The organism is Rhizobium sp. F40D2 (genome assembly GCF_051810745.2).
Lineage (GTDB): Bacteria > Pseudomonadota > Alphaproteobacteria > Rhizobiales > Rhizobiaceae > Rhizobium.
The window spans coordinates 901,199-957,394 of sequence record NZ_CM131436.1; the positions used below are offsets into that span (position 1 = coordinate 901,199).

The 56,196-nt window shown below is 60.0% G+C and carries 54 protein-coding genes and 2 pseudogenes (2 of these 56 only partly in view); 25 read left to right on the forward strand and 31 right to left on the reverse strand.

Annotated features, from left to right (window positions below; translation table 11 throughout):
- A protein-coding gene (locus ACS4RS_RS04270) for an ATP-binding protein (RefSeq protein WP_439008578.1) crosses the window boundary here: on the forward strand, positions 1-194 show its final stretch. Its footprint begins 517 nt before the window's first position; 194 of the gene's 711 nt are visible here — the last part of the coding sequence; its start codon lies off the left edge, out of view; it ends in the stop codon at positions 192-194.
- Between the two features lie 19 nt (positions 195-213).
- On the opposite strand, the gene ACS4RS_RS04275 is transcribed toward ACS4RS_RS04270, so the two are convergent.
- From ACS4RS_RS04275 to ACS4RS_RS04285, 3 genes are all read right to left on the reverse strand, one after another.
- Positions 214-651 carry a response regulator gene (locus tag ACS4RS_RS04275; protein ID WP_439008577.1) on the reverse strand — a complete coding sequence of 146 codons (438 nt, stop codon included), beginning with the start codon at positions 649-651 and terminating at the stop codon, positions 214-216.
- Positions 652-682: 31 nt separating this feature from the next.
- On the reverse strand, positions 683-1,387 hold the full coding sequence (locus tag ACS4RS_RS04280; protein ID WP_439008576.1) for a LuxR C-terminal-related transcriptional regulator: 705 nt from the start codon (positions 1,385-1,387) through the stop codon (positions 683-685).
- Positions 1,388-1,861: 474 nt separating this feature from the next.
- Entirely contained in the window at positions 1,862-2,239 is a 378-nt protein-coding gene (locus ACS4RS_RS04285) for a response regulator (protein ID WP_439008575.1), read from the reverse strand.
- 193 nt (positions 2,240-2,432) lie between these two features.
- Between ACS4RS_RS04285 and ACS4RS_RS04290 the strand changes: the two are divergent.
- From ACS4RS_RS04290 to ACS4RS_RS04305, 4 genes and pseudogenes are all read left to right on the forward strand, one after another.
- A pseudogene (locus ACS4RS_RS04290) lies at positions 2,433-4,573 on the forward strand (sensor histidine kinase).
- Entirely contained in the window at positions 4,560-4,985 is a 426-nt protein-coding gene (locus tag ACS4RS_RS04295) for a response regulator (protein WP_003584210.1), read from the forward strand. Before ACS4RS_RS04290 ends, ACS4RS_RS04295 begins: the two are co-directional and overlap by 14 nt.
- Before the next feature lie 4 nt (positions 4,986-4,989).
- Entirely contained in the window at positions 4,990-6,585 is a 1,596-nt protein-coding gene (locus tag ACS4RS_RS04300; protein WP_439008574.1) for a response regulator, read from the forward strand.
- A 21-nt stretch (positions 6,586-6,606) separates the two neighbouring features.
- Positions 6,607-8,223 (forward strand): annotated as a pseudogene (locus ACS4RS_RS04305) (VOC family protein); the annotation flags it as partial.
- Here ACS4RS_RS04305 and ACS4RS_RS04310 read toward each other — a convergent pair.
- The 3 genes from ACS4RS_RS04310 to ACS4RS_RS04320 form a co-directional block, all read right to left on the reverse strand.
- Positions 8,224-9,129: an EamA family transporter gene (locus ACS4RS_RS04310; RefSeq protein WP_439008572.1), complete on the reverse strand. Its 906-nt coding sequence runs from the start codon at positions 9,127-9,129 to the stop codon at positions 8,224-8,226. It abuts the pseudogene before it with no gap.
- A 109-nt stretch (positions 9,130-9,238) separates the two neighbouring features.
- Entirely contained in the window at positions 9,239-10,675 is a 1,437-nt protein-coding gene (locus ACS4RS_RS04315; RefSeq protein WP_439008571.1) for an FAD/NAD(P)-binding protein, read from the reverse strand.
- Between the two features lie 100 nt (positions 10,676-10,775).
- Positions 10,776-11,204 carry an OsmC family protein gene (locus tag ACS4RS_RS04320; RefSeq protein WP_439008570.1) on the reverse strand — a complete coding sequence of 143 codons (429 nt, stop codon included), beginning with the start codon at positions 11,202-11,204 and terminating at the stop codon, positions 10,776-10,778.
- A 145-nt stretch (positions 11,205-11,349) separates the two neighbouring features.
- Here ACS4RS_RS04320 and ACS4RS_RS04325 point away from each other — a divergent pair, with 145 nt between their 5' ends.
- From ACS4RS_RS04325 to ku (ACS4RS_RS04335), 3 genes are read left to right on the forward strand one after another with little or no spacing between them, the layout of a single operon-like run.
- Positions 11,350-11,610 carry a hypothetical protein gene (locus ACS4RS_RS04325; RefSeq protein WP_439008569.1) on the forward strand — a complete coding sequence of 87 codons (261 nt, stop codon included), beginning with the start codon at positions 11,350-11,352 and terminating at the stop codon, positions 11,608-11,610.
- Between the two features lie 14 nt (positions 11,611-11,624).
- Positions 11,625-11,858 carry a DUF2188 domain-containing protein gene (locus tag ACS4RS_RS04330; RefSeq protein WP_439008568.1) on the forward strand — a complete coding sequence of 78 codons (234 nt, stop codon included), beginning with the start codon at positions 11,625-11,627 and terminating at the stop codon, positions 11,856-11,858.
- Positions 11,859-11,876: 18 nt separating this feature from the next.
- Positions 11,877-12,728 (forward strand): non-homologous end joining protein Ku, encoded by an 852-nt coding sequence (ku, locus tag ACS4RS_RS04335; RefSeq protein ID WP_439008567.1) that lies wholly within the window; start codon positions 11,877-11,879, stop codon positions 12,726-12,728.
- Positions 12,729-12,772: 44 nt separating this feature from the next.
- Here the strand turns inward: ku (ACS4RS_RS04335) and ku (ACS4RS_RS04340) are convergent, their stop codons facing one another.
- Positions 12,773-13,576 (reverse strand): non-homologous end joining protein Ku, encoded by an 804-nt coding sequence (gene ku, locus ACS4RS_RS04340; protein WP_439008566.1) that lies wholly within the window; start codon positions 13,574-13,576, stop codon positions 12,773-12,775.
- Positions 13,577-14,023: 447 nt separating this feature from the next.
- Here ku (ACS4RS_RS04340) and ACS4RS_RS04345 point away from each other — a divergent pair, with 447 nt between their 5' ends.
- Entirely contained in the window at positions 14,024-15,358 is a 1,335-nt protein-coding gene (locus tag ACS4RS_RS04345) for an O-antigen ligase family protein (RefSeq protein ID WP_439008565.1), read from the forward strand.
- Positions 15,359-15,459: 101 nt separating this feature from the next.
- On the opposite strand, the gene ACS4RS_RS04350 is transcribed toward ACS4RS_RS04345, so the two are convergent.
- Positions 15,460-16,605 carry a right-handed parallel beta-helix repeat-containing protein gene (locus ACS4RS_RS04350; RefSeq protein WP_439008564.1) on the reverse strand — a complete coding sequence of 382 codons (1,146 nt, stop codon included), beginning with the start codon at positions 16,603-16,605 and terminating at the stop codon, positions 15,460-15,462.
- A 588-nt stretch (positions 16,606-17,193) separates the two neighbouring features.
- On the opposite strand from ACS4RS_RS04350, the gene ACS4RS_RS04355 reads away from it, so the two are divergent.
- A complete protein-coding gene (locus tag ACS4RS_RS04355) occupies positions 17,194-19,038 on the forward strand; it encodes an SGNH hydrolase domain-containing protein (protein ID WP_439008563.1) in 1,845 nt (614 codons plus the stop codon).
- Between the two features lie 55 nt (positions 19,039-19,093).
- Here ACS4RS_RS04355 and ACS4RS_RS04360 read toward each other — a convergent pair whose 3' ends face one another.
- Positions 19,094-19,744, reverse strand: coding sequence for an alpha/beta fold hydrolase (locus ACS4RS_RS04360; protein ID WP_439008562.1), 651 nt, complete (start codon positions 19,742-19,744; stop codon positions 19,094-19,096).
- A 137-nt stretch (positions 19,745-19,881) separates the two neighbouring features.
- Between ACS4RS_RS04360 and ACS4RS_RS04365 the strand changes: the two genes are divergently transcribed.
- The 4 genes from ACS4RS_RS04365 to ACS4RS_RS04380 all read left to right on the forward strand — a co-directional run bounded on the left by ACS4RS_RS04365 (position 19,882) and on the right by ACS4RS_RS04380 (position 24,221).
- Entirely contained in the window at positions 19,882-20,910 is a 1,029-nt protein-coding gene (locus tag ACS4RS_RS04365; RefSeq protein ID WP_439008561.1) for a substrate-binding domain-containing protein, read from the forward strand.
- A 122-nt stretch (positions 20,911-21,032) separates the two neighbouring features.
- The gene (locus ACS4RS_RS04370) at positions 21,033-21,893 is read left to right on the forward strand and encodes a tyrosine-type recombinase/integrase (protein WP_439008560.1); all 861 of its coding nucleotides are present in this window, start codon (positions 21,033-21,035) and stop codon (positions 21,891-21,893) included.
- 12 nt (positions 21,894-21,905) lie between these two features.
- On the forward strand, positions 21,906-23,081 hold the full coding sequence (locus ACS4RS_RS04375) for an IS91 family transposase (protein ID WP_439008559.1): 1,176 nt from the start codon (positions 21,906-21,908) through the stop codon (positions 23,079-23,081).
- A 379-nt stretch (positions 23,082-23,460) separates the two neighbouring features.
- Positions 23,461-24,221 (forward strand): IS5 family transposase gene (locus tag ACS4RS_RS04380; RefSeq protein ID WP_439011758.1). Its coding sequence is split into 2 segments (ribosomal slippage): positions 23,461-23,788 and positions 23,788-24,221, totalling 762 coding nucleotides; the frame shifts between segments, so codons are not numbered across the junction.
- A 126-nt stretch (positions 24,222-24,347) separates the two neighbouring features.
- Here the strand turns inward: ACS4RS_RS04380 and ACS4RS_RS04385 are convergent.
- The 11 genes from ACS4RS_RS04385 to ACS4RS_RS04435 form a co-directional block, all read right to left on the reverse strand.
- Positions 24,348-25,358, reverse strand: coding sequence for a zinc-dependent alcohol dehydrogenase family protein (locus ACS4RS_RS04385; RefSeq protein WP_439008558.1), 1,011 nt, complete (start codon positions 25,356-25,358; stop codon positions 24,348-24,350).
- Between the two features lie 67 nt (positions 25,359-25,425).
- A complete protein-coding gene (locus tag ACS4RS_RS04390) occupies positions 25,426-26,214 on the reverse strand; it encodes an L-iditol 2-dehydrogenase (RefSeq protein ID WP_439008557.1) in 789 nt (262 codons plus the stop codon).
- Positions 26,215-26,316: 102 nt separating this feature from the next.
- Positions 26,317-27,369 (reverse strand): carbohydrate kinase family protein, encoded by a 1,053-nt coding sequence (locus tag ACS4RS_RS04395; RefSeq protein ID WP_449313897.1) that lies wholly within the window; start codon positions 27,367-27,369, stop codon positions 26,317-26,319.
- Positions 27,370-27,448: 79 nt separating this feature from the next.
- Positions 27,449-28,603: a Gfo/Idh/MocA family oxidoreductase gene (locus ACS4RS_RS04400; RefSeq protein ID WP_439008555.1), complete on the reverse strand. Its 1,155-nt coding sequence runs from the start codon at positions 28,601-28,603 to the stop codon at positions 27,449-27,451.
- A gap of 20 nt (positions 28,604-28,623) precedes the next feature.
- Positions 28,624-29,448 (reverse strand): class I fructose-bisphosphate aldolase, encoded by an 825-nt coding sequence (locus tag ACS4RS_RS04405; protein ID WP_439011757.1) that lies wholly within the window; start codon positions 29,446-29,448, stop codon positions 28,624-28,626.
- A gap of 158 nt (positions 29,449-29,606) precedes the next feature.
- Positions 29,607-30,380, reverse strand: a complete 774-nt coding sequence (locus ACS4RS_RS04410) for an SDR family NAD(P)-dependent oxidoreductase (protein WP_449313898.1) — start codon at positions 30,378-30,380, stop codon at positions 29,607-29,609.
- An 11-nt stretch (positions 30,381-30,391) separates the two neighbouring features.
- Entirely contained in the window at positions 30,392-31,117 is a 726-nt protein-coding gene (locus ACS4RS_RS04415) for an SDR family NAD(P)-dependent oxidoreductase (protein WP_439008554.1), read from the reverse strand.
- Between the two features lie 12 nt (positions 31,118-31,129).
- Complete coding sequence (locus tag ACS4RS_RS04420; RefSeq protein ID WP_439008553.1) at positions 31,130-32,425, reverse strand: D-tagatose-bisphosphate aldolase, class II, non-catalytic subunit; 1,296 nt, start codon at positions 32,423-32,425, stop codon at positions 31,130-31,132.
- A complete protein-coding gene (locus tag ACS4RS_RS04425) occupies positions 32,425-33,402 on the reverse strand; it encodes a tagatose kinase (RefSeq protein WP_439008552.1) in 978 nt (325 codons plus the stop codon). The genes ACS4RS_RS04420 and ACS4RS_RS04425 overlap by 1 nt, the downstream gene beginning before the upstream one ends.
- A gap of 31 nt (positions 33,403-33,433) precedes the next feature.
- A complete protein-coding gene (locus tag ACS4RS_RS04430) occupies positions 33,434-34,648 on the reverse strand; it encodes an ROK family protein (protein WP_439008551.1) in 1,215 nt (404 codons plus the stop codon).
- A gap of 61 nt (positions 34,649-34,709) precedes the next feature.
- Positions 34,710-35,594: a TIM barrel protein gene (locus ACS4RS_RS04435; protein ID WP_439008550.1), complete on the reverse strand. Its 885-nt coding sequence runs from the start codon at positions 35,592-35,594 to the stop codon at positions 34,710-34,712.
- 294 nt (positions 35,595-35,888) lie between these two features.
- Here ACS4RS_RS04435 and ACS4RS_RS04440 point away from each other — a divergent pair, with 294 nt between their 5' ends.
- The 6 genes from ACS4RS_RS04440 to ACS4RS_RS04465 all read left to right on the forward strand — a co-directional run bounded on the left by ACS4RS_RS04440 (position 35,889) and on the right by ACS4RS_RS04465 (position 41,194).
- Entirely contained in the window at positions 35,889-37,322 is a 1,434-nt protein-coding gene (locus ACS4RS_RS04440) for an extracellular solute-binding protein (protein ID WP_097624825.1), read from the forward strand.
- 94 nt (positions 37,323-37,416) lie between these two features.
- A complete protein-coding gene (locus ACS4RS_RS04445) occupies positions 37,417-38,292 on the forward strand; it encodes an ABC transporter permease subunit (protein WP_439008549.1) in 876 nt (291 codons plus the stop codon).
- A gap of 4 nt (positions 38,293-38,296) precedes the next feature.
- Complete coding sequence (locus ACS4RS_RS04450) at positions 38,297-39,133, forward strand: carbohydrate ABC transporter permease (RefSeq protein ID WP_003588653.1); 837 nt, start codon at positions 38,297-38,299, stop codon at positions 39,131-39,133.
- A 4-nt stretch (positions 39,134-39,137) separates the two neighbouring features.
- The gene (locus ACS4RS_RS04455; protein WP_439008548.1) at positions 39,138-39,344 is read left to right on the forward strand and encodes a DUF2160 family membrane protein; all 207 of its coding nucleotides are present in this window, start codon (positions 39,138-39,140) and stop codon (positions 39,342-39,344) included.
- Positions 39,345-39,396: 52 nt separating this feature from the next.
- The gene (locus ACS4RS_RS04460; RefSeq protein WP_439008547.1) at positions 39,397-40,458 is read left to right on the forward strand and encodes a sn-glycerol-3-phosphate ABC transporter ATP-binding protein UgpC; all 1,062 of its coding nucleotides are present in this window, start codon (positions 39,397-39,399) and stop codon (positions 40,456-40,458) included.
- Between the two features lie 10 nt (positions 40,459-40,468).
- Complete coding sequence (locus ACS4RS_RS04465; RefSeq protein WP_439008546.1) at positions 40,469-41,194, forward strand: SDR family oxidoreductase; 726 nt, start codon at positions 40,469-40,471, stop codon at positions 41,192-41,194.
- A gap of 38 nt (positions 41,195-41,232) precedes the next feature.
- Here ACS4RS_RS04465 and ACS4RS_RS04470 read toward each other — a convergent pair whose 3' ends face one another.
- Complete coding sequence (locus ACS4RS_RS04470; protein ID WP_439008545.1) at positions 41,233-41,433, reverse strand: hypothetical protein; 201 nt, start codon at positions 41,431-41,433, stop codon at positions 41,233-41,235.
- A gap of 132 nt (positions 41,434-41,565) precedes the next feature.
- Positions 41,566-42,339, reverse strand: coding sequence for a LuxR C-terminal-related transcriptional regulator (locus ACS4RS_RS04475; RefSeq protein ID WP_439008544.1), 774 nt, complete (start codon positions 42,337-42,339; stop codon positions 41,566-41,568).
- A gap of 155 nt (positions 42,340-42,494) precedes the next feature.
- Here ACS4RS_RS04475 and ACS4RS_RS04480 point away from each other — a divergent pair, with 155 nt between their 5' ends.
- Entirely contained in the window at positions 42,495-42,704 is a 210-nt protein-coding gene (locus ACS4RS_RS04480; protein ID WP_439008543.1) for a hypothetical protein, read from the forward strand.
- A gap of 362 nt (positions 42,705-43,066) precedes the next feature.
- On the opposite strand, the gene ACS4RS_RS04485 is transcribed toward ACS4RS_RS04480, so the two are convergent.
- Positions 43,067-44,155, reverse strand: coding sequence for a hypothetical protein (locus tag ACS4RS_RS04485; protein ID WP_439011756.1), 1,089 nt, complete (start codon positions 44,153-44,155; stop codon positions 43,067-43,069).
- 476 nt (positions 44,156-44,631) lie between these two features.
- On the opposite strand from ACS4RS_RS04485, the gene ACS4RS_RS04490 reads away from it, so the two are divergent.
- From ACS4RS_RS04490 to ACS4RS_RS04505, 4 genes are all read left to right on the forward strand, one after another.
- On the forward strand, positions 44,632-45,207 hold the full coding sequence (locus tag ACS4RS_RS04490) for a hypothetical protein (RefSeq protein ID WP_012556558.1): 576 nt from the start codon (positions 44,632-44,634) through the stop codon (positions 45,205-45,207).
- Between the two features lie 93 nt (positions 45,208-45,300).
- Positions 45,301-47,016 (forward strand): type I secretion system permease/ATPase, encoded by a 1,716-nt coding sequence (locus ACS4RS_RS04495; protein WP_449313899.1) that lies wholly within the window; start codon positions 45,301-45,303, stop codon positions 47,014-47,016.
- Between the two features lie 14 nt (positions 47,017-47,030).
- Positions 47,031-48,473: an HlyD family type I secretion periplasmic adaptor subunit gene (locus ACS4RS_RS04500; protein ID WP_439008542.1), complete on the forward strand. Its 1,443-nt coding sequence runs from the start codon at positions 47,031-47,033 to the stop codon at positions 48,471-48,473.
- Positions 48,463-48,759: a transposase gene (locus ACS4RS_RS04505; RefSeq protein WP_157179768.1), complete on the forward strand. Its 297-nt coding sequence runs from the start codon at positions 48,463-48,465 to the stop codon at positions 48,757-48,759. Before ACS4RS_RS04500 ends, ACS4RS_RS04505 begins: the two co-directional genes overlap by 11 nt.
- Positions 48,760-48,800: 41 nt before the next feature.
- Here the strand turns inward: ACS4RS_RS04505 and ACS4RS_RS04510 are convergent, their stop codons facing one another.
- The 8 genes from ACS4RS_RS04510 to ACS4RS_RS04545 form a co-directional block, all read right to left on the reverse strand.
- Positions 48,801-49,196 (reverse strand): DUF3307 domain-containing protein, encoded by a 396-nt coding sequence (locus tag ACS4RS_RS04510; RefSeq protein ID WP_439008541.1) that lies wholly within the window; start codon positions 49,194-49,196, stop codon positions 48,801-48,803.
- Entirely contained in the window at positions 49,186-51,069 is a 1,884-nt protein-coding gene (locus tag ACS4RS_RS04515) for an adenylate/guanylate cyclase domain-containing protein (protein ID WP_439008540.1), read from the reverse strand. Before ACS4RS_RS04515 ends, ACS4RS_RS04510 begins: the two co-directional genes overlap by 11 nt.
- Complete coding sequence (locus ACS4RS_RS04520) at positions 51,059-52,375, reverse strand: FAD-dependent oxidoreductase (protein WP_439008539.1); 1,317 nt, start codon at positions 52,373-52,375, stop codon at positions 51,059-51,061. The genes ACS4RS_RS04515 and ACS4RS_RS04520 overlap by 11 nt, the downstream gene beginning before the upstream one ends.
- 3 nt (positions 52,376-52,378) lie before the next feature.
- On the reverse strand, positions 52,379-52,852 hold the full coding sequence (locus ACS4RS_RS04525) for a DoxX family protein (RefSeq protein WP_310806913.1): 474 nt from the start codon (positions 52,850-52,852) through the stop codon (positions 52,379-52,381).
- Positions 52,853-52,864: 12 nt separating this feature from the next.
- Positions 52,865-53,647: an HvfC/BufC family peptide modification chaperone gene (locus ACS4RS_RS04530; RefSeq protein WP_439011755.1), complete on the reverse strand. Its 783-nt coding sequence runs from the start codon at positions 53,645-53,647 to the stop codon at positions 52,865-52,867.
- Positions 53,637-54,662, reverse strand: coding sequence for an MNIO family bufferin maturase (gene bufB / locus ACS4RS_RS04535; RefSeq protein ID WP_439008538.1), 1,026 nt, complete (start codon positions 54,660-54,662; stop codon positions 53,637-53,639). The genes ACS4RS_RS04530 and bufB overlap by 11 nt, the downstream gene beginning before the upstream one ends.
- A gap of 42 nt (positions 54,663-54,704) precedes the next feature.
- Complete coding sequence (locus ACS4RS_RS04540; protein ID WP_183852687.1) at positions 54,705-54,974, reverse strand: BufA1 family periplasmic bufferin-type metallophore; 270 nt, start codon at positions 54,972-54,974, stop codon at positions 54,705-54,707.
- 216 nt (positions 54,975-55,190) lie between these two features.
- Positions 55,191-56,196, reverse strand: partial view of a patatin-like phospholipase family protein gene (locus tag ACS4RS_RS04545; protein ID WP_439008537.1) — the 3' portion only. 38 nt of this gene lie beyond the right edge of the window; 1,006 of the gene's 1,044 nt are visible here — the last part of the coding sequence; its start codon lies off the right edge, out of view; its stop codon occupies positions 55,191-55,193.

Consider the following 56,196-nt stretch of genomic DNA (forward strand, 5'->3'; position numbering starts at 1 on the left):
CGGGCATCGATCCGGTCTATCAGGAGCGGATCTTCGAGCCGTTCTGGAAATTGCCGAAGGCGGGAACGGTGCCGGGCGCTGGCCTCGGACTGACGACGGCGCGGGAGTTTCTGGCAGCGCTTGGCGGCGATCTCAGCCTCGAACATTCGGATCAAAGCGGCAGCCGCTTCCTCATTCGCCTTCCGGTCGCCTGAGCTTCACGCACGCATCTTTTCAGATGCTGTAATCGTCCTTCCAGAAATCCGGGACGTCGTAGGTGACATATTCGCGGATGATGTGCTGCAGCGTCTGGGCATCGATTTCGTCCTTGCCGATGCGGAAATCGACGCCGTAATCCGGGAATTCCTGGAAATAGCCGCCCGATATGTCGGTCGAGACGACGCCGATCGGACCGGTGAAGCCGATGCCGCGCAGTTCCGGCACCGTTTCGCGGAAATCGGCGTTCGGCAGAAGGCGGTTGTCGAGCAGGATGAGATCGAAACGCGCCAAGCGGATCTTTTCCAGCGCGTCACCGATCGATGGCGAATATTCAACCTCGACGGCCGGCTCGGAGAGATCGGCGATCTTCTTCTTGAGCGCACGGAATTCGATGAATTCATCGTCGACGAAGAGAACCTTCACGGCATTCTTTCGCACAGCTTCGGTGGTCATCGACTTAATTTCCCCCATCCCGAAACCAGCTTCACGTGACCAAGCCGTTCCGCAAGGCGATCGCCACCATGTGAACGCGATTGACAGCGTCAAGTTTGCGCGCAGCCGCGGTGATGTGCGAATTGACCGTATGTTCGGAAAGACCGAGAATGATGGCGATCTCAGCCGACGTCTTGCCTTCGCTCGTCCATTTGACGATCTCCTGCTCGCGTTGGGTCAGCCGTCCGGACATTTCCTGTGTCAGGATTTCCTCATAAAGCTTGTCGAAAATCCGCATGGCGTCGAGAAGCATGTCGGCGACCTCGCTCTGATCCGGCTCTTGACGCTCGCCGCTGAGCACGAGGCAATAGCGCCGCCCTTCGGGGGTGAACAGCGGGATGAACAGAAAGACGCCGCTCAGGAACTCGTTGAAAACGAGATCGGAGCGATAATCTTCCGGTCGCGCGCTCCTGCCATGAACCGGCGTTGCCAGAAACTGGGCGGACTTTGCCCGGACGGTTCCGAGCGCTTCCTTCAACGTCGTGATGAAAAGGCCGACACGCCGCTCGGCGACATTGGTGATGACGATATCGCGTTCCCCGAAAGGGGCCGAAGCCTCGGAAATGCGGGCAAGCGCGAAGTTATCGAAGTTGTAGTGCTGAGCCGCCGACTTCAGCAGCCGGAAAAAATCGGTGCGGTTGATCGCCCGGCTCAGCTCCGGTCCGGCATGAAAGGGAATTGCCGGGGCGTTGTTCATTCCCACTCTTCCTCTCTTCGATGCCTCCGATCCCGAAATCTTGGGATATACGTCTTAAACGCGAAGAGCTACAAAAATTACGAGAAGGTTGATGACGAATATCGAAACGGGGACTTTCGGCATTCAAAGGCGGAAATCATCAATCATCTCAACTACAGGTGATGCACGGGCAGATTTTACTGAGTGCAGTAGTTCTTACCTGGGTATCGTATTCTTCCTGCATTCAACATCCATGAATGCGGGTAGGCAGTGCCAGACGTAAGCGCGAGAGAACCGACAGACCCATTCAGCTAAGGGGTTGGCTGATGTTCGTGGCGGCGAACGCGGGTCGATCGGTTCTCTCAGCGCTTATTTCGCCTATCATTTCCTTCGCTTCGGTTGCATCTTGTGGTGCGTCCTCGACCTTGTCAATCGCGGTTCGTCATATGGTTGGGACATAGGACGGGGAACAGGTTACCGGGCCTTCGCCGCTTCCTACATCTCAAGATTGAGAATAATCCCCGCAAGGTCAAGCGGCTTTTCCAGATAGGCATCGGCGCCGGCCTCAAGCGAGCGCGCGCGATCCTCGGTAGCATCCGAGCCGCTGCAGATGGCAAGCCGCATCGCCTTGAAACGGTCGTCCCGGCGCAGCCTGCTCACCAGGGCGATGCCGCTGTCGAGCGGCATATAGAGATCGGCGACCAGCAATTCCGGCAGCGCCCAGCCTTCCGCCGCGCGCTGCTCCAGCGCCGCCAGCGCCGTCTCGGCGGTCGAAAAACAGAATAGATCGACCTCTATCTGCTGCTTTCTGCGGATATAGTCGAGATAGAAGAGATCATCCCTGCTGTCGTCGACGTAAATTATGGTTGGCATTCAGCACCATGATTTGGATATTGTTCGATGAACCTTGCTGTCCTTCGACGTCACGATATCGCGATTTCGCGAAAATTCGATCCGTCTTGTCGAAAAATCATTTCGCAAAAAGCACGGCGCCGTTCTCCCCTGCCTATTGAGTATTCCTCGATTTCGGAAAAAATGGCCGCGCGAACCGAGGAGGAGATGACGGGTGCAGGATAGTGGCAACGTGGACCTGCAGGACCAGCGGCAGCGGCAGCGCTACCGTGGCTTTGCGATTGCGGTCGGCTGCCTGATGTTCCTGCTCGGAATGAGCGGCCTTGCCGGCTGGCTATTGCAGATCGAGGTGATCATTTCGCTGGTTCCCGGCTTTCCGTCTATGGCCTTCAACACCGCGCTCTGCTTCGTGCTGTCCGGCCTGGGGCTTGCGGCTTCGACGCTGGCCACCCGTCGCTTTCTCATAGCCGCAACGATCTTGACAGGAGTTGCTGCGGCGATCGCCGCGGCCCGGCTCTTGGAAATCGCCACCATCGGCCGGACGTTCCACAATATCGACCTGCTGATCACCCGCTTCGTCATTCCGCCAAATTTCATCGCGCAGATCGGCGGCGGCATGGGCCCGAACACGGCGCTGGTCTTCCTGATCGCCAATCTTTCGCTGCTGCCTCTCTCTACGTCGAGAGGAGAAGCCAGGTGGTGCAGGAACTGACGAGCTACATCGTCATCACCCTCGGCATGATCGCGCTCGCCAGCTATGTCACCGACGCCGAACAGGGTTACCGCTGGGGGCCCTATGCGGCGATGGCGCTGCATACGGCGGTCGGCATGGTGATCTTCGGCTCGGGCCTGCTCGCGCGCTCCTGGTGGTTGCAGCCGGCAAACCGGGCACAGATTCCGCTCTGGATCCCGGCTGCGGTCTGCTTCACAGGTCTTCTTGTCGATCTCTACACGCCGCTCGGCGTTGCCAACGGCATTCTCTATGTGCCGCTGGTGCTGACGGCGCTCTGGTTCGGCAACAGGAATGCGCCGCTTTTCTTCGCTTTTGCCTGCACCGTGCTGTTGATGCTCGGCTTCTTCGCGGTCAGGCACGACGAGGCGGCATTCTGGCAGGAGATCGCCAACCGCACGATAACGGCTGCGACGCTCTGGCTGATCGCGGTCCTCGTCTTTTACTTCATGCGCAACAACCACAACCTCGAAACCGAGCGCGTCCGTTTCGGGGCGCTGGTGCGCGGCACGCCCGATGCCGTTATCGTCATCGACGAGGGTGGAACGATCAGGAGCTTCAACCCGGCGGCTGAAAGCATGTTCGGTTACTCGCCGCAGGAGACGATCGGCCGGAATATCAAGATGCTGATGCCCGAACCCTATCATTCCGAGCACGACGGCTATCTCGCTCATTACCGGGAGACCGGCGAGGAGCGTATCATCGGCACGACGAGGATGGTCTCCGGACGACGCAGGAACGGCGTCGTCTTTCCGATCGACGTTTCCATCAGCGCCGTCGCCACCGGCGATGCGAAGATCTTCGTCGGCATCGTGCGCGATATCAGCGAGCGGGCCCGGCAGGAAGAGCGGATGAAAACGACGCTTGCGCAGCTCGAGGCCTATACGGCCGAACTCGAGCGCAGCAACCACGACCTCGACGAGTTCGCCTATATCGCCTCGCATGATCTCAAGGAACCGCTGCGCGGCCTGCACAACCACTCCCGATTCCTGCTGGAGGACTACGAAGACAAGCTCGATGTCGACGGCGTGCGCCGGCTGAACCGGCTGGTGCGCCTCAGCCAGCGCATGGAAAAACTTGTCAACGACCTGCTGTATTTCTCCCGGCTCGGGCGGCAGCAGCTGGCGGTCAAACGCACCGATATCGGCCTGATCGTCAAGGATGTCGTCGCGACGATGGAACTGCTGCTCGAGGAACGCCATGCCAAGGTCATCATCGACGGCCAGTTGCCGGATGTGGTCTGCGACGCGCCGCGCCTGACCGAAGTGTTCCGCAATCTCATCACCAATGCGATCAAATACAACGACAAGCCGGCGCCGCTGGTATCGATCGGCTATCTCGATCGGTTCGTCGGCCAGGACGGCACGATTGCCCGCAACGTGTTTTTCGTCAGGGATAACGGCAAGGGCATACCCCAGGAATTCCATGAGGACATTTTCCGCATTTTCAAACGGCTGGAAAAGTCGCAGGATTCCGACGACGGCACCGGAGCAGGGCTCACCTTCGTCCGCAAGATCATCGCGCGGCACAATGGCGATATCTGGCTGGAATCCGAGGTCGGCACCGGCACCACATTCTACTTCACTCTGGGAAAAAAGCGCGAGGGGCAGAATGCAGCAGCGTGATACGCAACCGATCCTGATCGTCGAGGACAGCGAAGACGATTTCGAAGCGACGATGCGCGCCTTCAAACGCACCAACCTGCGCAACTCGATCCGTTGGGCAGCCTCGGGGCAGGAAGCGCTCGACATGCTGGCCGTGATGGTGCCGAAACCGGGGCTGATCCTGCTCGATCTCAACATGCCGGGCCTTGACGGCCGCAAGACGCTGGAGGCGATCAAGTCGAACGCCGGCTGGCGCAAGATCCCGGTGGTGATCCTCACCACGTCCGACGACGAGCGGGATATCGAGGGCTGCTATGCGCTCGGCGCCAATACCTATGTGCAGAAGCCGGTCGATCTCGACGGGCTGTTCGCGGCGATCCAGCGGCTGAAGGAATACTGGTTCGAAATCGCCATCCTGCCGCTTGAGGACTGACAGATTGGCGGAAGAGTGCAGCATTCTCATCATCGACGACAATATTGACGATCGCGAGGTCTATCGCCGCATATTGGGCCGAGTCTCGAGCACCGCCTATAGCGTCCTGGAGGCGGAGACCGGCGAAGAAGGTCTTGCGCTGAACGGCCGCAAACGGCCGAACTGCATCCTGCTCGACTATTCGCTGCCGGGTCGCAACGGGCTGGGCGTTCTCGCCGATATCCTGGAGAACGATCCCGCCGCCAACGTCATCATGCTGACCGGCCAGGGCAGCGAGACCGTCGCCGTCGAGGTGATGAAGAGCGGCGCGCGCGACTATCTGACCAAGGATTCGCTGTCGCCCGAAACACTGCATCGCTGCATCCAGAACGCCATCATGCACGGTATGCTGGAAGCGCAGCTGGAGCAGAAGCGGCAATCGCTCGAGATCTTCACACGCGCCATGGCCCATGATCTGAAGGAGCCGCTCAGGACGATCAAATCCTTCAGCCGCATCCTGCACGGTTCTGCAGCGCTTCCGGCCGACGACCGGGAACTGCTCGATTACGTGCTGAGTGCCGCCGACCATATGGAAGATCTGATCGTCAAGGTCTCGGGCTTCACCAGGCTCGAAGCCTCCGGCGGGCCGGAGCTTACGCCGGTTTCGCTCTCTGCCGTACTCGACCAGGTGGAGGACAATCTGCGCCAGCAGACCGAAAGCCGCGGCGCGATCATCATCCGCGGAGCGCTGCCGGTGGTCATGGGCGATGCGACGCTGCTGACCCAGCTCTTGCAGAACCTCGTGTCGAATGCCATCCGCTATTGCGAGCAGAAGGTTCCGGAGGTCACGATCTCAGGCGAAGCCCATGGCGATTTCTGCCGCCTCACCGTGCGCGACAACGGGCCTGGCATCGATCCTCAGCATCGCGAACTGATCTTCCAGCCGTTCAAGCGCCTCGTCGGCCGTGGCATCGAGGGTACCGGGCTCGGCCTTGCCATCTGCCGCCGCATCGCGCAGCTGCATGGCGGCTCGATCTGGTGCGAGGCGGAGGAAGGCCCGGGCGCCACCTTCATTCTCGACGTGCCGCTCGCCGAGACGAGGCCCGAGCCGCCGCCTGCGGCGGCCATCCCGCACAGCCACAAACCGCCGGAGCAGCCAGGCGAAGGCGAAGGCAGGCTCGCCGAAGTGCTGTTGGTGGAGGACAGCCCGGCCGATATCCAGCTTCTGAAAATCAAGCTGATGCGGCGGGAGAAGGTGAATTTCAACCTGCATGTCGCCACCAACGGCCGCGAGGCGATGCGGCTGCTCGAAGAACGGGCCTGTATTGCCGAGGTGCCGCAGATCGACCTGATGCTGCTCGATATCAACATGCCGATTATGGACGGCTTCGAGGTGCTGCGTGCGCTTTCCACCGATGTCCGCCTCAATCAGATTCCCGTCTGCATTCTCAGCACGTCAAGCGATGACAGCGACAGGCAGCGGGCCAGAAATCTCGGTGCGCGCGCCTATATGGTCAAGCCGCCCACCCTGCAGCAACTGGAAGCGGCACTCGAATATGTCGATCATCTGGAATTGCTGCAGCGCGGCGATTCGCTTGCGCTTTGTGCGGAACAAAACTAAGCGGTGGTCATTGGCAACGGTATGACCTTCGCAGCTCTCATACTCGCGCTCCTGACGACTCCGCTTCAATCAGGACTGCTTCCGATGGTATCAGGCATACATCACGTCACGGCCGTCACCCGAAAGGTGCAAGCGAACGTGGACTTTTACGCAGGTTTTCTCGGCCTGCGGCTGGTCAAGCAGACGGCCGGCTACGAGGATGCGACGCAACTCCATCTGTTCTACGGCGATGCGGCAGGAACGCCCGGTTCCCTCCTCACCTTCCTCGCTTGGGAAGACGGTGCGCCCGGCCGGGCCGGCTACGGCCAGATCAGCGAAATATCACTGTCGATCGACCCGGCGAGCATCGGCTACTGGCTGACGCGCGCCATGAGCTTCGGCTTGCGCTCGGAAGGACCGGCGGACGAATTCGGCGAACCTGTGCTCCGGCTGAAGGATCCCGACAACATCATCCTCAAGCTCGCAGGTGCAAAGACCTTGGTATCGCCGGCCGCCTGGCACGGCGCCTCGATCCCCGCGGAGCACGCCATCCAGCGCCTGCGCGGTGCGACCATACTGACGGAGAAGCCGGCCGAGAGCCGCAGCTTCATCGAGAGCCATTTCGGTTACCGCTTCCAGGCCAATCGCGGCACAATCGACAGGCTGGTTTCGCAGTCCGGCGACGTCATCGACGTGCGCGATGCCCGCGGCTTCTGGGCCGGCGCGCCGGGCACGGGGACCGTCGATCACGTCGCCTTCCGCGCTTCCGACGATGAGACGCTGCTTTCCGTCCGCAGTGCCCTGGAAGCCACCGACGCATCGCCGACCAACCTGCATGACCGCAAATATTTCCGATCGCTCTATGCCCGCGAGCCCGGCGGCACGCTGATAGAGCTTGCGACCGACAAGCCGGGCATGATCGTGGATGAAGAGCAGGCCGCTCTTGGGACGAAGCTGTTCGCACCGCCCGAAGCGATCACCAATCTCCATGAGCTGAAGGTCGTGCTGCCGCAGTTTGCAATGCCCGGCCAGCCGCGCATCAATTACCGCGAGCTGCCTTTCGTCCATCGGTTCTATACGCCGCCGGATCCCGACGGCAGCGTCTTCGTGCTGCTGCACGGCTCCGGCGGCAACGAGACGACGCTGATGCCGCTGCTCAACAAGGCGGCGCCACGGGCGACGCTGCTCGGCGTGCGCGGCCGGGCGACGGAGGAAGGGTTTCCGCGCTGGTACAAGCGCATTACTCCCTTTTCCTTCGACCAGAACGACATCAAGACCGAGGCGGAGGCCTTCGCCGCCTTCATAGAGGGCGCCGTCAAATCCTACGGGCTCGACCCCCAGAAAGTCGTCTATGTCGGCTACTCCAACGGCGCCAATCTGTTGAACTCGCTGCTCTACCTGCACCCGAACCTGGTTCACAAAGCGGTGCTGCTGCGCTCCATGCCGGTTCTCAGCGACTATCCGCATGCCGATCTCAAAGGCACCGACTTGCTCGTCATCAGCGGCAAGACTGATGCCTATGGCAAATATGCGAGCGAGCTGGAAGACCGGCTGAAGAGTTCGGGCGCCACGGTCGATTCCGACGTCATTCCCGGCGGTCACGATCTCGGCGATGCAGATGTGCCGATCATCCAGAAATGGCTGCTGCAGGAAAACCGCTTAAACCTGAACGCGGGAAGCGCGGGCAACCAAGATGCCGGCGAGCACGACGGCGGCGCCGAGCGCCTGCATCGTCCCGATCGCTTCATTCAGCAGCCCCCAAGCAAGGATGGCCGCGATGACCGGCTGCAGCAGCAGCGTCAAAGAGGAAAAGGCTGGCGGCAGATAGGCCAGCGCATAGGTGATCGCCACCTGTCCGCCGGCATGGCTGATAAAGGCGAGACCGAAGAGGATCGACCAGCCATAGAGGCCGGCGGGCAGCATCTGACCTTCGTAAAAGAAGCCGATGGGGAAGATGAAAATGGCAGCGGACGCCGTGCTCCACATCATGATTCTGATCGTATCGAAGCGGCTGCGCAGCCTGCCGATCGCCAGGATATAGCAAGCGTAGAAGAAGGCCGCGATCATCGCAATGCCATCGCCGCTGAGGTCGCCAATGCCGATGGCTGCCGGCCCGCCCTTCAGAACGACGACGCCTGCCAATGCCAAGGCAAGCCCGAGCAAGAAAACGCCGCTGATCCTCGCCCCGAAAAAAACAATGGCGATCACCGTGACGAAGACCGGCGCGAGGTTGGCCAGCAGCGTCGCATTGGCAACCGAGGTCATGGTGAGCGAAAGGTGCCAGGCGGCGAGATCGAGCGACAGCATGACGCCTGGCAGGATCAGCATGCCGTAGTCGGAAAGGCGTTGCGGCTTCGCCCCCGCATCCTTCTTCATGAGCGAGACGATGAAGATCGGGATCAGTGCCAGCGCCACGCGCCAGAAGGCCGTCGCCATCGGCCCGACCTCGGAGAGCCGGACGAAGATCGGCGAGCCGCCGATAGCCGCCCCGCCGAGAATAAGGGCTGCAAGGGCGAGGCGATTGGAAGGCGAGGCTTCGGAAAGGGTGGAGGCAGCCTGCGACATGATCTCGATATTTCTGGTCGCCCGAAAGCAGGGCGATGGGATGTTGGCTGCCGTGAGTATCAGAAGTCGATCATGAACGACAGCCGCCAAGCGACATAGGAATGTAAAATCAAGCCGGATGCGTGTTTGCCGCGTCTGTCCGCAGCTTTCCGGCAATCTCGCTCGCGACAAAGAAGGCATGCTCAGTCACCTGCGGAAGGCCCATCAGCTCGCCAAAGGTGCCGCGCGCCAGTGGGCCGGAGATCAGCAGCGATGGATCCGCCTCTCCTGACGGGCCGATCGCCTCCGAATGACCGGTACAGGCAAGGCCGAGGCCGGTGGGATCGAGCGACAGGTGGCCGTTTGCCGCAAGGTCTGCAAGCCAGGGCTGGGTTTCGAGAATGCCGCCATGGGCGGGGCCGGTGGTGACGATGACGGCGTCATAACTCCGCTCCAGCGGCAGGCGCTGCTGCCGCGGCTGCAGGGTGCACAGGATGAACTCACCCTCGATGCGCGCATCGGCAACGGAGCCGGCAAGGATCTCGAGCCGGCCGGCAGCAATCGCCGCGTCGAGCACGGCCTCGACCTGCGGGGCGATGCGGAACCGGTGCACGTCCCAATAGGGACGCAGATGGCGGACGAGGCGGCGGCGTTCGCCAACCGGCAACGCCTGCCAGAGATCATATCCCTGCGCCCGCACCTGATCGATCACGCCGTGCCAGCTGATGCCCTCCGCTTTTGCCGCATCGATGGCGGCGCGGATTCTTGCCAGCAGCGAGCTGGCGGAACGCGCCGCATCGACAAGGAAATCGCCGAAGAGCGGCTGCGGCATCGGCGCATGCCCGCGTGAACGCAGGCCACGGCGCGAGATCGCGGTCACCGGACCGTCATGTTCGCGCTCGGCAAGGGAGGCGATGACATCGGCCGCCGTCAAGCCATTGCCGATGACCAGCACCCGGTCATGCGGGCGGATGACCTCGAGCGCGCCTGGTTTGGTGGTATCGGCGATGAAACGCGGATGAGCCGCGAGCCGGCTCGCCAGCCGGGCGGGGGCTGCGGGTGCCGGATGGCTGGTGGCGATCGCGACGATATCGGCCTCGGTCACGCCGCCTCGATCGTCGCGGATCGTCCAGCGGCCGGCACGGCGCTCGACGCCGGTGACCGCGACGCGGCAATGACGCACGCGACCGTCTTCCAGCAATGGCTTCAGCAGGGAGGCGACATATTCGCCGAACAGCCGGCGCCGCGGGAAAAGCGAGCCATCGGGCTGTTTGGCCTTGGTGTCGCCGGCAACGCCATCGCGGGCTTCGATCCAGGCCTGGAATTCGCCCAGATCGTCCGGCTGCAGGCTCATCTTGGCGGCCGGGACATTGATGCGGTGCGCCGGATCATCCGTGTCATAGGCAAGGCCGCGGCCGAGCTCGGCGCGCGGCTCGAAGACCAGGATGACGAAAGCTTCGCCGCAATTCGCCCGGGCGAGATGATAGGCGACGCCGGCGCCGGAGACGCCGCCGCCGATGATGGCGACGACAGGCCGTTCGGATTTCGGGAAAGGCTTGGACTGCATGGTGGCCGTATCATCGCTTTCGATGCCCAAGCATAGAAGCCGGGCGTGGGCCGCGCAATCCTTTGCCGGCAATTGTCTATAAATATTATATAGATTGAGCCTATGCCGATATCGTCGTCGAAAAATCTGGGTTGCCGCGGATCGTATTGCTCACCGTGCAGATCTCGTGTTCGGCCGCATGGACGATTTTCTGCCGGGTCTCCTCATCGATATCGCCTTTGATCGAGAAGGCGATATTGAACCTCGCAACACGCGAAAGGCCTTCCGTCGCCTTCTCGCCGGTGACCTTGGCGGTGATGTCGCTGATCCTGTCGAGAACGCCCATCTGGCTGGCGGCCATGCGGGCGCTGAGCACAAGGCAGGCCGAGAGCGAGGCATAGAGCAGGTCGAGCGGATTGAAACCCGGCTGCGAAGGCGAGGTGACGATATCGATCTCGCCCTTGGTGGCGGAGGTGACATGCGGAAAACCGGTGCGGCCGAGAGCGGCGGTGGCGCCGGTCGGGCGGGGGCGGGCCTTGAGATCGACCATGATGAAATCCTTTGACGAACATTCTGCAGATGGCAATCGCCGCCCGGCGCCGCAAGAGGCATGTGCCACGCATCGGTTTCGGAACCTTTCCATCCGTCATCAGTTGATTACACCTGAACGAAATCCGTGACAAAGGTGGATTGCGATGCCTGATGTCCGCAGTATGGATCGCCAGGGCCGGCAAATGGACGCCCGCGATCGGCTGATCGCCGCGCTTTATGCGCAGCTGAAGGCCGAGCGCGAAACACGCGAGACGCTGGAATGGGCGATCCGCAACGGCGCCGTCTCACGAGAGGTGCTGGAGGCGATCGCGGCCGATCCGGTGCCTGTCGTCACCAGCGAGGATATCGCCTCCGTGGAGAAGATCATCGCCCTCGACGAGCGGCGCAAACCAAATCGCAACTAAAGAGGAGATCCGAAATGGCCGATATTACCTACCAGGTCGTGCCGCATGACAATGGTTGGGCTTACAAGCTCGGCGACACGCTTTCTGAAACCTATGCCACGGCCGATGAAGCGATCGTTTACGCCAGGGATGCCGCGTCGCGCCAGAAGATCGGCGATGGCGATGCGCTTCTCGCCTATCCCGCGCCCGACGGCCGCGGATGGGCCTTTCAGGAACTCGAAACCGACAAGAGCAACAGTCGGGTCTGATCTGCGACGGAGGATGGAATGGCCGCGCGGGCAAGCTGGAAAGGTCATCTGAAGGTGGGCGACCTTGCCTGCGCCGTCGGGCTTTACACCGCCATTTCCTCCTCCGACCGCGTCTCCTTCAACATCATCAATCGCAGGACCGGTCACCGGGTGGAGCGGCAATTCATCGACAGCGAGACTGGCAAGCCGGTCGAGCGGGACGACCAGGTCAAGGGCTACCAGCTGGAGAATGGCGATTACATCGTCATCGAGGGCGACGAGATCGCCGCACTCATGCCGGAAAGTGACAAGGTGCTGAATATCAAGGCTTTCATCGCCTATGACGGCATCGACAAGCTCTATTTCGACCGTCCGTACTATCTCGCGCCCGTGGACGAACATGATGAAGAGGCGCTGGCGTTGATTGCCAGGAGCATGCTTGACGGCAAGGTCGCGGCGCTTGCCGAAGCCGTGCTTTTCCGACGCAACCGGACGCTGCTGATCCGCCCGCAAGGTGACCACATCGTCGCGACCATGCTCAACTTCGACTACGAGGTGCGCTCGGCCGACAGCGTCTTCGACGACATTCCCGACATCAAATTCGACAAGGAGATGCTCGAACTTGCAGGCCATATCCTCAAGACTAAGCAAGGCAGCTTCGACCCGAGCGAATATGAGGATCGCTACGAAGCTGCCCTTGTCGAGTTGGTGAAGGCGAAAATCGAGGGCCGGGCACCGCCAAAGAAGAAGCAGCCGCCGGAACGCAAGGTCGTCGACCTGATGGAGGCGCTGCGACAGAGCGCTGGGGTGAGCGGCAAGGCCGCTGCAAAGAAGGCGCCGGCGAAGAAGGCGACGGCGCGCAGCGACAACCGCAGCAAGAAGGCGAGCTGAGCTGGCTCTCGAGACCTGTCGGGTGAAATGCCCCCACGTTTTCGCTAATGCGGTTTGCGCCCATCATCCGCGGCAAGGCTCTTCTTCAGCGCATCCATGATGTTGATGACGTTGCCGGTCGATTTCACCGGTGCGGGCTTTTTCGCGGGCGCGGCCTTCTTCAGGCTCTTCTGCTTGCCGCGGATCATCGACTTCAGGCGCTTTTGGATCGGATCCTGCACCATGGCCGGGCTCCAATCCTTGGTCTCTTCCTTCACCAGCTGTTTCATCAATGTCAAAAGCTTGCTGTCGATCTCGGCCTTGCTGTCGAGTTCGGCCACAGGTTCACGCACCTCGTCGCCATAACGCAGCGTCCAGAGAACGATGCCCTTGCCCTGCGGCTCCAGGAGCACGGCACGCTCGCGACGATAAAGCACCAGACGGGCGATGCCGACGACATCGTTTGCCTTCATCGCCTCACGGATGACGCAGAAGGCTTCCACCCCGACCTTATCCTCGGGCGCCAGAAAATGCGGCTTGTCGTACCAGATCCAGTCGATCGAGCCGCGCGGCACGAAACTGTCGATCTCGATGGTGCGGGTGCTTTCGAGCCCGACCTCCTCGATCTCCTCGTCTTCAAGCAGCACATAGTCGTCCTCGCCGCGCGGATACCCTTTCACCTGATCCCTGTCGGCGACCGGCTTGTGGGTGACGCTGTCGACATAGCGGCTTTCGACGCGATTCTTCGTCTGGCGATTGAGAACGTGGAAGCGCACCTTGTTGCTTTCGGTCGTCGCCGGCGTCAGCGAGACGGCGGCCGTCACCAGCGAGAGCTTGAGGTAGCCCTTCCAGAATGTCTGACGTGCCATGTCTGTCTCCCGGACACGGTTGGACATCGCATTCAACGGCGGAGCCGATGTTTGGTTCCGAAAATTGGGTTCGCCGTAAAATCGCCTGGGTAGTGCCAATAGTCCAGAGTCGATCGGACGGTTAACGGCGCGACATGATGACATGATTATATCGGCTGGATTCGCGGAATGAGTTCGCTTAAAGTCGCGCCGCATGGCGAAGTGAGACGTGCCGCCTCAAGAAGCTTGGGGCCACTGGTCAAATTGCCCTGGCCAAATCGCCCACCGAAACGGGCAGTTTGGGAAACTAGGACGACGTTATCGAAACCGCCAAAAACGAATTCGTTCTTCGCGAGCGGAAGCCGAGGATGCGCAGATCAGTTCCCGCCTCCGTTCAATCGAATACCGGCATCGCCTTGATCGTGGCGAACAGCCGGGGTTCTGCAGATTGATTTATATGAGCCTTTAATGACGATAGAAAATGCAGCTTTGGCAAGACACCACTATCCGGCGGGCTACCACCGGCAGTCTGTGCCTCGGTGGCGCGTCCGGCGCGATGTGCTGGCAAAGCTGGTCCTTACGATAGCATTTTACACGTCTCTATGGCGGGCGACAGGCATGTGGTACGGCTTGCCTGCAAACTTCGACGACGGCGCCGCGGTCGACCCGCTGCCGATGAAAATATTGCTCTACGGCCTTATCCCTTTGTCAGGATTATATTTTCTGTTGGAACAGAAACAGTTCCTACGGGTCTTTTCAAGGTTTTCGCCGTTCATCGTGGTTGTCGGCATTTCGTGCCTGACATCGATCGTCTTCTCCATCGACAAGACCGCATCCTTAAAAGGATTGGCTGCGGTCATCGTTCTCGCCATCCCGCCTCTTCTGTACCGCGCGCGCTACGGCAATGTCGAAGCCTTCCGAGTCCTCGGGCGTTTTGCGATTGCCGCCGCATTCATCAACGTTCTCTACACGGCAGCTTTCCCACAATTCGCCATCATGCGCGGCAGCTATGCGGGCATGGTCAAAGGCGCATTTTATCATAAGAACACGTTGGGGCAGTTTTCCTCGATCAGTTTTGTCTGCCTGCTCTCGACGGAGAAACTCGGCCGGCTTCGTTACAGTACCCTGGTACGCTGGGCTGCAATGCTCTGCCTTCTTGCCTTGATTGTGGCAACGAAGTCCTCGACCGCTGTCGTCTTGACGATGTTCGGCAGCATGATGCTGTATGGCATTCGCGTTATTCACATTTACCCGAACCGTCTTTTCCGTTCCTTCGTCGTTTTCCTGTTGTTCGTGATCATCGGGTTCGGCGCCAGCTTCGTTTACCTCGGCGTGGCTTCAGCGGTTGCAGAAGCATTCGGCAAAGATATTACTTTCTCCGGTCGCACCAATATCTGGGAACAGCTATTGCCATTGATCTGGGATAGGCCCCTAACAGGTTATGGGTTTGCGATGTTTCGTCAGCCCGATGTCATGGAAGAGTACGTCAAGGTTACCTTCGATGCACGATCGACCCATAACACCTATCTTGAGCTAGCGCTCAATATCGGCATTCCAGGCGTTACCGCATGGACGTTGTTTGCGCTGACCCGCGTGTTCCGGAAGATGACAATCGTCGACCCCGATCCGGCAGAATCCGGCGCCAGGCGAAAGGAAATTGTTATCATCATCCTCATCATGCTTGGAGCCATGACCGAGGCAGGCATGATGCTGGCACCTTTCATTTGCTGGCCACATATGGTCATCGCACTCTCGGAACTGCGTCCCAGGTTGCGAACAAACCGGAATCAACGCCAGCCTTGAGGGAAGGTGTGTTCGACGTCTGGCGGTAGAGCGCCTCATTCCGTCGTTCTTGTCGCATCGGTCAATATCGTCGGCCGCCGGATGGGCATGCGAGCAGCCGTTCAAATCGAGAAATACCGCTTCTGCCAGGGCAGCATGTTTTCCTGCCACGCGCGCGGCGTGAAATCGTCATAAGCAGTCTCAGCGATCGCCAACATCCAATTCTGCTCCTTGCGGGCGAGCAAGACGCATGACAATTCCATGCCGGCTTCGACCGTTATCGATGGCCGGTTGGCGCCCGGTATATCGATCCCCTTATCACGCCACTGGATGCGGATTTCGTCGGGCTCGGATGTCCATTCACCTGAAGAAACGGAAGCCTTTCCGTCGGGCTTGAGGCGAAGCGGCGGCGCAGTGACGTTCAGAAAGCTGCCGTCATTGAAATAGTTGCCGTCAATTTCCCCCGCAGTCGCCTCCCCTTTTCCCTTCAGCAGAACGCCCTGCTTGCACCGCAGGAATACGTTGCGTCGAAAGCTTCCCGACCATGGTCGGTTGGCGAAAAAAGCGATGTCACATTCGCTGATGACGTTATCGTGGATATTCATATTTTTGCGGAAAGCCAGATTCTCATCGGAATAACCGCTCAAACTCACGCCGCGATTGCTGTTCTCGATCCTGTTGTCATAAACGTGGTGGCCGCCATGGCTGACTTGATCGCCAACTCCATAACCGAAGGAATAGTCGTTCATCCTGCCGTCGCGCATGATGTTACTGCGCACGACCGCATCGTCCCCGATCGATGAAAAAGAAAAATTCTTCCCGCCGATGAAATTATATTCAACGAGGTAGTTCCGGGTCCGGCCGCAAACCAGCGCACCCTTGTTCGAGGTGCTGGTCGGCCTTTGTAGAAAAAGGTTGCCCCGGACCACCACATTGGAACTTATGTAGCTATCTTTGTTTTCGTAGGCGAATTGGCAACAATCCGCTCCCTGGCCGGGCGCTGCGCCGACGCGGTTGTTTTCCAGCAAAACATTCGACGTCATCGTAAGGTAAATGCCGTCGCCGTTCACATTTTCTGTTTCGCAGCGCCTTACGACAAGATTCTTGCCGTTGTGAAATTTGAAGCCGCGCGGAGAATTCTTGACCACCACGTCTTCGACCACGGTGTCGGAAAAGACCTGATAAGCGACGCCGATATCCTCAGCACCGTCGATGACCTGGCCCCGTGTGGATGCTCCATGAATTTTCTTTCGCAAGATGGCGGGCATCAGATCTTCCTTCGATACGCTTGTCGCTCTCAATGGTGAGCGGCGGTGTGGCGGATGTTTGAATATCTGAAAATTATCTCAACCTGAACGGCCGCGGAGAATCTATGCAAATGGACCAATAGAAACAGTCCGCCCCGATTGTCGCCTTCGACCAGCCGATGCCCTTGAAGTGCGTTGAAGCCGAATCGCATCTCGGGTCCGGGATCGGTCGGCACCGGGCTCGTCACATGTTCGCCCGATTTTTCCTGCATGCCGTTCTGGCAACGCCGCCGCTGCATTTCAGCAGCCCATTTTAATCGCCCGTCAGTCTTCTTCTGTGACCTGAGTTGGGGACCGTTGAAAAGCAGCTGTTTAGTCAATCACTGTTGAGCTGATGGACGTCACTCTTCTCCTCGTCGGCGCCATCGGACCAGTGGTAAAATAAACACTATCTCGAAAACCTAGATGACCTTGCGCTCGCTCGCTGGGCCTCTATTTCTGGGCCGAAAGCGCCTATAGGGCGAGTGGTTTCATTTTTCCATGACTCTGGTTGCATATTGAACGGTCTCACGTTACGAAATCCCGGGAGGCCAAACACCGAGGCCGACAATGATTACGCATCGTCAAGATATCGACGGCCTGCGAGCCGTAGCCGTCATTTTTGTGATTCTTTATCACTGCGGATTTGATCGCATTCTCCCCGGCGGATTTATCGGGGTGGACATTTTTTTCGTGATATCGGGCTTCCTGATTACGAAAATAATCCTCGCCGAAGTGAGCGATGGCCGATTTTCGATCGGCAACTTCTATAGCCGTCGGGCCAAACGAATTCTTCCCGCTGTCGTGGCCATGTATGCTGTCGTGATGGCGATTTCGTATTATACGATGCTGCCTGACGAAAGCCTGCGGGTCTTCAAGTCCGTGACGTCCTCCGCGCTCTTTGCTTCAAATGCTTACTTTTATCTGACGACTGGATATTTCGATGATTCCGCGGAATTCAATCCGGTCCTGCACACATGGTCGTTGTCCGTCGAAGAGCAGTTCTACGTCATTTTTCCGCTGATCGTCATGGCAGCGAGCCGGTATGGGCGCAAGGCAACCGGGATAGCCATAGCGGGACTTTTCGCAGTCAGCATCATTGCTTCCATCATCGCTGTTCCAATCAACCGCTCTGCAGCTTTCTATCTTGTGCAATATCGCGCGTGGGAGCTGCTGGTAGGCTCCCTCATCGCAGCACCGGCATTGACAAAATTTTCCGATATGCGGATGAACAATGCGCTTTCGGCAATCGGCGCCTTGGCGATCGGCCTCAGCGCACTGCTATTGTCTAAAACCTCAGAGTTTCCAGGGTTGATGGCCTTGCCCGCGACGGCAGGCACGGCTCTGATCATCTGGGCGGGTCCAGGCACGCTGGTCAGCAGGCTTCTATCATTGCGGGTCGCCACCTCGATAGGTTTGATCTCCTATTCCCTCTATTTGTGGCATTGGCCGATCTGGGTGTTTTCGAACCAGTACGGGGCGTGGGAGCATGGCTGGCAATTGGTGCCCGTCGCTTTGAGTTTTGTCGTCGCATATTTCTCGTGGCGATTTATCGAAACGCCCTTCCGAACGATGCGATACCGGCCCCTTGTGTCCGTAGCCGCCGGGGCTGCCTCAATTGCCTCAGTAGCAATGCTGGCATTCGTCGGGCAACTCGCCGCCGATCAAATGAAGGACGACAACAAGCTCGTTGAGCGGGTGGCGGAATTTGCCGATTACGACCCCTCGAAAGCCTTCCGCAGTGGAAAATGCTTCCTTACGTCAAACGACGGTATCGAAAAATACGATCGCGATAGCTGCTTGGCTCTCTCAAATAATCAGCAAAACATAGCGCTCGTCGGTGATAGTCACGCTGCGCACCTATATCCCGGCTTGAAAACGCTGCCGGGAACAAACGTCCTTCAAGCCAACGCATCAGGATGCCGTCCTACTCTTGAAGCCGAAGGCGAAGAGCGCTGCCTGGAGCTCATGAACTACGTCTTCAAAGAGTTTTTGCCGAGCCACAAGGTCGATGTTCTCGTGTTGGCCGGACGCTGGACGGCAGATGACGTCAAACTCATCAGAAAGACGGTGGACTACCTGTCACCCTTTGCCAAAAAGATCGTCGTCTTCGGACCAGTGGCAGAGTATAAATCCTCCTTGCCGCGGCTGCTCGCTCACAGTCTCTATGAGAAGCAGCCATTTCATGCCGCCGATCATTTGGCGCCTCGGCAGCACATCGGTGTAGACATTCGCGACGCATTGGCCGGAAGCGGGGCAATGTACATCTCTACCTATAAGACGATGTGCAACCCCGATTGTATCGTGTGGACAAAAGGCGGTGACCCGGTGCAATTCGACTATGGGCACTTCACCGCTGACGGCTCCCGCCTGCTGATTTCAAAGGTCAAGCAGGACCTCACCGTTCAACGGTGAGGTCTTGCCCAAGCTGTGCGTTTTGAAACTGTCTCGATGAGGCAGCCGTCCGTGGTCAGTTCATAAACCGCCCATCCTGCAGAAACGACAGGGCTTGCCTCCACATAAGCTTGTTGACCGGCAAGAAAGTGTGGTTGGCGGGAATGACGATATGCGCCGCGGCGCCGTCGAGACGCGTGCTCTCCACCGACACCTTCCCATCATTCGGAATTCTGAGGCCGATGATCAGGGAAGAGACCGGGTCGATGGTCCGGTTCCCGGCGATGATGCCGAGTTCGTAATCGACAGTGCCGAACAGCTTGGTCATTGCGGTTTGATCGGTAATCAATTGCTGCCCTGCCGGTCCATAGAATTTCCTGTAGAGCGGCCAGGTTTTGAGGAAATCGGCAATCTCACTGCCATTGTTCGGCGTTCCGACCATGACCACTCTTCCCCGGTTCGACGGGCGATGGTTCCTGAGAAAAGCACGGATGATGAGCCCACCCATCGAATAACCGATGAAATGCACACGGCCGTCGCCTGCCTCCTTCGCAGCCGCGTCGATCTGCGGTCGAACGATGTCGACGAGATCGCCGATCGAAAACCTGGTGGAGGGGTAACCGACATTCACAACCCGATATCCCTTGTCGGACAGGAAGGCCGCAAGCTTCTCCATACTTTTCTTCGTCCGGGCAATGCCGTGAAAAAGGATGACCGTGTCGCTCATCAGGTGTCCATGAAATGGCTTGGTTGTGGCGTAGGAATTGCTTAGATCGGAATCGATTTAGGGATAAGTTGTGCAGCATTCAAACTGCTGTGGCGTCTGAAGACGCTCGGTGCTGCAAAAGAGAGAAATGCCGGCCTGTGACGACCAGCATCAGACATATCGCCAAACTTGCCGGAACGTCGGTCTCTTCGGTCTCGCGTGTGCTCAACAACAGCGGTTACGCCTCGCCTGAGCTCCGGGACCGCGTAGAGGCGGCGATCCGGGCACTGAACTACACACCCAGCAAGGGTGCCCGTATGCTGCGTGGTGCACCAAGCCGGATGATCGGGCTGATGCTGCCGTCGATTGACGTGCCGTTCTTCGGTATCCTCGCCCATGCCATCGAACAGGAATTGTTTCAGCACGGCTATCAGACGCTGATCTGCAGCACGGCGGAAAATATGGATCACGAGGCGCGCTACATTTCCATGCTGCTTGCCCAGCGCGTCGATGGCGTCATCGTCGCAAGCGCCTTCGGCAGCATCGAGCATTTCGGGGTGCTGCGGGGTGCCGGTATTCCGATCATCGCCATCGACCGCGAGCTGAGCGGCATCGCCGACGACGCGGTGATGGCCGATCACGAGGAAGGCGGACGGCTGATGGCGCGCCATCTGATCGGCCTCGGCCACCGGGCGATCGCCATCGTCGGGGCGCCGGCACACAGCCAGCCTATCCAACTCCGGCTCCAGGGCATCACGGCGGAAATGGCGAAAGACGGCATCACGCCTGCCGTCGTGGCGATGGCAGAAGAGCACAGTTTCGCGGAGACCTACCGGCTGGCACGCGAATTGCTGGCGTCTTGGCCTGAAATCACCGCGATCATCGGCACCACCGACGTTTCGGCGATTGCGGCAATCCATGCCGTCCAGGATCGCGGATATTCCGTTCCGACCGATTATTCGGTCGTGGGCTTCGACGACCTGCCGGAGGCAGCCTACGTCTTCCCACGGCTGACAACGGTCGCACAGCCGATCCGCAATGTCGGGCAGCAGGCAGCGCGGCTGCTGGAAGCGCTGATCGACGACCAGCAAACAGGAGGCGGATCTCGACAGGCTGCGATCGTCAAAGTGCCGGTCACGCTGATTGCGCGCGATTCCACCGGCCCCGTCCGCAGCACCATGCTCTAGGAGTCGTGGACTCTTGGGATTGAACGAAGCCGCTTTCGCGGCATTTGGAGGATCTGATTGCATGAAGCGCTCCTGATTGAAGGAATGGGCTGTTTTGCCCAACCTTCAATCAGGAGATGACGATGACGGAGATGAGCCCTCTACGCCGGCGCATGATCGATGACATGACGATCCGCAATCTTTCGCCAGCAACGCAACGATCGTATTTACATGCGGTAACGAAGTTCTCGCGCTATTTCGGGCGATCGCCAGACCGTCTTGGACTGGAAGACGTGCGCGCGTTTCAGGTGCATCTGGTTTCATCGGGCCTATCATGGCCAGCCTTGAACCAGACAGTTTGTGCCCTGCGGTTCTTCTTTGGCGTCACGCTTGGTCATGGCGAGATACCGGAGCGCATTGCCTATGCCCGGACACCGGCCAAGCTGCCGACGATCCTCAACGGCGACGAGATCGTGCGGTTTCTGGAAGCCGTTCCAAGCCTGAGGACCCGTACCGCACTGACGACAGCGTATGCGGCGGGGCTGCGCGCCTCGGAAGCTGTCCATCTCAAGGTCCGCAACATTGATGGCGAACGCGGCATCATCCGCGTCGAGCATGGCAAGGGCGGAAAGGATCGCAACGTCATGCTGTCAGCGCAGTTGCTCGCGATCCTGCGGGTCTATTGGCGGCTGGCGAGACCCGAGGTCTGGCTGTTTCCGGGTCGGGACGAGACCAAGCCCATCGACGTCCAGGTTCTGTATTCTGCCTGCCGTTCGGCGTGCGCCGCGGCCGGCATCGACAAAAGGGTAACGGTGCATACGCTGCGCCACAGCTTTGCCACCCATCTTTTGGAAAGCGGAACCGACATCCGCATCATCCAAGTTTTGCTCGGCCACAACAATCTGTCCACCACGGCACGCTACACGAAGGTTTCCAATACCCTGATCCGCAGCACGACCAGCCCGCTCGACCGACTGACGCTGGAGGTGGTGCCGCCAAGCTGAGCAAGTTTCGCCATGGCGGCGGGACTGGAGGTGGCGGATATTTTTCGCCGCCACGGGGAAAGATATCGTCAAGCCCACGACACCCATCTCGGGCGTGTCGAACGCCGGGTCATGAGTGCGGTCGAGATGTGCCGGACCGCTCGCCTGGGCGGGCATGTCCAGCAATGTCAGGACTGCGCGGCGTTCCGCATCGCCTATAATTCCTGTCGCAACCGGCATTGCCCAAAGTGCCAGGGACAGGCGAGCCGTGACTGGCTTGCTGCCCGACAGGCCGACCTTCTGCCTGTCGGCTATTTCCACGTGGTCTTCACCCTACCGCAGCAGATCGCCGCAATTGCCTTCCAGAACAAACATGCCGTTTACACGATCCTGTTTCGCGCCGTCGCCGAGACGTTGCGCAAGCTTGCTGCCGATCCCAGGCATCTGGGTGCAGAGATCGGCTTCATCGCGGTGCTGCACTCCTGGGGACAGAACCTCCATTTTCACCCTCATATCCACTGCATCGTGCCGGGCGGCGGATTGTCGGCGGACCAGTCCCGTTGGGTTCCCTGCCGGGCAAACTTCTTCCTGCCCGTGCGCGTTCTGTCATCCCTGTTCAGGCGGTTGTTTCTTGAAGAGCTGAAGCAGGCCTACGACCTGGACCAGCTTCGGTTCTTTGGCGATATCGCCGGCCTGGCCAATCCGGCGGCGTTCAATCACATTGTCAAAGAAACGCGGCGTGTCGCCTGGGTGGTCTATGCCAAGCCGCCATTTGCCGGACCCGAACAGGTGCTGGCCTATCTCGGGCGCTATACCCATCGCATTGCCATCTCCAATTCCCGCCTCGTCAGCATCGATGGCGATCGAGTCACATTCCGATGGAAGGACTATCGAACGGGCGGCAGGCAAAAGGTAATGACGCTCGATGCCCACGAGTTCATCCGCCGTTTCCTGCTTCACACCGTTCCGGACGGCTTTCACCGCATTCGTCATTATGGCCTGCTTGCCAATGGCCATCGGCAACTGAAGCTGGACCTGTGCCGAAGCCTGCTCGACGTCCCGCCGCCGGAACACCCGGTCGAAGAACCGGACACAAAGCCACCACCTTTGCTGCACCGCTGCTCCTGTTGCGGCGGAACCATGACGATCATCGGCGCGTGGACCCCGCTCCAGCCGGTACGTCGGCCAGCATGGAACGACAGTTCATGATCATACCACGCGCGCCATCATTGCAACGATCAGCGTCGGCATGCCGAAGAGCCGCGGTGCGAGTGCTTTGGCCAATCGTGCCCGAGCGACGTTTCGGTCGATGCAAACCAGCCGACAGGCGCGTCAAAGACACCGCAAATACCGGCAAGAATCTCCTTCCATACCTGTCCACGGGCTCCGGCAAGGCTCAACCCTGCAAAACGCCATCCACCGCTTCGGCTAAATCCCCATAGCGCCAAACAACCCGCGCCTTCGCTCAATCCGGCTTCAATGAGGTCCGATCAGTGAATGCCGCACGCACAGCGCCCGGACCTCACAGAACCCTCCAGATTCCCAAAGGTGAGCAAATCAGATTCAAGACTGTCTTTTGGAGGCAGTCATGGGTGTTTTAGATCGTCTCATTCTTCGAGATGACCAGTGGGAGCGGATGTCTCGCCATATCATTGGCGACGATCGCACGCGCGGTTCGTCTGGACGTGACAATCGCATGTTTGTGGAAGCGATCTTGTGGATCGTGCGGACGGGTTCGCCCTGGCGCGATCTGCCGGAGGTGTTCGGTGATTGGAACAGCGTGTTTCGCCGCTTCAGCCGCTGGAGCCAAAAGGGTGTCTGGTGGCGTGTCTTTGAGGCGATGTCGGAGGATACCGACTTCGAATATCTGATCGTCGACAGCACTATTATTCGCGCCCACCAGCACGCCTCCGGCGCAAAAAAGGGGCTGAAGATCAGGCCCTTGGCCGTTCCCGCGGCGGCTTGAGCACCAAAATCCATATGGCCGTGCGTGGCCTTGGATGTCCCGTTCGTTTCATTCTGACCGCCGGTCAGAAAGGCGATGCACCGCAAGCCGATCTCCTGATCGAAGACCTGCCAGCCGAGGTCGTCATGGCCGATACGGCCTACGACAGCGAAAGGCTACGCAAACTCATTGCCGACAAGGGCGCGCAAGCGGTCATCCCGAACAACCCCTCGCGTGCCAAGAAGTATCCGCTCGACAAGCAACTCTATGCTCAGCGTTATCTCGTCGAATGCTGCTTCTCGAAGCTCAAGCAGTTTCGACGCATCGCCACACGATATGAGAAAACCATTCGAAATTACAAAGCCATGATCGCTCTGGCCGCAACAATCCTATGGCTCAGATAAGTGTCCACAGCTCCTAGAGCATGATGCCGAAAAGTGTGAGCGGTTTTCGGGCGACATCATGCTCTAACTCTTTAATTTAGAATAGGATTCAGATTTTAGGCCAACCGGGCCTAAAATCATCCTGTTCTAAGGCCGGACGATGACCTTGATCTCGCCTGGCAATGGCGCGTTGCCTACCACGTCGGCGACCTCTTCGAGACCTATGGTTTTGGTCACCAATGCGTCCAGTTCCAATGCGCCGTTTGCCACCAGTGCCGCAGCGCGCGAATGGGTGAAGGGGTTGAGGTAGGCCGGCCTGATGTCGACTTCGTTGACCAGCAGATCGAAGGGCAAAACGGGGACTTCGACACCGGCCGGCGTGACCCCGAAAAGCACGAAGGTGCCACCGCGCCGCGCCATCCTCAACCCGCTTTGAAGCGTCTCGCTGACGCCGGCGCACTCGATGACCACGTCGGCGCCGCCTTTGGTGACCTCTCGAACCGAAGCGACCGTGTCCGACGAGGTCGGGTCGAAGGCGTGCGTTGCCCCCAGATGCAGCGCGGTTTGGCGTCTCGATTGCTGGCGCGTGATCAAGATGACCTTGCCCGCTCCAGCCAGGCGGGCGAGTTGCACCATCAGCAGGCCGATCACGCCCCCGCCGAGGATCGCGACGTTGTCGCCCGCGCGGATCCTTGCCTTGTCGATGGCGTGGATACAGCAGGCCAGCGGTTCGCAGAAGGCGCCATGAACGGGATCAAGGCCGGCCGGCAGCAGGAATGCCTGCGCCTGCGGCACCGCCACATATTCCGCAAAGCCGCCGTCGCGGGTCACACCGATGGCGGTCAGGCTTTCGCACAGGTTCGGCCGCGCCTGCGCACATGCCGGACAGGTGCCGCAGGCGATATTCGGGTCGACCGTCACCATCTCACCACCGGCAAACCGGGCGACACCCTCGCCGATCTCTTCGACGATGCCGCAAAATTCGTGACCCATGGTGACGGGGATGGACGTCGGATATTCGCCCTTGTACATATGGCGATCGGAACCACAGATGCCCGCCGCCATGACCCGGACAAGCAGCTCGCCAGGACCTGCAACCGGTTTGTCAACGCTGCGCATGGTCAAAGACCCGATTGACTCCAAGCGTACAGCCCTCATTCCACTCCTCCAGACCTCAGGTTCGACTGCTTCGCGGTAACCAAGCCATTCCGGCACGGCCAAGCGCTCAGCTCATGACATTGCCGCCATCGACATTGTAGCACTGCGCCACGATGTATGCTGCATCGGGCCCGGCCAGGAAGGCCGCCATGGCGGCTTGTTCCTCAGCGGCGCCAAATCGCCCGGCCGGGACGGCAGCGGCCACGCGCGCCTTCACCTCGCCGGGTTGCAACCCTTCGCGGCTGCCGAGTTTTGCATCGACGACATCCCACATCGGCGTATCGACGACGCCGGGAGCGATGGCGTTGACGTTGATCCTGTAGCGGATCAGCTCGAGGGCGCAGCTTTGCGTGATGCTGATGACCGCCGCCTTGGAAGCGCAGTAAGCCACCGCCGGCCCTTCGCCCCGACGCCCGGCCTGGGACGAGAAGTTGATGATGCGTCCACCGGCCCCTCTCTCCACCATGTGCCGGGCAACGGCCTGTGTCATGAAGATCAGGCCTTCGATATTGACCTGAAACACCTTCGCCGTCCGCTCCCGGGATATTTCCAGAATGGACTCGACCTCGTAAATGCCGGCGGCGTTGACCAGAATGTCGATCTTGCCGGCAGCGGCGATGGAAAAGCGCACGGCGTCTTCGATGCTGTCCTGGCGGGTCACATCGAGCGCGACACCCAAGGCATCAGCGCCAATCGCTTCCGCCACGGCCACGCATTTGCCAGCGTCGAGGTCGGCGACGACAACCCTGGCGCCTTCGGCGGCGAAGCGTTGGCATACCGCCTTGCCGATGCCGCTTGCTCCTCCCGTGACCAATGCCACCTTGCCGGAGAGCCGCCCCGTTTCCGTATCTGTCATCGCCGTGCCTCCTCGGCCGCATCTGCACCGGCAAAGCGGCCGTGCGCGGCTGCCATGGTGATTAGCTTCATCTGCTCCTCCCTATTGACTGCCTGGCATCGGCTAGGCTGGGGTCGTCTCGTTCGCCTCCCGGAGGAGGATCGACATGTCGGGGATGCCGTCGGTGGCCGTCGCGCCCGTCAGGCAATACGCAGCCGCGGCATGGGCGACGGCGCAGATATGCTCGACTGGCCAGTTCTCATGCAGGCCGTAGAGCACGGCGGCACAGAAGGCATCGCCGGCGCCGACAGTGCTGACGATGTCATTGGGATCGACAGGGCGTGAATGCGCCATGATCGGGGCAGCGCCGGGCGCGAACCAGAAGCAGATCTCCGGCGCGTGGATGATCGCCCCCTTGGCGACGCCTGCGGCCAGCAGCCGCTCTCCGGCCTTGAAAAGCTCCGCCTCGATCAAATCTCCCTTCGCATCGCGAACGGTAACGCCGGTTGCCCGGCCCGCCTCCATCTCGTTGATGATCAGGAAGTCGCAGAAGGGCAGAGCGACGCCGACCTTCTCAGCAAATTCCGAGTCTTCGCTGGAAACGAAATCCACGCAGGTCGTCAGCCCCGCGCGGCGCGCGGCTTTGAGCAGGCGCGAGGCTCCCGACGAACCGTCGGGCCCTATTCGGTCGAGGCCCGGCAACAGCATGAGATAGCCGAGATAGAACAGCCGATATCCGGCCTCGGCGAAGGTCGCGGGTGAGATGAGCTTGTCCGTCACGGCATCGCTGGCGCCGCCATGATAGAAGAAGGTGCGGTTTTGGCCGGGCACATTCATGACATGCGTATGCGCCGTCATCCGGTCGGCGAGCGCGGTGAGACCACCGATATCGACGCCCGCCGCCGCAAGCCGGGCCTTGACGATCTCTCCGTCCTGATCGGCACCGATGCACCCCGCCGCCGCAAGCCTTCCGCGAAATCCGAGCGAGGCGAGATCCGTGACGACATTGGCGGCCCCGCCACCCACGCCCAGATCCTGGTGCAGGATATGGGCGAGATTGCCCTGTTCGGGCCAATAGGACAGGGTGTGGACGCGATCGACAATGAAATTGCCGGCGCAAACGATGCCGCCCTGTTTGTGAGTGCCGCGCTGGTGAACCTCCTCCCCGGTTCGCATCAGTCGCCTCCTTCGGTCCACAAGGGCCGGAACGGCGGCTCGTCTTCCTCGATTGCGGCAAAGCGGCCGATCGTGTCCATCAGAGGGACGCCCCGTCATAGTCGACCGGGACCACAACATCCTCGCGACCGGACTTGAGAGCCGCCGTCAGCACAGCATGATGCGCCTCTCCCTCCGCCGGCGTCGCGCAGCCGAACCCGTTCGCATCGCCTCCGGCCAGTTCATCGACGAAGGCCGCCCACATCTGCTGGATGGCGTCGGCAAAACCGAATTCGAAGATCTTGCCTGTGATGGCGGGAAACAGCGAACCGTAGCCGAGATCCTCGGTGCTCCAAGCCTGCGCGCCGCCATTATAATCCATCCACTGCCACTGACGCGGCGACTTCGTGCTGAAGAATGCGCTTTTCTTCATGCCCAGGACCCTGATGTACCAGGTGTTGGATTCGCCGGGCGCGATGCGCCAGGTTTTCAGCACCATCGGAAAATCCTGATCCCCGGTGCGCACGCGGCTGCTGATCGTCGCATTGTCCCAGGTGGTGCAGGGCAGCGTGCCGCCCTTGCCGTCTGGACGTTCGGTAACCTTTTTGACCAATTGCGCATGCAGGGTCGTCGGGCGCCAGCCAAGACGCAGCGGCACGTGCAGCACATGCATGCCGAGATCACCCATGCAGCCATACTCGCCGTTGATATCGGCCATGCGCTTCCAGTTGATCGGCTTTTGCCGGTCGATATCCGACGAGTGCAGGAAGCCCGCCTCGACTTCGAGGATCTCGCCCATTTCGCCGCTTTTTGCCAGCGCGATGACCTTCTGGGCGCCGGGGAAGAACGGCATTTCCGACGAGCAGCGGACCAGGAGTTCGGGGTGCTCGGCGAGAACCGCCATGATCTCTCGGTTCTGGGCCGCGTCCATGCCGAAGGGCTTTTCGCCGAGGAGATGCTTTCCGGCCTTCAGCACGTCGATATAGAATTGCTGGTGCAGCACGTGCGGCACAGCGCAATAGACGGCATCGACTTCGGGATTGGCGAGAAGCTCCTTATAGTCGGCGGTGAACTGCCGAACCGTCGGCACATGATCCCTGAACCAGTCGAGCAGCGTCGCGTTGGTATCGCAGACGGCAACGATTTCCGGCCGCGCCTTCACATCGGCCAGATGCAGCCAGCGCGCCGCGGCGCTCGCGAATTCGCGCCCCATCAGACCGCAGCCGATGACGCCGAAGCGGAATATTTTCGTCATGACATGTCCTCCCAGACGCGTCAGCCAATATGCAGCGAGGCTTGCTCGACGGAAGCCTTGTCATGGACGATCGCCATCAAGGCCTTCGTCATGCCGCCGGGATTGTGATGCTGAATGACGTTGCGGCCATAGACGATGCCACGGGCGCCCTGCTCCATCAACTGCTTGGTGCGGATCAGGATTTCCTGGTCCGAAACACGGCCGCCGCCGCGCACCAGCACCGGTAGGCCCTGGGCGATCTCGACCACGCGGTGATATTCCTCGACATTGTCGCACGGGTCGGCCTTGATGATGTCGGCCCCGAGTTCGGCGGCCTGACGCACGAGCGGCAGGATCTTGTCGATCGCGCCATCGACCATATAGGCGCCCTTGGAATTGTCCTGCATGACGAGCGGCTCGACCATCAGCGGCATGCCGTAGATCTCGCATTCGCGCTTCAGGCTGTTCACGTTGCGCACGCAGGCGCGGTAGACTTCCGGCTGGTCCGGCAGCATCAGAAGATTGACGACGACACAGGCGGCATCCAACGCAACGCCTTGCTCCACCGCCCTGTCGATCATTTCGGAAAACAATTGAGACGGCAGCGGATTGCCATAGATATTGGCGATGTCGGTGCGCAGCACCAGTGCCGGGCGATGTTTGCCGGGAATGGCCTGCAGAAGGGGAGCGGTGCCCGGCGGCAGCTGAATGGCATCCGGCGCCGCCTGCGCGATCACCTCGATGGCGGTCTTCATGTTCTCGATGCCGGCGAGGAAGGTCCGTTCATTGAACATGCCGTGATCGATAGCAACGTCAAAACAATTTCCGGACACGCCGAAAAGTCGGTTCAACCGTGCGGATTTCATCAAGTCTCTCTCCGATATGGTAACGTTTCCACATTCGAATAAATGTGCCAGCAATGCGAGTCAATACGTTGTGGTAACGTTTCCATATCCCCGACTTGTCGCGGCAGGCAGTCCTTGCAATGCGGACGAGGCGCCGCTCGCGCCTCGTCCCGAAAGGTCTACCAGCAGGTGAATCCCGCATCGACGTTGACAATTGCTCCGGTCATCAGGCTGGCTGCGCCCGACGCGAGGAAGAGAACCGCGCTTGCGACCTCCTCCGGCGTTCCCATCCGGCCCATCGGTGTGTCGGCCAGCCAGAGCGGAATGCGCTCGCGATTGGCTTCGACCGCCACCACCATCGGTGTCTCGATGTAGGTGGGCGCGACGGCGTTTACCCTGATACCATGCTGCGCCCACTCGGCGGCCAGCGACCGCGTGAGGTGATGGACGGCCGCCTTCGAGACATTATAGGCCGTCTGAGGCTGCGGTCGGTTGCAGATGTGCCCCGACATCGAGCCAAGGTTCACGATGGCGCCCCGCTTCATCGAGACCATATGTCGGCCGAAGGCACGCGAGCACCAGAAGACGCCGTTAAGATTGACGTCCATCATGCGCAGCCAGTCCGCGTCGGTGAGATCTTCTGCTGGGATGCCGCTCTGGCCGATCCCGGCATTGTTCACCAGGATCGTCGCCGGCCGGCCACTGCCGGCAAGCTCATTGGCGATTGCGTCCATTCGGCCGGCATCGGTGACGTCGCCCACCCGGACTTCGATGTCGTAGCCCTTGTCGCGCAGCGCAAGCGCTTGCCGGGCGTCGGCCTCGCTGCGTTCGATGACGACGACAGCCGCACCCCCCTCCGCCAGCGCTTCGGTGCAGCACAGCCCGATCGCGCGCCCTCCGCCGGTGACCACCGCACGTTCGCCGTCGAGGCGAAATTTCTCCTGGTAGCTCATATCTGGCTCCTTCAGATGTCAAATGCGCTGGGAAGCACCACGATATCGCGGATGGTGACGTTGCGCGGCCGGGTCAGCATGAAGATGATTGCGTCGGCAACTTCCTTGGGCTCGATCAACGCGCCGGCTTCCTTCGCCTTGCGAAGATTTTCCTCCGGCCAATCCGCGAGTAGGGCGCTGATCACCGGTCCTGGTGACACTGACCCCACGCGAATGCCGTTTTTTAGAAGCTGGCGCCGCATCGTCTGAACGAAGCAGGTCATCGCCCATTTCGACGAGGAATATACCGGCTCCCAGGGGATAGCCGAATGTCCAGCGACCGAGCTCGTGACGACAATGTCGCCGGTGCCGCGTTCGATCATGTGCGGAATGACATTGTGAACGTTCTTGATGACGACGTTCACATTGAGATTGAGCATCCGATCGATCGTATCGAGGTCGGTTTCCACAAGGTCGCCGCCGATATAGGTGCCAGCATTGGCATGCAGGATGTCGAGTTTGCCCGCCTTCGCCAGGACGCCCTCAAGCAGTCCCGCGCATTCGTTCGGATTGAGCAGGTTGATCACGAGCGGAATCGCGCGCTCACCAAGCCGGCTGCAAACCGCCTCAAGGGCCTTCTCATCCCGGTCCACCAGCACGACCGTCGCACCTGCGGCGAGCATGGCTTCCGTCGAAGCCAATCCTATGCCGGACGCCGCACCCGTGACCGCCGCGATCTTTCCATTCAATTCCTGCATCGATGTCTCCTCCTATCTTGATCCCGATTGCCCATTCTTCCCGACGCCGCAGGCGGCGTGATAGTCCGCGAGACTCTTCGTCACTCTCCAGATCAGAACCTCATCCGGATCGAGCGGCACGTCTGCGAAATGCTGGGCGGCCGGCATATGCTGCCAAAACAATGGCAGCGGCACCGACTGCCCCCGAAGAGCCTCACACAGGCGCTGGACTGCCTCTTGCGCTTCGGCCGACGCCCAATAATAGCGGATGCGGTCAGACAGCGAGTAATGCCGCAGCCAACGCATCTCGGCCTCCGTTCCATGATAGTGACGGCGCCAATTGTCAGGCTGAGCGAGCATCAGCGCTTCCATCGCCTCATAGAGCGGACGCTGGCCGTAATCGGCTAGGAGGTCGGACGCGATTGCGTCCAGCGCGTAGAGCGCCTCGCGCAGGACGAAGGTCAGCTCGGGGCCGACTTTCAGAATGGGAAAACCGTCCTTTACCAGCGCGCTCAACGGCCCGGAGCCCTGATAATCGGTCGAGTGAGCCTCGAACACGAATTGCGGCTCCTCGGTCAGCACCGATTGCAGCGCAGCTATCTTGCTGCTGTCGTAGAAGATGACGTTGTGATTGCCGAACTCGACACCGGGCTGAACGACCAGCCCGATCGCCCGCCCAAATGCCTGCCCGAGGCCGGCCTCCGCAAAGATCCGGCGGTGAATTTCCATCGTCTTCAACGCGGCCGCAGCAGCCGTCGGTTCGATCGTTGTCAGGGCATGGTCGGCCCCGCCCGGCGGCGGCACTTCGGTGCCGATGACGTAAACCGGCATTACGCCACCGGAATTCCTGGCCGAAGCCTCGGCGACGGCGGCAAGCCGGGCGGCGCGATGGGCGGTGGTTTCGTCGTCGAGCGCCGTCGGTTCGCCCTTGCAGCCCATCGAAGCATCGAGGTGAACCTTGCGGAACCCGGCCTCGACATAGGCGGCAACCATCGTCTCCGCCTCGGCCATGGCCTCTTCCGCCGGCCGGTCGCGCCAGGGATTAGGGCCGAGGTGGTCGCCGCCGAGAACGATCAGTTTTTCCGGGCACCCCTCCTCCGCCGCGATCCTTATGACGAGGGACGCGAAATCGCTCGGCGTCATCCCGGTATAGCCGCCGAGGTGATTGACCTGGTTGCAGGTCGCTTCGATCAGCACGGTGCTTTTCTGTTGCCGCCCGTGCCGGAGCGCGGCGCGCAGCACGATCGGATGGGCGGAGCATACGGAGGTGACGCCTCTCGGCTGGCCTTCGATCCTCAGCCTTGCCAGTTCGTTCAGATGCACCTGCATCACGGCCGCCTTTCCGTTGAGGCGATAAATGCATCGAGTTCCCGCCGGGTGCCCGCACCTTCCATCGGACCCAGCACCGTGACGTTGCGGGCGCCGGCGGCCGAGGCATAGGTCAGAGCCTGCTTTGGAGACATTCCGAGCCGCCGGCAGGTGAGATAAGCACCGCCGAAGCAGTCGCCGGCGCCCGTAGGATCGGCCTCCTGAACGACGAATGCGGGAGCGTCGATGCGGTCTCCGCCGCTGGCGAAGTAGGTCGCGCCGCCGGCTCCGCGCTTCAGCACGATCTCTTTGACGCCCATCTCGAACAAACGCTGGATCGCTTCCGCCTCACCTTCGACACCGGCGGCGCGCTCAAGCTCCTCTCCGGAGGGCAGAAGCAGATCGGCGGCGGCGACAAGCTTGGAAAACCGGCGCTCGGTGTCCTCGTCCAACTTCAACTCCTTGCGAATATTCGGATCCACCGACAGTGTTCCGCCGCGCGCCTTGACGATATCGACCGCCTTGTCGATCACCGCACGCGCACTCGGAACCGACAGCGCGGAGCCCATCACATGAAGATGCCCGGTCCGATCGATGAGATCGGCGACCACTCCAGACCAGCCGAAGCGCGCGGCTGCCGATGTGGCGATATTGTAGACGAAATCCCTGGAGCCATCCTTCCGGTAGCGAACGAAAGCGCTTCCCGTCGGATAGTCCGGATCGATCGAAATCGCCGAGATATCGACGCCGTCGCGTTTGAGGCGATCGGTATTGACCCGGCCGAAATCGTCATCGCCGACTGCGCCGATCATTGCCGCCTGACCGCCGAGGCGGCCGCATTGCGAGATGAAGATCGCCGGCGCTCCGCTCGCGAACGGACCGACGAGCGGCTGGGCTTCGAGGAAGCCGTTTCCAGCCGTCGTTGCGACGATCTCCACGAGGATCTCCCCTACGCAAACCGTGGGACCAAGTGCGTCCGGAGCCAGTATTGAAGCCATATGCAGTCCTGCTTTCGATCCCTGTTGTCTCTTAACTCAGCGCCGATTGGACCGGCGCACTGTCCTCGCTGCCGAACTCCTCATTCTCAAGCGACAGAAAGCGCCGGTGCAGCATGCATGCCGCTCCGAAGGCGGAATCGAACTCCGCATCATCGTCCACGACGATCTCCGGCGTGGGGAAAGCGATGTTCTGGCCTTCCGACATGTGAACCGCCACGCGGGCAGCCACCATCGGGTAGAGGGGCGCCACGGAGCCGCCCAGCACGATCCTATCCGGGTCGAGCAGACGACAGGCCTGCAGCAATGCATATGCAAGATGGCGCGACCAGGTTTCGGCGATGTTGACCGCGGCCGGGACGCGATCGCGAACGCTACCAAGGAAATCCTGCAGATCGGCGTCCTCGTGTCCGACAGCCTCACGATACTGCCTGATCAGCACCTCGCGACCGATCAGTTGTTCGAGCTTCTGACCACCGCTTCCCGGCACCAGCGTGTGGCCGATTTCTCCCGCCAGACCATGGCCGCCACGAAACAGCTTGCCATCGATCATGATGCCGCCGCCGACGCCCGTTTCCATCAGCAGAAACAGGGTCACCCCTGCGTCGCCGTGACGATAGCTGTCGCCGATCGCAAACGCATTGGCATCGTTTTCGACCGCGATCGGGACGGCGGCCGGGAAGGCTGACCGGGCAATTTCCTTCAATGGCACGTCCCGCCAGCCGATGATCGGCGCCAGCGTGACGAACCCGTCCGGGCGCACGTGCGACGGCGTCGATAGGCCCAGGCCTTTGCACCTGTCGATCATTCGCTTCGCCATTGCGCCGACAATCAGTTCAATACCCTGCGCCACTGCCTCCTCCACCGTCGAAGACGGTGTGTCGAAGGCGACTTTCCGACATGCCCGCACTTCGGCGGAGAGATCGACAACGACAGCCGATATATGTTCGACGCCGATCTCTATCCCGACGAAGAAGGCAGCATCCGGAACCAATTCAAGCATGATGCCGGGACGGCCGGCACGGGAATGCTCCAGGCGCTGCTTGCCGCTCTCCTCCGACTCCTGAACGAATCCGCCCTCGGTCAGTTCGGCGACGATCTCTCCCGAGGATGAGCGGTTCATGCCGAGCTTGCGGGCGAGATCTGCCCGGCTGAGGCTTCGGTGGACATAGATCGTCTGCAAGGCGGCAACGATATTGTTCTGCCGGATCCTGCGCGGTGAACTTCCGATGGAGACGGTGTCGTTCATATGTTTATTCCCTTCAAGCCGCCCACCCTTACACGACTGGAACAGGCTGTCAGAAGGATAATCAGGGCCGCGCGTTTGTGGCGCGGCGACGCTTGGCCTCGTCATATTTCAGCTCGATGTAGCGCTTGGCGTGCGCCGCAAGCAGATCATTATCCTCCCAGGTATCGCGCCAGATCGCACAGGCGAGCGACAGGCCCTCATCCACGACCGTCGTCGAGAAGCTCTCGAACACGATGTCGCGGTCGTAGCCGATGTCGAGCAGGGCGTCGAATATCAGCTCGAAGTCGATGACGCCGTCACCGAGATAGCCGCGATTGCTTTCGCCGATGTGGAAATAACCGATCTTGTCGCCGGCAAGACAGATTGCGGCGGCCGGATTGGCTTCTTCGATGTTCATGTGGAACGTGTCGAGATGGAGACGAACATGCTGCGATCCCGTCTCGGTGATGAATTTGAGCCCCTGCGCCGTGGTATTCAGCAGGTTCGTCTCGAACCGGTTGACCACCTCCAGCACCAGGTCGACGTTCGCCTGCCTGGCGACCTCGCCGGTCGCGGCGATCGCGGCAACGCTGTTGTCCCAACCCTTCTTCGTCGGCTGGCGATTGTACTTGGTGTGGGCGGAATAGAGAATCCCGCCGAGCTTGTTGCCGCCGATATCGCGAACCGCACGAACGGCGTCGGCCAGCGTCTGCCTGCCGGCGGACACCGCAGCAGCGTCCTCGCTCGACACGTCCTTGTCGAGCGGCAGGCCCATGGTAACGCCGATCTCCACATCGAGGGATTGGGCGAGCTTTGCCAGCCGGTCGAGATTGAATTTCTCGGGGCGCAGATAGGCAAATTCGATGGTGCGATATCCGTGTTCGGCGGTCTTGTTGAGGGCCATTTCCAGGCCTTCCTGCGTTTGGCCGCCTGTCCATACAAATGAATGGATACCCAATCGACGCATAGGTTTTTCCTCCACGATAGGCCGGTGATTGTGCCCAGTGCTATGCCATTTAGTTTGGCAAGACAACAAATAAATTTTGACGCTCTCTCTTTGTTGCTTCGCAAAAATACTTTGCATTGCAGCATTTTATGCCTAACGCCATTACTTCATGCCGCTGCGGAAAATTTGTTCCTGCGAAAATCAATGGGATAGGCCATCTATTTGCATGTTTAGACAACAAATATTGCGCTGTCGGTTTTTTTGGCCTACACAAGCACCGGCGAATATTCTCGCTGCTATCTGGGAGGATTGGAAATGCACTATGCTTTGAAGGCTAGCGCGCTTGCGCTGACGCTCGGCCTCGCGACGACCGCTTCGCCGGCCTGGGCTGACTTCTGGTCCGACGCCGGCGCAAAATACAAGGGTGTGACACTGCACGGCGTCACCGAAAGTACCCCTCCATCGAACTACATCAAGAACGTGCTCGCTCCGGAATTCGAAAAGAAGACCGGCATCAAGGTCGAAATCGAGACGACGTCCTGGGATCAGATGTACGACAAGGCGATCAAGGACATGGAAGCCAAGACCGGCATCTATGACATGGTCTACATCGAGCAGGACATCATCTACTCCTATCTGGCCAGGAATTTCCTCGTCGACATCACCAAGACGCTGAAGGATCAGCCGGATCTGAAGGCGCCGACCTACGACGATTCGAATTTCACCAGCTTCGCCGACTACTTCAAGGATGCCAACGGCGATCTCTTCGGCACGCCGATGGAAGCGTTCCTGAAGACCTATCTCTACCGCAAGGACCTCTTCGACGATCCGAAGATCAAGGAGGCCTTCAAGAAGGAAACCGGCAAGGACCTGAAGCCGGCGACCACCCACGAGGAATACACCCAGATCGCCGAATTCTTCACGAAGTACGGCAAGGACAACGGCATGGAGCTCTGGGGCACGACCGCTCAGGCCCATACGGGCCATCCGGCGTCCTGGTATGAATTCTTCGAGTCCATCGTGCCGACGTTCGGGGTCTACAATTGGGGCATCGACGCCAAGAACAACTATGCGGCCACCGTCGAACACGGCGGCACGATGAATGGCGACAAGGCGAAGGCCGCGTTGAAATATTGGCTGCACCTGCGCGATATCGCACCGCCGGAATCGACCCAGTCGACCTGGACGGAAACGGCAACGACGTTTGCCGCCGGCCGTGTCGCCCAGGGGCTGATCTACGGTGAAAATGCCGCCTGGATTGCAAGCGATGAAGCGCAGTCGAAGGTCGTCGGAAAGGTCGGGTTCGCGCTGCCGCCGCTCGAGCCAGGCGTTTTGGACGATGCGAAAGCCGGAAAGGGCTATATCGGTTACTACGATGGCGGCGCCTTCGGCGTGCCGATCACGTCGAAGAACAAGGAAGCGTCGCTGCTCTTCCTCGAATTCATCGGTCAGAACGAGGTGCAGCCCGACTGGGCCATCGCTGCGCCGCGCATCACCAACAAGGCGACGTTCGACGATCCGAAGGTGAAGGAGATGGATACCAAGCTCGGCGGCTTCTACACGATGCTGAAGGATGAGGGCAAACTTTTCGCCGGCGCTCCTCCCTACCCCTTCCATGCGCAGGTGCGGGAAGCGACCGCCCCGATCTTCTACGACATCCTGACCGGCAAGATCGCTCCCGATGAAGGCCTCGACCAGATGGCGGCAAAGGCCGAAGAGGAACTGACATCGCTCGGCTATCGCAAATAAACATCCTCCCCAATTGACGGGTCGTGTCCTACGACCCGTCATCTTTCGCTCCAGGATGGGCGGACGTCACATAACGTTCAATGGGGGATAGGCGATGCATTCGCAGAAGCTCGGGTGGCTGTTGCTGTCACCGACCATCGTGATCCTTGGACTGTTCGGGATCTTTCCGTTCATCTACGTCCTCTGGGTCTCGTTCCATGCATGGAACCCGTTCGCGGCCAATCCGGGCATGGTCTTCAACTGGGCCGACAACTACCGGCGGCTCGTCTTCGACGCCCAATTCCTGGCATCGCTCGGCATAACCCTCACATTCGTCTTCTTCGCGGTCGTCTCGGAACTGGTCCTCGGCTACATCCTCGCCCAGGCGCTGCTGAAGGATTTTCCTGGAAAAGCGGTGTTTCGCACGATCCACACCCTGCCGCTGATCATGGCGCCGATCATCGTCGGCTCCGTCTGGAAGCTGATGACCACACCGTCGATCGGCATCATCCCCTATCTTCTCAGGAGCTGGTTCGGCTACGATCTGAACATCGGCCAGAGTGCCGTCGCGGCCTTCACCGTCACGGTGATCATGGACATCTGGCACTGGACGCCGCTCGTCACCCTGTCGCTGATCGCCGCACTGGTCTCGCTGCCGCCCGACCCGTTCGAGCAGGCGCAGATCGACGGCGCGGGCAAGAGCCAGATCTTCTGGCACATCACGCTCCCGCTGATCCGCCCGGCCCTGCTCGCCACGGTGTTCATCAGGCTGATGGATGCGCTGCGCACCGTCGACGAGGTCCTGATGCTGACCGGCGGCGGCCCGGGTTCTTCGACACGCTATATCGGCGTCCACATCTTCAAGGAGGTCTTCCCGAAGACCAATTACGGCTACGGTTCGGCTATCTCCGTCATCGTCCTTTACCTTACCATCGTCGTCTGCTGGCTGCTCTATGTCGGCCTGATTGCGCCGCGCGTGAAGAGAGGTTAACGCGATGAAGACCCAGACCCCCTGGCTGCCCGTCGTGCTGTGGATCCTGATCAGCCTCGCGACGCTTTTCCCAATCTACTGGCTGTTCGTCATATCGGTGAAACAGCCCTTCGACCTGTTCTCGACGCCCGATGTCGTGCTCCGAAGCTTCTTCTGGAAGAACTACCAGGATGTGCTCACCAATCCGACCCTGCGCGGATACATGCTCAACTCGATGATCATCTCGTCGGGCAACGCGCTGCTGGTCACGACGCTCGGCTTTTTTGCCTGCTACGCGCTGACGCGCTTCGATCTCGCGGGCAAGGAGAGCATCTTCTTCTGGACCATCACCAACCGCATGGCGCCGCCGGCGGTCTTCCTGCTGCCGCTTTTCCTGCTGCTGACGCAGGTCTACAAGATCGGCGACTTCTCGCTCGCCGATTCCCGGCTGGGCATGATCCTGGTTTACTGCTCCTTCAACCTTCCCTTCGCCATCTGGACGCTGCGCCCGACCGTCGAAGGCATTCCGAAGGAGTTGGACGAGGCAGCCTATATGGACGGTGCCAGCCCATGGACCGTCCTCTACGACATCGTCTTTCCCTTGGCGCGGCCCGGACTGGCGGTGACGCTGATCCTGACCTGGGTGTTTGCGTGGAACGAGTACCTGCTCGCAGCGACCCTCACCAACTTCAATGCGCGAACCCTGACCACCGGCCTGTCGGAATATGTGACGACCACGGGCACGGCCTGGGGCATCATGGCCGCGATCTCGATGCTGACACTGGTGCCGGCGCTCATCGTCTTTTCAGTGGTGCAACGTCACATCGTGGCCGGCCTGACCTTCGGCGCGGTGAAAGGGTGAAGCCATGAGCTCTCAATCGGGAAACAACCAACGCAAGCCGGGATTTCTGCCGATCGAAACGAACTGGTTCGACCGGCTATTCATCTCGGTGGTGATCTGGGTCGCGCTCTCGCTGTTCTGGATGCGGTTCATCGAGCCGTTCGGGCCTTCGGTATGGTTCGCCGCGGCAATCTCGGCGGTCCTCGGCGCCTATATCGTCTGGAAGGGATGAGCCGATGACTTCCGTCAACACACCGGCCGCGCTGCTTTAGGGAGGAACGACATTGGCAAACGTACAGGTTAGCGACGTCACCAAGAGGTATGGCGCGCTTCAGGTCATGCACGGCGTCAGCGTCGACATCGAGGACGGCGAATTCGTCGTGCTGGTCGGCCCCTCCGGATGCGGCAAGTCCACCCTGCTGCGGATGATCGCCGGTCTCGAGACCGTCAGCGGCGGCGACATCCGGATCGGCGGCCGTGTCGTCACCAACGCTCCGCCGAAGGAGCGCGACATCGCGATGGTGTTCCAGAGCTACGCCCTCTATCCCCACAAGACGGTCGCCGAGAACATGGGCTTTCCGCTGAAGATGGCCAAGCGCCCCAAGGCGGAGATCGACGAGAAGGTCGGCAGGGCCGCCGAGATCCTCGACCTGACGCGTTATCTGGACCGCTATCCGAAGCAACTGTCGGGCGGGCAGCGTCAACGCGTGGCGATGGGCCGCGCCATCGTCCGCGATCCGCAGGTCTTCCTGTTCGACGAACCGCTGTCGAATCTCGACGCCAAACTTCGCGTCACCATGCGCGTCGAAATCAAGGAACTTCACCAGCGGCTGAAAACTACCACCGTCTACGTCACGCATGATCAGATCGAGGCCATGACGATGGCCAACAAGATCGTGGTAATGCGCGACGGCAGGGTCGAGCAGATCGGCAAACCTCTCGATCTTTACGACTTCCCGGTCAACCTCTTCGTCGCCGGCTTCATCGGCAGCCCATCGATGAACTTCCTTCAGGGCCGTGTGGCGACCCGCGACGGCAAGAGGGTCGTCGTCACCGACCAGGGCGTCGCCCTGCCCCTGGACAATACCAATGCGGATGACGGACGAGCCGTGACCTATGGCATAAGACCGGAGCATATCACGCTCGGCGACGACGGCGTTCCGGTTGAGGTATCGGTGTACGAGCCGACGGGTTCGGAGACATTGATCTTCGGCCGCACGCAAGGTGTGCCGATCGACGCCTTGATCCGCGAGCGTATCGAGGTCGATCCCGGACGGACGGTGTATTTCCACATCGATCCCCGGCGTGCACATATCTTCGATCGGGAAACGGGCCAGAGACTGTAAGGAGGCGACCATGGACTTCAATGGAAAGACGGTCATCGTTACCGGAGCGGGAAAAGGCATCGGACGCGAAATTGCGCGGATGCTCGTCGAAAGGGGTGCACACGTCGTTGCCCTCACCCGCAGCGCCGCCGACGTCGACGCGCTGCGAGAGGAACCCAGGTGCCGCGCCCTCCAAGTCGATCTCGCCGACGCCGATGCGACGAGGAAGGCGGCGATTGCGGCCCTGCCCGCGGATTTCCTGATCAACTGCGCCGGCACCACCGAACTCCAGCCGTTCCTGGAGACGACAGTCGAAGCATTCGACCGGCTTGTCGCCGTCAACACGCGGGCGCCGATGATCGTGGCGCAGGAATATGCCCGCTTCCTGATCAAGGAGGGCCGCAAAGGCGCCATCGTCAACGTCTCGTCGGTCGCCTCGTTTGTCGGCATCCCCGACCACGCCGCCTATTGTGCGTCGAAGGGTGGGCTGGATGGCTTGACGCGGGTCATGGCGAAGGAACTTGGGCCGCACGGCATCCGCACGAACGGCGTGCACCCAACGGTGACGCTGACGCCGATGGCGGTGAAGGCCTGGAGCGATCCAGACAAGGCCGCCGGGATGATGCAGCGCATTCCCGTCGGCCGTTTCGCCGAGCCGAGCGACGTCGCCGAAGTCGTTCTCTTCCTGCTGTCGGATGAGGCGGCGATGGTGAACGGGATATCGATGCCGGTGGACGGCGGCTACATGATTGCCTGAGATCGATAGCTGCGCGGTTTTCCAAACGTGCAAAAGATCTACTGCACCAATCGGCGCAACTGTTCCTGATCGACAAAGTGATTCGTCACCCCGGCCTCTTTATCCGGGTGACTGAAAACAAGACCCTCGGCATCTTCAAGCTCGAGCGCTTGCTCCGTATTCATAATCCCGAGCGGCTGGCGCTCATATTCGGACTCGAGCGCCGCCTCGACGATGGCCTTTTTCCTGCGCATGTCCATGTCCTCCGTTCGCTAAAGTAACGGACGGCTGGACTCGCGGTTCCCATGAGGGTTTCACGATATAAAACCAGCTGACATGAAGGCTTCCCTCGAGACACCATCGGCGGCCGCGCGGGCGGTGGTGCTGACCGCCTAACTCGGCGAGGCGTCAGGCCCGCTGGCGGCTCTTTGGATCAAGCGGGCAACCACTTCAGTACGGTTCTGCGCCTGCAGCTTTCGCATGATGTGTTGCAGATGCATCTTCACCGTATGCCCCGACAAATTGAGTTTTCCTGCAATGACCTTATTCGAGCAGCCGGATTGCAACTCTGCGAGGACATCCGCCTCGCGGGGCGTGAACTCGGCGAGCGCCAGGTATTGCGTCCGCTCATCCAAGGTTTTTTCGGCCTCGTTTCTGGCCGGGCTGTGCTCGTTTGAGCCGTTTGTAGCGGCCCCCAAAAGCTGTGGGAAGAATGTTCCTCCTGCTAGGACGAGGCGAAGGCCGGCAAGAGCAATGTCGATGGGAAGGGACGTCGAGAAAAAACCGCGGATGCCGATCTTGAGCGCCTGACGGGCAATGATGGCATCATCCGTACTTGAGAGCAACGTGATAGGAACCTCGGGAAAACGTGCGGTAATCGCGGCGAGATCATCCCTCAGGCTGGCGCTCTCAACACCTCTGCCGGCCAGATCCAATGCGATCAAACGCACCTCGGCTCCAAGCGCCCGATCGAGACTCTCGGTCGAGCTCAAATCGATCAAGTTCCACCCGGCGAGTTCCCGCTCAAGTAGCTTCACCACGGTCGTGCGCGCCAGTGTAGAATGCTCAATAATGATCACAGTTGGTGCATTGCGCCGGCGCTTTGTTCCAGCACTGTCGGACACCTGCGTGCTCCCCAGATTGTGTGCAACCCAACAGTCATTCATACTATTCCTGTTCTCGCGACATGTCATGAGAAAAAGCGAGTGTATTGCCGATATTAATAGTCTGATCTCTCATGATAATTCTTATAGTCTATAAGATTTAGTGGAAGATAATTTGGCTCGCAGAGCACATTGAAATTCTTGTTCACCGGGAGCCGATGGTTCGACTTGTCGCCGAAGACTTTCCAGCCTTCCCCGAATTCACGTATGGCAAGCGGGTCAACAAAACTTCCAAAGGCACTGAAAAGCCGACCGATCTTCTACAGACTTATTCAGCAAAAAGTCGTTGGAATAAGGAGCCGCCGATCGGTGTGGCTTTATTTTCCTATCTCAATTCAGAGCAGTTGCAGACCTCGACAGCAAAATAACAAACGCCAAAAGCAACAAAAGCCTGAGATCGCCGACTACCCTTTTTGATTACTGAAAACTGCGCTCCAGTGACGCATTAATACCAGCCGGCATTTCTTTTCACGCAGGCAACACCGCGGAGGCGCCGACTGATGCGGATAAGGCCATAGGGGAATGGTCGGTATGACTGTCGAAAGCCATGCGACGAAAGCGATTCAGCATAAGGCTTGAAAAACGGCAGCAAGAACAATCTCGTGCAGTTGAGTCGGCGCAATACGAGCGGGGGGGTCTACCCTCTATCTCTTTGTTCTCACGCAATTCCCGGCAAAAGCGCTTCGCGCTTTGCATGGAAAAACCGCTAAGCACTTTTGCTGGAATTGCTCTAGCTATGCATGAAACTCAGAATATCGTCGACGAGCGCCGAATGGGCGTCCGTGAGGTTACCCTCTCCGCCGTGGCCCGCGATGCCGGCCAGCTGAAGCGCATGCTGATCATAGAGAACATGATCGATCTGTTGGGCGTCCGCCGCCCCACCGGCTGGAACGGCAATGTTGATGGGATGGAAATAGCCGAAATTGACGTCGACCATGGCGCCGGTGGATGATCCGTCGCCGCCACCGCCACCGGCATGGTTGCCGGTAAAGATCGTATCCGACGACAGGTTGAAGCCACCGCCATTGCCGCCCATGCCTGCGATCTGCACAGTGCCCTGATCGAAAATCACATTGTTTGTCTGATGAGCCTCCGCCGAGCCGCCTGCGGCGCCGATGGCGATGTTGATCGGAGAGAAGATGGCTATGCTCACGTCGACCATGCTGCCGACGAAATATCCATCGCCGCCGTGACCGGCATAATAGTCGCCGGTCAATGTCAGTGCAGTTCCCGGGCTCATCGACGAGCCGTGGGTCGCGACATTATGGTCTCCGCCCGAGCCGCCAATGCCACCCATCTGGGTTGCGCCCTGCAGGAACATTGCGTTGTTCGACTGCTCGGCGTGAGCCTCCGCGCCGGGACCGGCAGCCACAGCAGTATTGACGGGGGCAAAGACTGCGACTTCGGTGCTGACGAGCCCTCCATAGAAGAGCCCGTTGCCGCCGGTGCCGGCATGACTGGCGCCATCACCACTGCCGATGGCAACATTGCCGCTTCCACCATTCCCGCCGATCCCAGCCATTTCGGTGGGATGCTGATTGATTGATGCATCGTTGCCCTGGAAAGCGTCGGCACTCGAATGAGGTCCCGCAATAGCCGCATTGGACGGCATGAAGACGGCCAACGCATTGCTGCTGATCACGCCTTCACTTATCCCGTCCCCACCGCTGCCGGCTGAAGTATGACTTGGCGCGGAAGCGACATCCAATGGAAGCCAGGTCGGCACCAGTGCCAGATGCCCCGCAGCCACATTGGCGGCGAGGTTTTGATCGGTGCCCGTTTTGGGCAGGTCTTCCAATAAGGGACGAGGTTCCGCCATTACCGTCTCCATTCGCGGTCGACCGCACGGCCACCGAGAATGCGGCGCCATGCAGCCTGAATTGTTCAGGCATTGTGCATCTGAACCTCGGAAAAGCAGAGCCTGCAATTCGTCTACATCCACTCGGCTAGTTCTGTAGCCATTTGGGTGTCATGGCCGCAGCACCCCCTGTGCGCGTTGCGAGCACTCAATCGGCTTTGGATGAGAGGCTCCCGGCGGCGCTGCGGCGAAGTCGAAGACTTGATCATGAGCATGCCGCCCTGCGTCATATCACCAAACACCAATCCAAATAACGCTCCGCCACATCAAATATACACCCGAAGGAATGTCTCCGAATATCTAGGTAGTTCGAAGTTTAAATCGCGAGCAATATTCGTCCGCGGTCGTATTGGCTGCGGTGACATGCTGGAAAGCACGCCGTAGGGGGACGCCGTAAAAAACCAACACGCACGAAACCAAGTAGAGGAGTGACATCAATGCCTATTCCACAAATATCCGACACGATTCATCTCAGCCATCCGGATGCGGGTGACGCGAATGCCGGCAACGGTGGTGATGGCCACAACGATGGCAACATCAACTACAACCCGGTTGCATATGTCGATCCCGTGCAAAAGGTCTACGGGGCGACTACCGATGTGCACAACGGCGATCACGTTTGGCAGACGGCCGATTGGGACGCCGGCCATGGCGGATCCGGTGGCTTTACCGAGGCCCAGAACGGCTTCCTGGCGAAAATCTCGAACCACGGCGACGGCGGCGCGGGCGGAGATTCCAACTCGAACGGCAGTCAAGGAAACTCAAGCGGCGGCGACACGGCTGCAGTGGCTGCGGCGACGACCGCGACACAATATACGCAGCTTATGGCCGACCAGCATGCCACCATCCTCGCCGGCGTCGGCGGCAACGGCGGTAACGGAAACATGGCTCATGGCGGCGATATCTCGTCGGCATTGGTTCACACGGATCCCGAAACGACGACGGTGACCAATTCCCTCGATCACTTCATCAACGCTTTCGGCCATATCGACGTCGACCATCTCGGCTCCTGAACTCAGACGACATCAAGGGCCGCTGGTTTTGGCCGGCGGCCCTCAAGGTAGGCAGCCTCTTCTTGTCAGTATCAAGTGCAGCGAGATCTGATAATGACAACAATTTCCATAAAACCACCGCGACCACCGACACAGCTCGTTGTTGCGCTCCGGGCTTGTGCCGGGGCCTTCGGGTTGGTCTTCCTTTACAGCTGCGGCTACAATCTCTTTCTTCTCACGCCTTCCATCTATCTCCTGCAAATCTACGACAGGGTCCTGTCCAGCCGAAGCGTCGACACGCTGCTGATGCTGACAATGATCATCGCCATCGCCGTGTTGGTCGGGTCGACGCTCGATATCGTGCGCAGGGCAGCTCTTTCGCGCATCGGCAGCTGGCTGGACCATAGGCTGCGGCCCATGGTGCTCACCGCATCGTTCGAATATGCCGCTCGCGCCGATACGGGAGCCGCCTCAGAGTGCTACAGGGATCTCGCCGCATTGCGCCAGTTCCTGGATTCACCGGCCAGCTCGCTTTTATTCGACGTTCCCTGGGCGCCGGTATTCCTGCTTCTGCTCTTTCTTGTTCACCCGCTGCTTGGGACCATCGGTATTCTGTGCGCCGTTGCGCTGCTGCTGTTTGCGTTGGCAACGGAACTGGCGACGCGAGCGCCGCTTGCGCACGCCAATCTTGCCCTTTCGAGGAGCTATCTGCGATTTGCGACCGCGCTGAAAAACATCGAGGTGATCCGGGCCATGGGCATGCAGGACGGTGCAGCGCTGATCGTCTATCGCGATGCGGAAATGGCAAGAAGGGCCCAGGACATCGCGATGCATCGCACGGAGATCATCCTTGGTTTCTCCAAATCGATCCGCACACTGGCGCAGATCCTGATGATGGGATCGGCGACCTGGCTGGTGCTCGTCAACAGCGGCAGTCCCGGAATCATCTTCGTCGCGAGCCTGTTGCTCGGGCGTGGGCTCGCACCGATCGAGGGCGCAATAGGGGCATGGCGCTCCTTCATGTTTGCGCGCAATGCCTTCAATCGCTTGAACAGAATGCTGATAACAATTGCATCGGAATGCGACGCCCGCATGGTGCCGTTGCCGGAACCCAATGGCCTGGTTATCGATAATGTCAGCTATATCAAGCCATTCGCCGATCGGCCGATATTGACCGATGTCACATTGCGCCTGGCACCTGGCGATTGCATTGCGCTCATCGGTCCGTCGGGATCGGGAAAATCGACACTGGGCCGCATCATGGCAGGCGTTGTGCCGGCAACGAGCGGATATGCTCTTCTCGGCGGGGTCGATATCTCGGCTCTGCGTCTTTGCGGGGGGACCTGCCACGTCGGATACCTGCCGCAGGATATCGAACTCTTCGGCGGAGCAATCAAGGATGTGATCGGCCGGCTGGACGGAGGAGATCCCGGCAAGGCGATCGACGCCGCAAAGCTGGTTGGATTGCACGACGCGATCATGCGGCTGCCGCACGGCTACGAGACCGATATCGGTGAAGGTGGAAACCTGCTCCTTCGGGCTCAGCGCCAACAGCTGGGACTGGCACGGGCGGCCTATGGAAATCCGTCTCTTATCGTTCTCGACGATCCGAATTCGAGCCTGGATTATGACGGCGAACGCATGCTGTTTACGGCAATCGAGCGGATGAGATCCAGGGGGATGACCGTCGTTATCATAACGCACCGGATGGGGATCCTGCCGGTCACCAACAAGATTGCCATCATGCGCAATGGGACGGTGGCTGCCTTCGGCGACAGCGAGCGGATTTATGAAACCTATCTTCAACCACCGGCTCGAACGGGAACTTAGGGAGGGATGCTGTCGTGACCCTTGTTCCACTGGACGCGCCGCCGGCGAAATTTTCGAATTCGTCAAGGATGGGCCAGCGCTTCGCTCATCGATGGACAGCGACAGCCAGGCAGACGGCCTATCCGCCGGTGATCGAACAGAAACAGCGCGGACCCGCCGCCCCTTCGCCCATGCCGGTGCTCAGAGGCGTGGTTTGGACGGGGAACCTGCTGATCCTCGTCTTTGTCGTCGGATTGGGAATCTGGTCGGCTCTGGCACCGCTGCACAGCGCTGCGGTCGCATCGGGCATTATCGAGCCGGAGACCAGCCGCAAGACCATCCAGCATCTGGAAGGCGGAATTGTGCGGCGGATCCTCGTCAGGAACGGCGATACGGTGATGGCCGGGCAAATCGTGATCGAACTCGACGACACGAAGTCCCGCTCGGAGCGCGACAGCATCCAAGGGCAGCTTTGGGAAGCCGAAGGAAGCCGCGCCCGCCTGCTTGCGGAGCAGACGGGCGGCGATCATGTCGCCTATCCCGAGGATCTCAGGGCAGCCATGGACAAATATCCTTCGGTCGGCGCGATTCTGACCGGGCAACAGAAAATCTTCGAGGCGCGCCGCCGGGTCATGCAGGCGGAAATTCAGATCGGCAACGAAAAAATCGCGCAGGTGCGGCAGGAAATCGTCGGACTTGGCGCCCAGAAGGCGGCACTCGCCGACAGAGCCGCAATCTCGCAGGAAGAACTGGATCAGGTGACGATCCTCACTGCCAAGGGACTGGAGAGAAGGAGCAGGCTTCTCAACCTCGAGCGCGAAAAAGCAGACCTTGACGGCCAGCAGGGCCAAGTCGGGGCACAGATCGCGCGCGCCTACCAGGTGATCAGCGAGTCGCAGGTCGATCTCGCAAAGCTCGAGAGCGACCGGTTGAGCGAAGTCGCCCAAGGCATGCGCGATACGGAAAGCCGGATCATGCAATTGCGCGAGCGCTTGCGGGCGATCGATGACCAACTTTCAAGGACCGATATCCGGGCTCCCGAAGATGGAACGATCATGAACCTGCGCATCCACACGTCAGGCGGGGTGATCGGCGCGGGTGAACCACTCGTCGATCTTCTGCCACGCTCCGATCGCCTGATCGTGTCTGCCCATGTCAGACCGGAGGACATCAATCTTGTCCATGCGGGGCTGGAGGCACAGGTGCACCTTCTTCCATACAATCAGCGGCGCGTTCCACTGCTGAAAGGTCGGGTCGAGTATGTGTCAGCCGACCGCCTCACCGATACGCAGAGCGGCCAGCCCTATTATGCCGCGACAATCCGCGTAACGGACGAGCGGCTGGCGAAAATGCGTGATGTCGAACTGGTCGCGGGCATGCCCGCACAGACACTGATCGAAACCGGCAAAAGCAGCGTAGCGCTCTACGCTGTCAGACCGCTTCTCGACAGTTTCAACAGAGCATTTCGTGAGGACTGAAGCGGTGATGGGCAAGCGAAAATTTGACGACGACCAGATTACGGGCATTCTCAAGGAGCACCAGGCCGGCGTGACGGTGGCCGATGTTTGCCACCGATACGGCATCAGCGAGCCGACCTTCTATCGGTGGCAATCCCTGCAGTCCGGAAATGTCGGTCTCCATGCGAGACGGCTAAGAGCCCTAGAGGAAGAGAACCAGAAGCTCAAGAAGCTTCTGGCCGAATCCATGCTTTCGGCGGCAACTCTAAGCGAGATGCTGGCGAAGACAACGAAGGGGCGGCACTGACCTCTGAACAGAGGGCTCTATTGGCAACGAATTGCCAGCCTTCAAACGTTGAGATAACTTTGCCGAGCGACCACAGTCAAAATCATCGAATAGGTTAGATGATGAGCGAGTTGATCGCCACCGTGCAGTATCCAGAATGAGCGCGCATTCACTGCGCAAGGATGACGGCGGCCGTGAACGGCTTTGAGATGATCGATTAGGAAATGAACCAGAAACTCGCCAGTTGCGACAGCGACACTCCATGTCAGATACGGCATTGATAACCAGAGAATTGGCAGGGTAGCGGCCGCGTGGATGCCTGCGTGGACGTATCCTCCCGGTTTCCTGAAATCCCCTTTGCCGCCTATCATCCAGGCAGGCTGCAGCACGTAATCGGCCACGAAATGCTTGATCTGCAGCCAAACGAGCGTTGTAAGGAGGAGGCAATCAATCGCCATGTCGCGCCACCTGCTCCCGCTTAATGCCTGGATCGATCGTATGCACGCAAACCGGCGCAGTCTTTCCTCGGATGTTTACTGCTCCCAACAATCTTGCATGGAGATGGCCTCGCGTCCTCCGGAACGTTTCGTCGCTCAGCGCGATCTCCACGCCCTTCTCCTTCGCGGCGCCGACGAGCCGGCTCGCGAGATTGACGGCGTCGCCGATCGCCGTGTAACTCAGCCTTTCTGTTGAGCCAATATTGCCGACCAGCGCCACGCCGCTATTGATGCCGATACGCACGCGAATGGCATCGTGCTTCGGCGCGATGGGAGGCATAGCGTGCATGGCGTCACGGATTGCCGCCGCAGCGCGACACGCACGCAATGCGTGATCGGGTTCGTCATTTGGCGCATTCCAGATTGCCATCACCGCGTCGCCGATGAATTTGTCGACCGTACCGCCCTCGGCATGAATGGCGGCGATCGACGAGGTTAGAAAGCGGGTCAGGCTCGGCTCGACGCCGCTGCCGAGCTCTTCGGTCAGTTCCGTGAAGCCAGGTAAATCGGCAAACAGGACTGTTATTTCCCTCAGTTCACCGCCTGGACGAGGCTCGATGCCGCCATCGACAAGCGGACGAACGACCTCGATCGGCATAAAGCGTGCAAAGGCAGAAAGGCCACTCGACATCCGTTTCAGCGCGAACGAGAAATCGTCGAGTTCGGCCAGCAGCGCCGGGCGGTGCTCAACGGCCTCGAGTTCGAACCTCTCGATCAGGTGCAACTGTCCGGCAAGGCGGGACAGTGGTCGAGTGAAGAGCGTTCTGGCAAACAGGATCGCAGTCACTGCTGCGAGCAGTGCGATGGCGCCAATGATGAAGATCACGCGCTCGGTATTGGCATCGATGTCGCCGGCAAAGGTCGCCCGTGGTATCGCGGTGACCAGTCGCCAATCTTCGAACGGCAACTTGCCCGACGACACGAAGACCGGACCGAGGCTTTTGCTATCGACCAGCGTCCGGAAGCTGTCGACCCCATCGCGGGTCGCCGCGGTGGCGACCGCCGCAGCCAAAGCATCGGATGGAGGGAAATCCTTGAGATGAGCCGCCACGACACCATCGGATGGTTCTGATGTCGCCAATACCATATCGTCTCTGGCGAGGACGAAGGCCTTGCTGCCCTTCGGAACCTTGAGTGCGGAAAGCGTGGCCGACAGCCGATTCAGGCTGACCGCCACCATCACCACGCCTTCGAAATGTTTGAAGACTTCAACCCTTTTGGAGACCACGATCGCCGGCTCGAAGCCATTGGGCAAAATGCTGACGACAGTCCAGGCCGCGTCCGAGTTCATGCTGCCGCGCCGGTACCACGGCGAACCCTCCGAGACGTAGACGCTTTCGGACTTCAGGCGGTTCTCGAAGAAAATATCACCAGGTATTGGCTTATAAAGATCACGACGCAACGGGCGCGGCTTTCCCGGAGCCGCTGCGCCAATCTCCACCATTTCGATCTCGCCGTCCGGCATCGCGTGCGAGCCGAAAAAACGGCCATCCGGGAAGCCGAACCCGATCCAGGCGATCGCCGGCTGCTCGCGCAGCAGCGACAGGAACAGGAACTCACGCTTGACTTCGTCGTCTGGCCGGACCGCGCCCTGAAAAAAAACTGATCTGATGATCTCCGCGCTGCTGGAAACCAGCGCCAGATTTGAGGTCAGCGCATTGCGGACGGCGGCGGTGCTTTGGGCGTCGAGGCTGGCGACAACCGTTTCGACATTCTGGGTGGCCGTGCGATACCAGACCAGATGGACAAGCGCTGCCGTCGACAACACTGCAAGCAACAGCAACGCCGTGACTGCGCGTCCCATTTTGATCCGTGGAAAAGCCCTAGCGTTCATGGCGATCGGTAATCAGACGGGCGCTGCGATCATAGCGAACGTAGGCCAGAGCCCAATCGATGAACACCGCGGCGCGATTGCGGAAACCGACAAGAAACCAAAGATGCGCAATATTCCACACCAGCCAAGCACCAAAACCCGACAGCCGGATTCGCCCGAAGTCGGCAACCGCCGCCTTCCGCCCGATCGTCGCCAGACGGCCAAAATCACGGTAGCGGAACGGCCCGATGGCCAGACCGTCAAGATTGGCAAGAATAGCGCGTGCCGTGTGCTCGCCCATCTGCTTGGCGGCTGGCGCGACGCCCGGAACTGCCCCGCCGTTTTCATCCGTCACCGCCGCGGTGTCGCCAATCACGAAGATGTCATTGTTGCCTGGCGGATTAAGATTTCGGTCGACATGGACGCGGCCGGCGCGATCGGCAGGCACGCCTAGCCATTTCGCTGCTTTGGAAGCCATGACGCCGGCCGCCCACAGTACACAGGATGATTGAATTTCCCGCCCGTCGGCAAGTGTGACACCTCGACCATCGCAGCGCGTCACCGCCGCCTTAAGAAGTACCTCGACGCCAAGCATCTCCAGGTGCCGCCGGGCTCTCTCAGACAGTTTCGGCGGCATGGCGGGCAGGACGACATCACCGGCTTCGACCAGGACAACGCGCGCGGAGGACGAGTCGATGCGTCGAAAATCGCGAACGATGACTTTTTTTGCCAGTTCGGCAATGGCGCCTGCCAGCTCAACGCCGGTCGGGCCGCCGCCGACGACGACGAATGTCAGAAATCGCGCGCGGTCGGCCTGATCTTCGGCAGCCTCGGCGCGTTCGAAGGCCGACAGGATACGGGCGCGGATTTCGGTCGCATCGGCGATCGTCTTCAATCCGGGTGCCGTCTCCGCCCATTCATCATTGCCGAAATATGCGTGCCTGGCGCCTGTCGCGATGATCAGATAGTCGTATGGAATGCGGCGGTTGGCCGTCTGGACGATCCGGACCTCCTTGTCGATCCCCTCGGCGCGCTCCATCAGAACGGTGACATTGGCTTGTCGCGAGAGGATGCGGCGGATCGGCATAGCAATTTGCGCCGGAGAAAGCCCGGCTGTCGCCACCTGGTAGAGCAAAGGCTGGAACAGATGGTAGTTGCGCCGGTCAATGACCGTCACATCGACATCCGCATGCCGCAGTCCCATGGCCGCGGCAAGACCGCCAAATCCGGCCCCGAGGATGACCACCTTCTGACGGCGAGTAGCCTTTAAAGCATTCCGATTGATCGCAGGCGAACTGCTGTCGGCCTCCTCTACCGTGATACGCATGGCTCAGCGCTCCCCTTGAAACAGGCGGCTGGCGACATAGTCGAGCGAGATAACACCGGCTCCGCGCGTCAGGATCAGCAACAGCGGCGCGGTCCAGAGCAAATGATCGGGCCAGTTCTGCGGATAGACGAGGAGCTGGATAGCCGAAATCACGCCAAGCAACATCAGGGTAGCAAGTCGCGAGAACAGACCGAGAAAAATCAATATGGAGCCGCTCAGCTCAGCCGTCGTCGCGAGCCCCGCGGCCACGCCGGGATCGATGACGGGCAGCCTGTATTCAAGCGTGAACAGCTGCACCGTTGTCGGCCAGGAGGCAAGCTTGCTCTGCGACGACTGCCAGAAGACGTGAGCGACGGCCAGGCGAGAGACGAGTTGGGCAAGCGAGAGCGGCAGGATGTTCAAACGCTCCAACGCGGAGACGTAGAGTCCGGCAATCCCGCCTTTGCGGCCCGTTGCGACAGGGTTGATCATGGTCATGATTTCCATCCTTCAATTGGTTGGGAGCTGGATGTGGCGAATGCGGGCCACGAGGCCTTCGGCGAACAAGCCGCTCAACGCAGTCGCCAGATCGAAATCAGGCGTTCGGAAAAGGATACGGTCAACCGCCGCCTCCAGACTTGCACGCTTCTTCAGTGCACGCAGGAATGCGAAATGCTGAGCTTCGAGACGCAGAAAACGCACGCTCTCGCTGGTTCGCCATAAAGCGATGCGCTCAGGTCGGCGGCGCAATCCCGTCAGCGTCCCGATCTGTCCGCCCGGCTGATGCGCCGACCAGATTTCCAGTGCCGGCCAACGACAGACGAGCAGACGCAGCGATGGCTGAAGAAAAATTTGTGGAATCGTGTCGGCTTCGCCGTCTGCAAGCTGCTCCAAGATGCAGCCCGGCAATGCCGGTGCATCAAGCGCTTCCGCAATCATCCATTCCAGCCGCGCCGTTTCGGCGATGAAGGGCATCGAACGAATGTCTTCGAACCCGGCCAGAAAGCAGGGGAAATTGCCGCCATAGCGAACGAGCCGCGCCTCCTGTGGCGGATTGCTGCGTATGAAGAGGCCGGCAACGTAACGAAAGTAGTTTTCGCTTAAAAGCTGCACCGTGACCGGGAAAACCGCGATCAAGGTCGCCGTCAGCGAGGCGAACGTGTTGTTACGGTAGATGTTGAACCGGCGCAGCGGGTCGAAAGCAGCTTTGGCCAACACCGGACCAACGTCACTGCGATCGCCATGCAGAATGGCCTGGGCGATCCTTGACTGCAGGGCGCAATTAGAAGGCATGGCCACTCCTCCTTGCCCCTGAATGAATGGCGAAGACGGATGGCTTGATCGTCGCCAGCGCGGCAAGCGCCGGCATCGGCCCTTTCGTGCTGGCGGGCTGCAACGGCAGGACCATGCCGTCGAACCGGCTCGTCTGAGGCGCTGGCCTTGCGGCCAGCATTCGATCTTCGAAGGCGATCGATTGGGCAAGCATATCAGCCCACATGGCTTCGCCGAGCAGCACGTCCAGAGCGGGGACATCGGTATCCCATTCGATGAGCGTGGGGCGATGTCCGATTTTCCGGATCGCATAGGCATAGAGTGACCAGACCGCCGGCGGAACGCGGGAGCCGTGGTCGTCGATCAGCACGATATCGCCCTCAACCTCGTTAACCGCATGGCCGGCGAGGTGAATTTCACCGACGGCATGCGCCGGAAGCAGATCAATGAAGGCTTTGGCATCGAAACCGAGATTGCATGCCGATACATAAACGTTGTTGACATCGAGGAGCAGACCGCAATCGGTGAGCCGGACGAGTTCGGCGAGAAATTCCGCCTCGGTCATCGTTGAATCCTCGAAGGCGATATAGGCCGAGAGGTTTTCGATAAAGACGCGCCGCTGAAGCGCATCCTGAAGCCTCAAGATATTGGTGCTGACGACTGCCAGTGCCTGCGCATCATAGCGCAGCGGCAAAAGGTCATTCAGATAGGCGCCATCGGCAGCGCTCCAGGCAAGGTGTTCGGAAACAAGACTTGGCTGGAAACGCAGGCAGAGCTTGCGCATACGTTCCAAGTGATCTCGATCAAGACCGGAGCTGCTGCCGAGCGACAGGCCGACACCGTGGATCGACAGGGGATAGCTTTCCCGCAGCCGCTCAAGCGCATCGACCGCCGCCGAGCCGCCCATACAATTTTCCGCATGGACTTCGAGCCACCCCGCCGATGGGCGGCGGGACAGCATTTCGCCGATATGTTGGGAGCGAAGACCGATGCCCGCGGCGTTCGGCACCGGATTGCTCGGAAATATCTTGGACATCGGTTGCTCCTTTCGGATGTGCAGTTGAGAGCTTGAGAGAGCTCAGGCCTTGGGTTCGGTGCTGCCGCCGGCAATTTTGCTGCAGGTGCCGGCCGGAATGTAAATCCAGGAGTCCTTGGCATTATCGGCCGTCGACGTGCCGGCGCAGGAATGGCTGGCGGTCTGGCAGTCGTTCAGGCCGGCCTTGACGACGCCAAAGCATTTTTCGAACGAGAAATCCGGTTTGGCAGCCGGGCCGGCAAAGGCGCTGGCTGCGCTCATGGAGGCGGCAGCGGCAATGGCTGAGCTGATAAGAAAGCGTGTAGCATTCATGAGAAATCTCCTGGTTCGTGGGTCAAACCGCCATCGGCTTGACCACCTAACTTTCCCAGAAGTCAGCTCACGTCTGAAATGCTGTCTCCGCATGGTTTCGATACGCCGTCTCTATGCTTCGGCAGTCGATCCCATCTAAAAAAGAGCCCCCGTTGGAAGAGACGGGGGCTAAGGAGGCAGGATTTTGCAAATGCCGGGAGTAAGCTTCGTAGAGGATCAAAGATAGCGTTCGCGGATGTCCACGGTCGATCGCTTGCCGATGTCGTCATAGTTGGCGATCAGCCAGAGTTCGGCGCATTCGCGGCCGCGATCCCTTAAGTCCACGAGCGCTCCCCAGTCCGCGTTCAGCTTGCTCGAGACGCTGAGATTCTTCATCGTATCGTCGTCTGAGATACCGTGCACGAAAACACGCTTGAGATTGGGCGGCGGCGTCCCCTGTGCATCGATAAGCTGCGTGACGAAAGCCACTGCGCGCATCTCCCTGAGCAGCGACGAGTTGAAGCTGATCTCGTTGATGCGGTTGAGAATTTCACCTGCGGTTCGCGGCAGGTCAGTTCTTTCGATCGGGTTGATATGGACCACGAGGACATCGGGCGTATCGCAGCCATAGATCAGCGGGAATATCGCGGGATTTCCCATGTAGCCACCGTCCCAATAGGCTTCCCCATCGATTTCCACCGCCTGGAACAGGAAAGGCAGGCAGGCGGACGCCATAACCGCATCGATGGAGAGCTCGTCATTGCCGAAGACCTTCACCTTGCCGGTCCTCACGTTGGTGGCACAAATGCTGAGTTTGACGGGGCAGCGCGCCATTCGGATCGCGTCGAGATCGATCGATTGTTCCAGCACCTGGCGCAGCGGATTGAAATTGAATGGGTTGAACTGGTAGGGCGACATCAGCCGGGTGACCAGGTCGAACATGACAAATGCCGGGGAGAATTCCAGCGATTTAGAACCAGTCAGACGGTCGAACAAAGACGGCTGCAAAGGTCCCGATGCGGACGCATGGCTGACGCGGCGCCAAAAATTGGCGAGTGCGCTCTGCGCGCCGCTTCGTCCGCCCGCAGCAAGGCCGTAAGCCATGACGGCGGCATTCATCGCGCCGGCGCTCGTCGCCACGATGCCTTCAAAAGAAAGGCTGGGCTCGTCAAGCAGCCGATCGAGCACGCCCCAGGTGAAGGCGCCATGCGCGCCGCCGCCCTGCAATGCAAGATTGATCATC

Coding starts and splice junctions, on each gene's coding strand:
- ACS4RS_RS04275 (WP_439008577.1), bottom strand. CDS start 651: ATGACCACCGAAGCTGTGCGAAAGAATGCCGTGAAGGTTCTCTTCGTC.
- ACS4RS_RS04280 (WP_439008576.1), bottom strand. CDS start 1,387: ATGAACAACGCCCCGGCAATTCCCTTTCATGCCGGACCGGAGCTGAGC.
- ACS4RS_RS04285 (WP_439008575.1), bottom strand. CDS start 2,239: ATGCCAACCATAATTTACGTCGACGACAGCAGGGATGATCTCTTCTAT.
- ACS4RS_RS04295 (WP_003584210.1), top strand. CDS start 4,560: ATGCAGCAGCGTGATACGCAACCGATCCTGATCGTCGAGGACAGCGAA.
- ACS4RS_RS04310 (WP_439008572.1), bottom strand. CDS start 9,129: ATGTCGCAGGCTGCCTCCACCCTTTCCGAAGCCTCGCCTTCCAATCGC.
- ACS4RS_RS04315 (WP_439008571.1), bottom strand. CDS start 10,675: ATGCAGTCCAAGCCTTTCCCGAAATCCGAACGGCCTGTCGTCGCCATC.
- ACS4RS_RS04320 (WP_439008570.1), bottom strand. CDS start 11,204: ATGGTCGATCTCAAGGCCCGCCCCCGCCCGACCGGCGCCACCGCCGCT.
- ACS4RS_RS04325 (WP_439008569.1), top strand. CDS start 11,350: ATGCCTGATGTCCGCAGTATGGATCGCCAGGGCCGGCAAATGGACGCC.
- ACS4RS_RS04330 (WP_439008568.1), top strand. CDS start 11,625: ATGGCCGATATTACCTACCAGGTCGTGCCGCATGACAATGGTTGGGCT.
- ku (WP_439008567.1), top strand. CDS start 11,877: ATGGCCGCGCGGGCAAGCTGGAAAGGTCATCTGAAGGTGGGCGACCTT.
- ku (WP_439008566.1), bottom strand. CDS start 13,576: ATGGCACGTCAGACATTCTGGAAGGGCTACCTCAAGCTCTCGCTGGTG.
- ACS4RS_RS04345 (WP_439008565.1), top strand. CDS start 14,024: ATGACGATAGAAAATGCAGCTTTGGCAAGACACCACTATCCGGCGGGC.
- ACS4RS_RS04350 (WP_439008564.1), bottom strand. CDS start 16,605: ATGCCCGCCATCTTGCGAAAGAAAATTCATGGAGCATCCACACGGGGC.
- ACS4RS_RS04355 (WP_439008563.1), top strand. CDS start 17,194: ATGATTACGCATCGTCAAGATATCGACGGCCTGCGAGCCGTAGCCGTC.
- ACS4RS_RS04360 (WP_439008562.1), bottom strand. CDS start 19,744: ATGAGCGACACGGTCATCCTTTTTCACGGCATTGCCCGGACGAAGAAA.
- ACS4RS_RS04370 (WP_439008560.1), top strand. CDS start 21,033: ATGACGGAGATGAGCCCTCTACGCCGGCGCATGATCGATGACATGACG.
- ACS4RS_RS04375 (WP_439008559.1), top strand. CDS start 21,906: ATGGCGGCGGGACTGGAGGTGGCGGATATTTTTCGCCGCCACGGGGAA.
- ACS4RS_RS04385 (WP_439008558.1), bottom strand. CDS start 25,358: ATGAGGGCTGTACGCTTGGAGTCAATCGGGTCTTTGACCATGCGCAGC.
- ACS4RS_RS04390 (WP_439008557.1), bottom strand. CDS start 26,214: ATGACAGATACGGAAACGGGGCGGCTCTCCGGCAAGGTGGCATTGGTC.
- ACS4RS_RS04395 (WP_449313897.1), bottom strand. CDS start 27,369: ATGCGAACCGGGGAGGAGGTTCACCAGCGCGGCACTCACAAACAGGGC.
- ACS4RS_RS04400 (WP_439008555.1), bottom strand. CDS start 28,603: ATGACGAAAATATTCCGCTTCGGCGTCATCGGCTGCGGTCTGATGGGG.
- ACS4RS_RS04405 (WP_439011757.1), bottom strand. CDS start 29,448: ATGAAATCCGCACGGTTGAACCGACTTTTCGGCGTGTCCGGAAATTGT.
- ACS4RS_RS04410 (WP_449313898.1), bottom strand. CDS start 30,380: ATGAGCTACCAGGAGAAATTTCGCCTCGACGGCGAACGTGCGGTGGTC.
- ACS4RS_RS04415 (WP_439008554.1), bottom strand. CDS start 31,117: ATGCAGGAATTGAATGGAAAGATCGCGGCGGTCACGGGTGCGGCGTCC.
- ACS4RS_RS04420 (WP_439008553.1), bottom strand. CDS start 32,425: ATGCAGGTGCATCTGAACGAACTGGCAAGGCTGAGGATCGAAGGCCAG.
- ACS4RS_RS04425 (WP_439008552.1), bottom strand. CDS start 33,402: ATGGCTTCAATACTGGCTCCGGACGCACTTGGTCCCACGGTTTGCGTA.
- ACS4RS_RS04430 (WP_439008551.1), bottom strand. CDS start 34,648: ATGAACGACACCGTCTCCATCGGAAGTTCACCGCGCAGGATCCGGCAG.
- ACS4RS_RS04435 (WP_439008550.1), bottom strand. CDS start 35,594: ATGCGTCGATTGGGTATCCATTCATTTGTATGGACAGGCGGCCAAACG.
- ACS4RS_RS04440 (WP_097624825.1), top strand. CDS start 35,889: ATGCACTATGCTTTGAAGGCTAGCGCGCTTGCGCTGACGCTCGGCCTC.
- ACS4RS_RS04445 (WP_439008549.1), top strand. CDS start 37,417: ATGCATTCGCAGAAGCTCGGGTGGCTGTTGCTGTCACCGACCATCGTG.
- ACS4RS_RS04450 (WP_003588653.1), top strand. CDS start 38,297: ATGAAGACCCAGACCCCCTGGCTGCCCGTCGTGCTGTGGATCCTGATC.
- ACS4RS_RS04455 (WP_439008548.1), top strand. CDS start 39,138: ATGAGCTCTCAATCGGGAAACAACCAACGCAAGCCGGGATTTCTGCCG.
- ACS4RS_RS04465 (WP_439008546.1), top strand. CDS start 40,469: ATGGACTTCAATGGAAAGACGGTCATCGTTACCGGAGCGGGAAAAGGC.
- ACS4RS_RS04470 (WP_439008545.1), bottom strand. CDS start 41,433: ATGGACATGCGCAGGAAAAAGGCCATCGTCGAGGCGGCGCTCGAGTCC.
- ACS4RS_RS04475 (WP_439008544.1), bottom strand. CDS start 42,339: ATGAATGACTGTTGGGTTGCACACAATCTGGGGAGCACGCAGGTGTCC.
- ACS4RS_RS04480 (WP_439008543.1), top strand. CDS start 42,495: ATGGTTCGACTTGTCGCCGAAGACTTTCCAGCCTTCCCCGAATTCACG.
- ACS4RS_RS04485 (WP_439011756.1), bottom strand. CDS start 44,155: ATGGCGGAACCTCGTCCCTTATTGGAAGACCTGCCCAAAACGGGCACC.
- ACS4RS_RS04490 (WP_012556558.1), top strand. CDS start 44,632: ATGCCTATTCCACAAATATCCGACACGATTCATCTCAGCCATCCGGAT.
- ACS4RS_RS04495 (WP_449313899.1), top strand. CDS start 45,301: ATGACAACAATTTCCATAAAACCACCGCGACCACCGACACAGCTCGTT.
- ACS4RS_RS04510 (WP_439008541.1), bottom strand. CDS start 49,196: ATGGCGATTGATTGCCTCCTCCTTACAACGCTCGTTTGGCTGCAGATC.
- ACS4RS_RS04515 (WP_439008540.1), bottom strand. CDS start 51,069: ATGAACGCTAGGGCTTTTCCACGGATCAAAATGGGACGCGCAGTCACG.
- ACS4RS_RS04520 (WP_439008539.1), bottom strand. CDS start 52,375: ATGCGTATCACGGTAGAGGAGGCCGACAGCAGTTCGCCTGCGATCAAT.
- ACS4RS_RS04525 (WP_310806913.1), bottom strand. CDS start 52,852: ATGACCATGATCAACCCTGTCGCAACGGGCCGCAAAGGCGGGATTGCC.
- ACS4RS_RS04530 (WP_439011755.1), bottom strand. CDS start 53,647: ATGCCTTCTAATTGCGCCCTGCAGTCAAGGATCGCCCAGGCCATTCTG.
- bufB (WP_439008538.1), bottom strand. CDS start 54,662: ATGTCCAAGATATTTCCGAGCAATCCGGTGCCGAACGCCGCGGGCATC.
- ACS4RS_RS04540 (WP_183852687.1), bottom strand. CDS start 54,974: ATGAATGCTACACGCTTTCTTATCAGCTCAGCCATTGCCGCTGCCGCC.